Below are 57,081 nucleotides of genomic sequence, written 5' to 3' on the forward strand. Positions count from 1 at the left end.
CCCAGCCCGGCAAACCCAGATCAACTCAAGGCCTACTCGCGGATTCGGGTCTGACCATTCGCACTATGGAACCATAATGCGCAATCCGACCCCGCTGGAGCGCATTATGGTTCCCTAACGCGTTCGGAACGGGCTCGTCAGCGCATTATGGTTCCCTAGCGCGATATCACCGGGCAGGAGATCGCGTTATGGAACCATAACGTGATTACTTGCGGACGGGGGAGAGCCCGAGGCTCATGCCGGCCAGGCCCCGGGAGCGGACCGTGAGCTTCTCCGCGATGCCGTTGAGCACCTGCGCCGCCGCGGTCTCCGGGCTGCGCAGCACGATCGGGGTGCCGGAGTCGCCGCACTCGCGCACGCCCGGCTCGAGCGGCACCTGGCCGAGCAGCGGGACGGGGGCGCCGAGAGTCTGCGTCAGCCGGTCGACGACGGTCTGCCCGCCGCCCGCGCCGAAGACCTCCATCCGCGTCCCGTCGGGCATCTCCAGCCAGGACATGTTCTCGATCACGCCGGCGATCCGCTGCCGGGTCTGCACGGCGATCGAGCCCGCCCGTTCGGCCACCTCGGCCGCGGCCTGCTGCGGGGTGGTGACCACCAGCAGCTCGGCGTTCGGGATGAGCTGTGCGGTCGAGATCGCGATGTCGCCGGTGCCCGGGGGCAGGTCGAGGAGCAGGACGTCCAGGTCGCCCCAGAACACGTCCGCCAGGAACTGCTGCAGCGCGCGGTGCAGCATCGGGCCGCGCCATACGACGGGCGTGTTGTCGGCGACGAACATGCCGATCGAGATGACCTTCACGCCGTGCGCCTGCGGCGGCATGATCATGTTCTCGACTTTGGTCGGCCGGTCCGCCGCGCCCAGCATCCGCGGGATCGAGTGCCCGTAGATGTCCGCGTCGACCACGCCGACATGCAGGCCCTTCGCCGCCATCGCCGCGGCCAGGTTCACCGTGACCGAGGACTTGCCGACGCCACCCTTGCCGGACGCCACGCAGTACACGCGGGTCAACGAGCCGGGCTGGGCGAACGGGATCTCGGGCTCGTCGGAGTCGCCGCGCAGCTGGCGGCGTAGGGCGGTCCGCTGCTCGTCGCTCATCACGTCCAGCTCGACGCGGACCTCGCTCACCCCGGGCACCACGGACACCGCCGCGGTCACGCGCTTGGTGATCGTCTCGCGCATCGGGCAGCCGGCAACCGTCAGGTAGACGCCCACCTGCGCGACACCGTCCGGGGACACCGTGACGCCCTTGACCATGCCGATCTCGGTGATCGGTTTGCGGATCTCGGGGTCCTCGACCTTGCTCAGCGCGGCGCGGATCGCCTGCTCGACGGTCTCGGTGCTGGTGTTTCCCATGAGGGACATCTCGGTCTCCGCTGAACCTTCCTCGTCGACGAGCGCCGCGAGTACGGTCACGGCCTGTCGCCCCCCATGCTACGTGCGGTCCCGCGCCCGCTCTCGCATCCGTAGCATCTACGGGCGTGACGGACATCGCCGAAGGGCGGGCCGCTTCCGACGGCCTGCGCACCACGGGGTCCGCGCACGGGGGGAAGGACCGGTCGGCGCAGGTCGTGCCGAAGCCGGAGGAGATGGCGTCGTGGCGGGCGTTCCTGAGAGCGCACGCCACGATCACCCGGGCGCTGGAGACCGAACTCGTCGCGGAGCAGGAGCTCTCGCTGGCGGCCTACGACGTGCTGGTCCAGCTCGCGGAGGCGCCCGGCAGACGGCTGCGCATGACCGAGCTGGCCGACGCCGTGCTGCTCTCGCGGTCCGGGGTGACCCGGCTGGTCGACCGGCTCGAGCGCGCCGGGCTGGTGCGCCGGGCGCGGGTGGAGTCCGACGGCCGGGGGGTCGCCGCGGGTCTCACCCCGGCCGGTCTGGACCGCCTGCGCACCGCCGCGCGCACCCACCTGCGCGGGGTGACGAGCCACTTCGCCAGACGGCTCGACGCCGACGACCTCGCGGCGCTCGAGCGGATCTGCTCCCGCCTCATCGTGACCTGACCCGGCGGCCCGCCGGATCTCGCGACTCGCGCCGTCGGATCTTGCGACTCACGGGAGCCCAGCGCGCGACTCAAGGGAGCCCTGGGCGCGACTCGCGGGAGCCCTGGGCGCGACTCGCGGGACCCCAGGGCGCGACTCGCGGGAGCCCTGGGCGCGACTCGCGGATCAGGAGGGGCGCGGTCAGCGGCGGCGGCCGGGCTTGGCCTCCCGCTTCTCCGGCCGGCGGTCGGACTGGTCGCCGCGCACCGCGGCGTCGACCGTGGCCTCCAGGTTCTGGGTGAGCCGCTCCAGCTCGCCGCGCAGGTAGTCCCGGGTGGCGACCTCGCCGACCGCGAGCCGCAGTGCCGCGAGCTCGCGGGCGAGGTACTCGGTGTCGGCCTTGGTGCGCTCGGCGCGGCGGCGGTCCTCCTCGAGCGCGATGCGGTCCCGGTCGTCCTGCCGGTTCTGGGCGAGCAGGATCAGCGGCGCCGCGTACGCCGCCTGGGTCGAGAAGGCCAGGTTGAGCAGGATGAACGGGTACGGGTCCCACTGCAGCCACCAGCTGACCAGGTTCAGCCCGATCCAGACGATCACGATCACGGTCTGGATCGCGAGGTAGCGCCCCGTCCCGAGGAAGCGCGCGATGCGTTCCGCGGCGCTCGCGAAGCCGTCCGGGTCGAACTCGATCCGCCGCCTGCCCACCTGCGGCAGGTCGAGGCGGCGGCCGCTCTGCAGCTCAGGCATCGGTGGCCCCCCTCCGTGCGGATCCGGCGGGCGCCGCGCCGTTGCGCGCGAGCTCGCCGACCCCGGGCTCGACGTGCCCGAGGGCAGGCTGGTCCCGCCAGCCCTCTGGCAGCAGGTGGTCGAGCAGGTCGTCGACGGTGACCGCACCCAGCAGGTGGTCCTCCGGGTCGACGACCGGGCCCGCCACCAGGTTGTACGTGGCGAAGTAGCGGGTGATCTCCTCGATCGAGGCGTCGGGCTCCAGCCGGGCCAGCTCGCTGTCGACCAGCCCCGCGACCAGCTCGAACGGTGCCTCGCGCAGCAGCCGTTGGCTGTGCACGCAGCCCAGGTACCGGCCGGTCGGGGTGGCGCTCGGCGGCCGGCAGACGAACACCATGCTGGCCAGCGCCGGCGGCACGTCCGGGTTCCGGACGTGCGCGAGCGCCTCGGCCACGGTCGCGTCCGGCCGGAGCACGATCGGTTCCGGCGTCATGAGGCCACCCGCGGTGCGCGTCTCGTAGGTCATCAGCCGCCGGACCGGCTCGGACTCCTCGGGCTCCATCAGCGAGAGCAGCCGGCCGGCCTCCTCGTCGTCGAGCTCGCCGAGGAGGTCGGCGGCGTCGTCGGGCGACATGGCCTCGAGGATGTCCGCGGCCCGTTCGGAGTCGAGGTGGGCGAACAGCACCCGCTGGTCGTTCTCCGACAGCTCCTCGAACACGTCGGCCAGCCGCTCGTCGTCGAGCGCGTCGACGACCTCCCGCTGACGCTTGCGCGGCAGCTCGGACAGGGCGGCCGCCACGTCGGCCGGCCGCATCGAGTCGAACACCGCGAGCAGGCCCTCGGTGCCCTGCCGGTCGGACAGGGTCAGCCCCTGGACCGCGCTCCACGGCAGCACCTGCACCGGGTTGCGGCGGCCGAGCCGGCGCGGGCCGGTGCGCAGCGCCAGCCGGCTGACCACCCAGTCCCGGCTGCGGGTCGGCTCCATCGCCGCGTCGACCACCACGGCGGCTTCGCCCGACTCGCGGACGGCGACCGGGGCGTCGAGCATCTGCCCCAGCACGAGCGTCTCGTTGGGGCGCTGGTGGAAGCCGGACAGGCTGACCGAGCCGGTGGCCAGCGTGACGGCCGCGGGATCGACGTCGGCCACCCGCAGCATCGGCACGAAGATTCGACGCCGGTTGCCCAGCTCCACGACCAGGCCGAGCACCCGCGGCGGGGTGGCGTCGAGCCGCAGGGTGGCGACGACGTCGCGCACCTTGCCGATCCGTTCCCCGTCGGGCCCGAACACGGCGAGTCCCGCCATCCGTGCCACGAAGATCCGCGCCGCGCCCATGGAGCACAGACTAGGCGTCCTCGCAGGTGGGGGCGGGGTCGGACCGATCCTGCGGCGATTCCCCCGCCGACGGCCCTACCCTCCGTTTTGTGCCGAGCCTCCGCTTCGACGTCGTGGACGTGTTCACCGACCGCCCGTACGCGGGCAACCCGCTCGCGGTGGTCCGCTGCGAGCAGTTCGAACCCTCCGGCGAGGCGATGCAGGCGATCGCCGCCGAGTTCCACCTCTCCGAGACCGTGTTCACGCTGCCGCCGACCACCCCGGAGGCGGACTACCGGGTGCGGATCTTCACCCCTGCCGTCGAGCTGCCGTTCGCCGGACACCCGAGCGTCGGCGCGGCCTGGGTCCTCGCCCGGGACGGGGCGATCCGGCACGGGGACGTCGTCCAGGAGTGCGGGGCCGGTCTGCTGCCCGTGGCCGTCGACGCCGACGGGGCGCGCGTCTCGGGCGGTCGGCCGGAGGTGGGCGAGGACCTCGACGCCGCCCTGCTCGCCACCGCGGCCGGGCTGACCCCGGACGACGTCGACGGAGCGGCGGCCCCGGGCGTCGCGGCGGCGGGCGTGCCGTATGCGTTCCTGCTCGTCCGGCCCGACGCCGTGGCCCGCGCGGTCCCCGACGCCGAGGCGGTGCGTGCACAGACCGCCGACCTCACCGGGCTGGTGGTCGCGAGCGTGTCGGGCGACGCCCGGGAGGTGCACCTGCGGATGTTCGGTGCCGGGGTCGGGGTGGACGAGGACCCCGCGACCGGCTCCGCCGCCGTCGCGTTCGGGGTGTTCCTCACCGACCGCGGGCTGCTCGCGCCGGACGGCCCGTCGCGCTTCACCATCGCCCAGGGCGCCGAGATCGGCCGCCCCTCACTGCTCGACGTCGAGGTGCGCGCCGAGGGCGGGCGGGCGGTGGCCACCACAGTCCGCGGCGGCGTCGTGCCGGTCTCCCGGGGCGAGCTCACCGCCCTCCCGTGAGCGTCGGCGGCCCGCGTCGCGCAACAACGGGTGTGCGGGCGGGGAGAACGGCCCCGGTACCGGCGGTGCGAGGTCGCGCGGGCTGGCGTGGAGGGCCGCCTGGCCGGAACCAGCCCCGACCTGGCACACCAGGTCGCCCGGCCACACCCGTTCCGGCCTCGCGCACCCGCTCGGGTGCCGCGACACGCCCGCGCCTTCGCCCGCACACCCGGTCGACGGCCCGTGCCGCGCTTCGACGGATGTGCGAGAGCCGCGGAGGCCGCTCGGGGTGGCGCCGAGCGAGCTCGGCAGCCCGGACCGGCCCCGGCGAGCCCGACGGGCAGGCCCCTCCGGCTCATGGGACGTCCCACACGCGGTCGAGCGCCGGACACCCTGTCGACGGCGTGTGCCGTCGACCCCTCGGATGTGGGAGCCGGTCCCCGAAGGGTGTCACGCATTCCCGAGTGTGAGGCCGGTGCCCGGCGGAGGTGTCACGCGGCCTCGCGTGTGGGAGTCGTAGAGCGGGAGGTGCAGCACCTTCCGGGTGCGAGCACAAGGGTGCACGAGCGGTCCCGCAGGTCAGGGCCCGCCCGGCCGCCCGAACCATCCGATCGGAGGGGGTGGTACCGGCCGGTAACCCTCGTCCACCTCCCGTGGGTGAGAAACCAATCACCTGACGGCGCGCTCGGCGCCCGGACGTGCCAGCATCCAACGAGCCCCGATCAGCGACGAGGAGTTCGACAGTGACGTCTGTGGAGTCCGCGAGCACACGCCCGCTCCGCCCCCGCCGGTCCTGCCTGGCGGTCCCCGGTTCGAGCCAGAAGTTCATCGACAAGGCCCGGACGCTGAACTCCGACCAGGTCTTCCTGGACCTCGAGGACGCCTGCGCGCCGCTGGCCAAGCCCGGTGCCCGCAAGACGATCGTCGCCGCGCTGAACGAGGGCGGCTGGGGCGAGAAGGCCCGCGTGGTCCGGGTCAACGACTGGACCACCGAGTGGACCTACCGCGACGTCGTCGAGGTCGTCGAGGGTGCCGGCGCCAACCTGGACGCGATCATGCTGCCCAAGGTGCAGACGCCGCAGCAGGTCGAGGCCCTGGACCTGCTGCTGACGCAGATCGAGAAGACCATGGGCTACGAGGTCGGCAGGATCGGCATCGAGGCGCAGATCGAGAACGCCCTGGGCCTGACGAACGTCAACGCGATCGCGCAGGCCAGCCCGCGCGTCGAGACGATCATCTTCGGCCCGGCCGACTTCATGGCGTCGATCAACATGAAGTCCCTGGTCGTGGGCGAGCAGCCGCCCGGCTACGACGTCGGCGACGCCTACCACCACATCCTCATGTCGATCCTGATGGCGGCCCGCGCGCACGACAAGCAGGCCATCGACGGGCCGTACCTGCAGATCAAGGACGTCGACGGGTTCCGCCGGGTCGCCGGCCGGTCCGCCGCGCTGGGCTTCGACGGCAAGTGGGTCCTGCACCCCGGCCAGATCGACGCGGCCAACGAGACCTTCAGCCCGTCGCAGGAGGACTACGACCACGCCGAGAACATCCTCGACGCCTACGAGTGGTTCACCTCGGAGGCCGGCGGCAAGCGCGGCGCCGCGATGCTCGGCGACGAGATGATCGACGAGGCCTCCCGCAAGATGGCCCTGGTGATCTCGGGCAAGGGCCGGGCCGCGGGCATGCAGCGCACGGACAAGTGGACCCCGCCGGAGGCGTGAGGGCCCGGTAGCGCACGACTTCAGCGAGGAGGAAGCACATGGCCCGCCTGGCCCAGACGGCCGGTCTCACGGACGTGCAGGAGGAGATCATCTCCACCGTCCGCACGTTCGTGGACAAGGAGATCATCCCGCACGCCACCGCCCTCGAGCACGAGGACGCCTACCCGCAGGACATCGTCGACGGGATGAAGGAGATGGGGCTGTTCGGCCTCACCATCCCGGAGGAGTACGGCGGGCTGGGCGAGTCCCTGCTGACCTACGCCCTGGTCGTCGAGCAGATCGCGCGCGGCTGGATGAGCGTCTCCGGCGTGATCAACACCCACTTCATCGTGGCGTACATGCTGATGCACCACGGCACCGAGGAGCAGAAGCAGAAGTACCTGCCGAAGATGGCGCTGGGGGAGACTCGCGGTGCCTTCTCGATGTCGGAGCCGGACCTGGGCTCGGACGTCGCGGCGATCAAGACCCGCGCCAAGCAGGACGGCGACGACTACGTCATCGACGGCGCCAAGATGTGGCTGACCAACGGCGGCTCGTCGAACCTGATCGCGCTGCTGGTGAAGACGGACCTCGGGCAGCCGAAGCCGTACCAGAACCTGACGACGTTCCTGGTCGAGAAGCCCTCCGGCTTCGGCGAGGTCGTGCCCGGGCTCACCATCCCCGGCAAGATCGACAAGATGGGGTACAAGGGCGTCGACACCACGGAGGCCGTGTTCTCCGGCTTCCGGATCCCGGCGGCGCAGATCCTCGGCGGCGAGGCCGGCAAGGGCTTCTCGCACATGATGGACGGGGTCGAGGTCGGCCGGGTCAACGTCGCCGCCCGCGCCTGCGGCATCTCGATCCGGGCCTTCGAGCTCGCCGTGGAGTACGCGCAGCAGCGCGCCACCTTCGGCAAGCCGATCGCCGAGCACCAGGCGATCGCGTTCAAGCTCGCCGAGATGGGCACGAAGGTCGAGGCCGCCCACCTGATGATGGTCAACGCGGCCCGGCTCAAGGACCGCGGCGAGCGCAACGACGTCGAGGCCGGCATGGCCAAGCTGCTCGCCTCGGAGTACTGCGCCGAGGTGACCCAGGAGGCCTTCCGGATCCACGGCGGCTACGGGTACTCGAAGGAGTACGAGATCGAGCGCCTGATGCGCGAGGCGCCCTTCCTGCTGATCGGCGAGGGCACCTCGGAGATCCAGAAGACGATCATCTCCCGCGGCCTGCTCAAGGAGTACCGCTCCCGCTGAGCCCGCTCGTGCGAACGGCGCCTCCCGACCGGGAGGCGCCGTTCGTCCTTCCCGCACTGTTCGGGGTCGGCTCCGAACGCCCGCCGCGAGGGCGGCCAGGATCAGGAGCACCACGAGGCCGGAGGACCCGCCGCCCGCTGCGCCCGGCGCCCTGCGCCGGTACGAAAGTCGAGGCGCGCGGTACCACCTCCGAACGGCCCACCAGGTCCGACCGGCCCAGGGGTGCGGGTGACGTCGAACGGACGGGACGTCCGCGGAGCGGGGTCCGAACCAGGTGATCATGGGCGCAGTGGCAGCGGTGCGGGCGGTGTGCCTCTATCGTGACCAGCGCGGAGGGCACTTCGGCGCGGTCCCGGTCGTTGACATCATGGGCACCGAGATGTCCGAGGTGTCCAGTCGGCCGTACCGAGGAGAGAGCCCGTGACCACCCCGTTCGGCGGAAGGGGACAGCCCGCGCCGGGCCTGCCCAACCTGCCCACCCCGCCCACCGGCTGGCCGGTCGGCTCGTACGCCACCTACGAGGAGGCGCAGCGGGCGGTCGACCACCTCGCCGACAGCGACTTCCCCGTGCGGGACGTGACGATCGTCGGCGTCGACCTGATGCTCGTCGAGCGGATCGTCGGGCGGCTCACCTGGGGTCGGGTGCTCCTGTCGGGCGCGGCGTCCGGCGCCTGGTTCGGTCTGTTCGTGGGCCTGCTGCTCAGCCTCTTCACCACCGGGGGCGGCGGGATCGTCCGGATCGTCGTCGCGTTGCTCGGCGGCATCGTGTTCGGCCTCGCCTTCGCGGCGGCCCAGTACTGGGGCACCCGCGGCCGTCGCGACTTCACCTCGGCGAGCCAGATGGTCGCCGGGCGCTACGACGTGCTGTGCCAGCCGCGCAACGCCGAGAAGGCCCGCGAGCTGCTGGCCAAGCTGGCGATGGGTACCGCCGCGGGCGCCTGAGCGCAAGCCGGACTCGTCCGTTGGTGTCCATTTCGGCCTGATCAGGTCTCGGCTTGGTCACTGCCGCGATCTCGAATTGCGGGGTGCCCGAACCCGACATAGGTTTCCCGTACCGATCGCTCCACGTGATCGGGGTCACACGACTGTGCGATGCTGCGCCGCCGCGTCCCTACCGGCGCCTGCGCGTCGACGGAACGGGAGGCCGGAATGGGGCAGCCGCCGGGCACGACGGGCGGGGGAGCCGACGGGCGGCGTCGCAGACGGCGTCGCGGTCGGGGCCGCTGGGCGGCCGCGGGGGGCGCCGTGCTCACCGCGGCGGTGCTGGCCGGCTGCGGTGCCGAGGCGGCCGGGCCGCCGACGCTGAACTTCTACACCCCGGCGGACGGCGCGACCCAGTACGCCGAGGCCGCGAAGGACTGCACCGCGGCCGCGAACGGCCGGTACACGATCGCCCAGCAGACCCTCCCCAAGGGTGCGGACGACCAGCGGCTCCAGCTGGCCCGCCGGCTCGTCGCGGGCGACACCGCCGTCGACATCGTCGGCATCGACGTCACCTGGACCGCCGAGTTCGCGAAGGCCGGCTGGTTGGAGAAGTTCCCGCCGGACGTCCGGGCGCAGGTCGAGCAGGGCACGCTGGCCGGCCCGCTCGAGACCGGCACCTACCAGGGCGACCTGTGGGCCGCCCCGCTCAACACCAACACCCAGATCCTCTGGTACCGCAAGGACCTCGCGCCCACCCCGCCGAAGACGTGGGACGAGATGATCCAGATGTCCGAGGCGCTGCACCAGCAGGGCCTGCCCTCCTACATCGAGGTGCAGGGCGCGCAGTACGAGGGCCTCACGGTCTGGTTCAACACGCTGGTCAACAGCGCCGGCAGCGAGATCGTCGACGAGAACGGAAAGGTCCTCATCGCCGAGCAGCCCGGCGCGGGCGACGCGGAGAAGGCCGCGACGATCATGAAGCGGGTGGCGGCATCGCCGGCGTCGGACCCGTCGTTGTCGGTGGCCAAGGAGAACGACGGCCGGCTGGCGATGGAGGCCGGCACCGCCGCGTTCCAGATCAACTACCCGTTCGTCTACGCCTCCATCAACACCCCGCCGCCCGACGGCGGCGGTGGCGGCACCTTCATCGACCAGCAGGGCAAGCCGGCCTCGACCGACACCGGACGCCAGGTCGTCGACGAGTTCGCGTGGGCCCCGTACCCGTCGGTCAACCCGGGCGAGCCCGCCAAGGTCACCATCGGTGGCCTGAACCTCGGCGTGAGCAGCACGTCGCTGCACAAGGACCTGGCGTTCGAGGCCGTGCAGTGCCTGCGCAACCGGCAGAACCAGCTGCGCAACGCCGTCGACGGCGGGGTCCCGCCGACGCTGGAGGCGTTGTACTCGGACCCGTCCTTCCAGCAGGAGTACCCGGCCTGGCAGGCCATCAAGGAGTCGTTGGACAACGCCAGCGTGCGGCCCAAGACCCCGGCCTACCAGAGCATCTCGATCGTGATCTCGGACCAGCTCAACCCGCCCGCGGACATCGACCCCGCGGCGGTCCCGGCCGGGCTCGCCGACCAGATCGTCCGCGCGCAGAACTCCGAAGGGCTGGTGCCGTGAGCATCGACAGCGGGGCCCTCGCGGCCTCGACGACTCAGCAGACCGAGCAGCAGGGCGGCGCGCACCGGAAGGGCAAGCCCGCGCTGTCCGAGGGCAAGAAGGCCGAGCGCAGGCTCGGGCTCCTGCTCTGCGCGCCCGCCGCGATCATCATGGTCGCGGTCACGGCGTACCCGATCGTCTACGCGCTCTGGCTGTCCTTCCAGCGCTACGACCTGCGGTTCCCCGCGGACCGCGCGTTCGCCGGCTTCGCCAACTACGCCGCCGTGCTGACGTCGGAGTACTGGTGGCGCGCCTTCCTCGTCACGATGATCATCACGATCGTCTCGGTGGCGATCGAGTTCGTGCTCGGCCTGGCGCTGGCGCTGGTCATGCACCGCACGATCGTCGGGCGCGGCCTGACCAGGACGGTCGTGCTCATCCCGTACGGCATCGTCACGGTGGTCGCGGCCTTCAGCTGGCAGTTCGCCTGGACGCCGGACAAGGGCTACCTGGCGGCGATGCTCCCCGAGGGCGCCGCGCCGCTGACCGGGCAGGTCTCGGCGATCCTGCTGATCATCCTGGCCGAGGTCTGGAAGACCACGCCGTTCATGGCGCTGCTGCTGATGGCCGGCCTCGCCCTCGTGCCGGACGACCTGCTCAAGGCCGCCCAGGTCGACGGCGCCGGTCCGTGGCAGCGGCTGACGCGGATCATCCTGCCGATGATGAAGCCGGCCATCCTCGTCGCGCTGCTGTTCCGCACGCTCGACGCCTTCCGCGTGTTCGACAACATCTACATCCTCACGCAGGGCTCCAACGGCACCGGCTCGGTGTCGATGCTCGGCTACGACAACCTGTTCAAGGCCTTCAACCTGGGCATCGGCTCGGCGATCAGCGTGCTGATCTTCATCGCCGTCGCGCTGATCGCGTTCCTGTTCATCAAGATATTCGGGGCGGCGGCGCCCGGGTCCGACGAGGGGAAGCGCTGATGGCCACCACAGTGGAGTCCCGGCCCGCCACCCCGGCGAGGGGCTCGTCCAAGGGCGCGGGCATGTCCGAGGGGCAGAAGAAGACCTGGTGGGCGGTCGCCGACCTGGTCGTGCTGCTCTACGCGCTGGTGCCGGTGCTGTGGATCCTGTCGCTGAGCTTCAAGACCACCGACACGATCACGGACGGGAACTTCTTCCCCCGCAGCTGGACGCTCGACAACTACGCGCAGATCTTCCAGATCGGCCTGTTCACGGCGGCACTGCGGAACTCCATCGGCATCGCGCTCATCTCCACGGTGCTCGCCGTCGTGATCGGGACCATGGCGGCCTACGCCATCGCCCGCCTTGACTTCCCGGGCAAGAAGGCCCTCGTCGGGGTCTCGCTGCTGATCGCGATGTTCCCGCAGATCTCGCTGGTCAGCCCGCTGTTCGACATCTTCCGCGGGATCGGCATCTTCGACACCTGGCTCGGGCTGATCCTGCCGTACATCACCTTCGCGTTGCCGTTGGCGATCTACACGCTCTCCGCCTTCTTCCGGGAGATCCCGTGGGAGCTGGAGAAGGCGGCGAAGATGGACGGCGCCACGCCGCTGCAGGCCTTCCGCTCGGTCATCGTCCCGCTGGCCGCGCCGGGCGTGTTCACCACGGCGATCCTCGTGTTCATCTTCTGCTGGAACGACTTCCTGTTCGCGATCTCGCTGACCTCGACGAGCCGCTCGCAGACGGCGACGGTGGCGATCGCGAACTTCACCGGCGCCTCGCAGTTCGCGGAGCCGACCGGGTCGATCGCGGCCGCGGCCGTGCTGCTCACCATTCCGATCATCGTCTTCGTGCTGTTCTTCCAGCGCCGGATCGTCGCCGGGCTGACCTCCGGCGCAGTGAAGGGATAACCCGATGGCCGACATCGTCCTGGACCACGTCTACAAGCGGTACCCCGACGGCACCCTCGGCGCCGACGACGTCAACATCGAGATCGCCGACGGTGAGTTCATCATCCTCGTCGGGCCGTCCGGCTGCGGGAAGTCCACGACCCTCAACATGATCGCCGGGCTCGAGGACATCTCGGACGGCGAGCTGCGCATCGGCGGGCAGCGCATGAACGAGCGCGCGCCGAAGGACCGCGACATCGCCATGGTGTTCCAGTCCTACGCGCTGTACCCGCACATGACGGTGCGGGAGAACATGGCGTTCCCGCTCAAGCTGGCCAAGGTCGACAAGGTGGAGATCGACCGCAAGGTCACCGAGGCCGCGAAGATCCTCGACCTGACCCAGCACCTGGACCGCAAGCCCGCCAACATGTCCGGCGGCCAGCGGCAGCGCGTCGCGATGGGGCGCGCGATCGTCCGCAGCCCCAAGGCCTTCCTCATGGACGAGCCGCTGTCGAACCTCGACGCCAAGCTGCGCGTCCAGATGCGGACGATGGTCTCCAAGCTGCAGCAGCGGCTGGAGACGACCACGGTCTACGTCACGCACGACCAGACCGAGGCCATGACGCTCGGCGACCGGATCGTGGTCATGCGCAGTGGCGTGGTGCAGCAGATCGGCTCGCCGCAGCACCTCTACGACAACCCGGCCAACCTGTTCGTCGCCGGGTTCATCGGCTCGCCGGCCATGAACTTCCTGCCGGCGCGGCTGGAGAACGACACGCTCCGCACCGCCCTCGGCGACCTCGCGGTCGGCGACCAGCTGCGGCAGACGCTGTCGGCGTCGCAGGCGGAGCGGGACGTGATCGTCGGCATCCGGCCGGAGCACTTCGAGGACGCCTCCCTGATCGACGAGGGCGTCCGCCACCAGGGCTCGACGTTCACCGCCCAGGTCGACGTGCTGGAGTCGATGGGCTCGGACAAGTTCGTCTACTTCAGCGTGGAGGAGCAGGCGACCTCGGACGAGCTCGCCGAGCTGGCCGCCGACGCCGGCACCGCCGACGTCCCGGGCGGCGACGCGGGCCAGCTGGTCACGCGGCTCTCCGCCGCGTCGTCGGCTCGTGAGGGCCAGTCCGTCGACGTGTGGGTGGACACCTCCAAGCTGCAGGTCTTCGACCCCAAGACGGGCAAGAACCTGACGACGAGCGAGGCCGCCCCCGCCACCGTCTGACCCGAACCCGCGGGGTGGAGAGCGCGACTCGCGGGGGGTCACAGCGCGACTCGCGGGAGCCCACGGCGCGACTCGCGGGGGTGGAGAGCGCGACTCGCGGGAGCCCACGGCGCGACTCGCGGGTCAGGGGGCGGGGAGGAGGAGGCCGATCGATTCAGCGGAGAGCACCCGCTCGATGCCGAGGACGGTGGCGCCGGCGACGCCCGCGTACTCGCCGAGCACGCTGTTGGTCAGCACCAGGTTGCGCGTTGCGAGGGGTAACGCGCGCTGGTAGACGACGCTGCGGACCCCGGCGAGCAGCTCGTCGCTGGCCGCGGTGAGGGAGCCGCCGAGGGTCACCCGCGCCGGGTTGTAGAGGTGTACGAGCGTCGCGACCAGCTCGCCGATCAGCCCGGCCGCCTCCCGCACCGCGGCGACCGCCCGCGCGTCGCCGCGCCCGAGCATCGCCCGCAGGTCGGCGATCGACGGCGCGTCGCCGCGCCCGCCGAGGCGGCGCGCGATGGCCCCGGCGGAGGCGACGGCCTCGATGCAGCCGACGTTGCCGCAGACGCACGCGTCGTCGGGCGCCCCGCGGACCCGGACGTGTCCGATGTCGCCCGCGGCCCCGTCCGCGCCGTGGTGCAGCGAACCGCCGCCGGTCACGAGACCGCCGCCGATCCCGGTGCCGATCTTCACGAACAGCAGCGGGACCTGGTCGACCGGCAACGCGCGGGCCTCGCCGAGCGCGCGGAGGTTCACGTCGTTCTCCAGCACGGCCGGGCAGCCGAAGGTCTGCTGGAGCCGCGCCGTGACGGGGTAGGCGTGCCAGCCCGGCATGATCGGCGGCCGCACCGGGATCCCGAGGTGGTTGTCGACGGGACCGGGCAGACCGATCACGACGGCCCGGGCCGGGACGGCCGATCCGGCGCGGAGCCGGGTGAGCTCCGTCTCCACCGTCCGGAGCACCGTGTCCGGGCCGTCGGTGACGTCGAGGTCGACGTGCGCGTGCGCGAGCACCCGCTGGCTGAGGTCGGTCACGGCCAGGTGCGCGCCCCGCGCGCCGACGTCGGCGAGCAGCACCTGGCCGCCCTCGGCGGCGAGCGCGAGCCGCTCGGCGGGTCGCCCCCGGCCCGCCGTCGGCCGCAGCCCGTCGAGCCGGAGGAGCCCACCGGCGAGCAGCTCGTCGACCGCGGTGCTCACGGTGGTCCTGGCCAGGCCGGTCGCCGCGACGAGGTCGGCCTTGCTGACCGCGGTGTCCGAGGCGACCAGCCGGGCGACGGTGCTGAGCAGGAGCGCCGGGACGATGCGCCCGGACTGCGGCGGGGCGCTCAGCCGCAACGGCGGCAACAGAGCCGGCCCGGGCAGCGGGGCCCGGGGTGGTGTCGAGTGCGGCAACGCCATCGTCACGCCCCGATATCGTCCGATAAATAGCGCGAAGGGGCATTATTCGGTCGTTGTACGGCGCTGGTCAACGCTTCTAGTTTCCCCTCGTGGCGTCACTGCTGACGATGCGCGGGATCGTGAAGACCTTCCCCGGCGTGCGCGCGCTCGACGGCGTCGATCTCGACGTCGCCGCCGGTGAGGTCCACTGCCTGCTCGGACAGAACGGCGCGGGCAAGTCGACCCTGATCAAGGTGCTCGCCGGTGCCCACCGGCCCGACGCCGGCGCGATCACCTGGGACGGCGCCCCGGTCGCCTTCGGCTCGCCGCACGCCGCCGACGCCGCCGGCATCGCCACCATCCACCAGGAGCTCGACCTGGTCCCCGGCCTGTCGGTCGCGGAGAACGTCGTGCTGGGCCACGAGCCCGCCCGGCTCGGCTTCACCCGCCCCCGCGACGCCGAGAAGATCGCCCGCCGGCTGCTGGCGCGCCTCGGCCACCCGGAGATCCCACCCCGCCGCGAGCTCGGCGAGCTGTCCGCGGCCGGCCAGCAGATCGTCAGCATGGCCCGCGCGTTGGCCCGCGACGCCCGCCTGATCGTGATGGACGAGCCTTCGGCCGTGCTCGACCCCGAGGAGGTGCGCAACCTCTTCCGCGTTATGCGCGAGCTCACCGCCGACGGCGTCGCCGTCGTCTACATCTCCCACCGCCTCGAGGAGATCCGCGAGATCGGCGACCGGGTGACCGTGCTCAAGGACGGCCGGACGGTCGCCCGCAACCTGCCCGCCCGCACCACTCCCACGGCCGACGTCATCCGGCTGATGACCGGCCGGGCGATCGAGTACGTGTTCCCGCCGTCGACCGGCCCCGCGGGCGAGGTCGTCCTCGAGGTCGACGGCCTGGGGCGCACGGGCGAGTTCGCCGACGTCTCGTTCACCGTGCGGGCGGGCGAGGTGGTGGGGCTCGCCGGCCTGGTCGGCTCGGGCCGCTCGGAGATCCTCGAGACGGTCTACGGCGCCCGGCGCGCCGACACCGGTGGGGTCCGGGTGCACGGCCGGGCGCTGCCCCGTGGGTCGGTGCCGGCCGCGGTGCGGGCGGGACTGGGGCTGTGCCCCGAGGAGCGGAAGGCCCAGGCGCTGCTGCTCGACGAGCCGGTGATGCGCAACGTCTCCCTGGCGTCGCTGCGCCGGTTCGCCCGCGGCGGCTTCCTCGGCGGGGAGGCCGAGCTGGCCGACGCCGGCGTGGTCACCGCACAGCTCGACGTCCGGCCCGCCGACCCGCGGCGCCCCGCCCGCACGCTCTCCGGCGGCAACCAGCAGAAGGTCGTCCTGGCCCGCTGGTTGCTGCACGGCTGCACCGTGCTGCTGCTCGACGAGCCCACCCGCGGCGTCGACGTCGGTGCCCGGAGCGAGATCTACGCGCTGGTCCGCCGGCTCGCCGGCGAGGGGGTGGCGGTGGTCCTGGTGTCTAGCGAGGTGCCCGAGGTGCTCGGCCTGGCCGACCGCGTGCTCGTGGTGCGGGAGGGCCGGATCGTGCACGCGGGCCCGGCCGCGGAGCTCGACGAGCACCGGGTCCTCGACCTGGTGATGGAAGGAGCGGACATGACCGCCGACGGACTCGCGGGAGCCGGGTCGTGAGCGAGCAGAGCCCGATCTCGCCGGCCCGGACGACGGAGACCACGGACGCACCGGTCGCGGGGGGCCCGGAGAGTCCGCCGGGCCGCCCGGAACCCTCGCGTCTGGTACGGGTGCTGTTCGAGGGCGGCGTCGGGCGCAACATGGGCCTGGTCGCGGTGCTGGTGCTGCTCGCGGTGGTCGGCGTCGTGACGGCCCCGCGGACCTTCCCGACGGTGTCGAACCTGCTGACCGTGCTGACCTCGGCGTCGATCATCGGGGTGCTGACGGTCGGGGTGACGTTCGTGATCATCGGCGGCGGCATCGACCTGTCCGTCGGCAAGGTGATGGCGCTGGCCTCCGTGTGGGCGACGACGGTGGCGACCCAGTCGTTCGGCGCGCTCGTGATGATCTTCTGCGCGCTGGCGGTCGGGGTCGGCGCCGGACTGGTCAACGGCGTGCTCATCGCCTACGGCCGGATCGTCCCGTTCATCGCCACGCTGGCCATGCTGATCTCGGCGCAGGGCCTGGCAGAGCTGATCTCCGGGCGGCGCAGCCAGATCGTCACCGACCCCGTGATCGCGGCGATCGCCAGCACCCGGATCCTCGGCATCCCCCTGCTCGTCTACCTCTTCGCCGTGGTCATCGCCGTGGGCTGGGTCGTGCTGAACCGCACCACCTTCGGCCGCCGGACCTTCGCCATCGGCGGCAACCCGGAGGCGGCGCGGCTGGCCGGCGTGGACGTGCGGCGGCACACCGTCCTGCTCTACGTCGTGTCCGGGCTGTGCTGCGGCATCGCAGCGATCATGATCGCCTCGCTCACCACGACCGGCTCGAGCACCCACGGCACGCTCTATGAGCTCGACGCCATCGCCGCGGTGATCATCGGCGGCACGCTCCTCACCGGCGGCCGCGGGACGCTGATCGGCTCGATCCTCGGCGTCCTGGTGTTCACGGTCATCACCAACCTGTTCGTGCTGAACAACCTGGCGATCGAGGTCCAGAACATCGCCAAGGGCGCGATCATCGTCGTCGCGGTGCTGATCCAGGCCCGCGCCCGGAGCTCCTCCACCACCTGACCCGGCCGCTGTCCCACGAAGGAGCACGAGAGCCATGTCCGATTCCCTGCTGCCCGGAGGCCTCGGCCGCCGCGGCTTCCTCGCGGCGCTCGGCGTCGGCACGGTGGCCACCGTGGCCGCCTGCACCAGCAATGCAGCCCCGTCGAGCGGGTCCGGGGCCACCGTCGCCGCGGCCGCCGGCGACAACGCCGCCCCGGGTGCCCCCGTCACGATCGGCTTCTCCGCACCGGCGGCCGACCACGGCTGGATCGCGGCCATCGCGAACAACGCCAAGGCGCAGGCCGGCCAGTACCCCGACGTCACGTTCGCGCCCGTGAATCCGACCAACGACGTCGCCCAGCAGATCGCCGCGGTGGAGACGCTGATCAACCAGAAGGTCGACGCCCTGGTCATCCTGCCCAACGACGGCAGCCAGCTCACCAGCCTCGGCCGGCGGGCCATGGACGCCGGCATCCCCGTCATCAACCTCGACCGCGTCTTCGACTCGCCGCTGGCGTACCGGACGTGGATCGGCGGGGACAACTACGGCATGGGCGTCAGCGCGGGCACCTACATCGGCGGGCGCCTGCGTGCCACCAACGTCGCCAACCCGGTCATCGGCGAGGTCGCCGGCATCGACAACCTCCCGCTGACCCAGGCGCGGAGCAAGGGCTTCGCCGACGCGCTGGCCTCCCACGGCTTCTCGGTCGGGCCGCGGCAGGCGGCGGACTTCACCGCGCAGGGCGGGCAGCGGGTCACCGCGAACCTGCTGCAGGCCGCGCCGAAGCTCGACGCCCTCTGGAACCACGACGACGACCAGGGCATCGGTGTGCTCGCGGCCGTCAACCAGGCGGGGCGCAACGAGTTCTTCATGGTCGGTGGCGCGGGCTCGGCCAACGCCATGCGCGACATCCAGGCCGACAACACCGTGCTCAAGGCGACGGTGACCTACAGTCCGACGATGGCGTCGTCGGCGATCGCGCTGGCCCGGCTCGTCGCGCAGAACCGCGGGATGGGCGACCTCGTCGAGAAGGAGGTCCCGACGTCGATCACGCTGGCCTCGGCGACCATCACCAAGGACAACGTCGCCGACTACCTGCCGCTGGGTTTCGAGTCGTGACGCCGCCGCTCGGCGTCGGCATGATCGGCTACGCCTTCATGGGTGCGGCGCACTCGCAGGCGTGGCGCACGGCGGCCCACGTGTTCGACCTGCCACTCGCCCCCGACATGGCGGTCCTGTGCGGCCGCGACCCCGCGGCGGCCCGGGCGGCCGCGGCGAAGCTCGGCTGGCGGGACGTGGAGACCGACTGGAAGGAGCTGCTCACCCGGGACGACGTCGCGCTCGTCGACGTGTGCACTCCGGGCGACACGCACGCGGAGATCGCGATCGCGGCGCTCGACGCCGGCAAGCACGTGCTGTGCGAGAAGCCGCTGGCCAACAGCGTCGACGAGGCGCGCGCGATGGTCGCGGCGGCCGAACGTGCACGGGCCCGCGGGGTGCGGTCGATGGTCGGGTTCAACTACCGCCGGGTGCCGGCGATCGCGCTGGCCCGGCGGCTGGTGGAGCAGGGCCGGATCGGCCCGGTCCGGCACGTGCGGGCGGTCTACCTGCAGGACTGGATCGTCGACCCGGAGTTCCCGCTGGTCTGGCGGCTGCAACGGGACAAGGCGGGCTCGGGGGCGCTGGGCGACATCGGCGCGCACATCGTGGACCTCGCACAGTACGTCGTGGGCGACCGGCTCACCGGGGTGTCGGCGGTCACCGAGACGTTCGTGAAGGAGCGGCCGCTGGCGACGGCCTCGGGCGGGCTGTCCGGCGCGGGGGCAAAGGACCGCGGGGCCGTGACCGTCGACGACGCGGCCCTGTTCCTCGGCCGCTTCGCCGGGGGCGCGCTCGCCTCGTTCGAGGCGACCCGCTTCGCGACGGGGCGCAAGAACGCGCTGCGGCTGGAGATCAACGGCGGATCGGGCTCGCTGGCGTTCGACTTCGAGGCGATGAACGAGCTCTGGTTCCACGACGGCACCGAGGCGGCCGACACCGCCGGGTTCCGGCGCATCCACGTCACCGAGCCGACCCACCCGTACCTGGAGGCCTGGTGGCCGCCCGGGCACGGGCTCGGCTACGAGCACACCTTCGTGCACGAGGTGGCCGACCTGGTGCGCGACCTGGCGGCGGGGAGCGACCCGACGCCGTCGTTCGCCGACGGGCTGCAGGTGCAGCTGGTGCTCGACGCGGTCGAACGGTCCGCAGCCGGGGCCAGCTGCTGGGAGACGATCGAGGGGGACGCGTCATGAGACCGGTCACGCTGTTCACCGGGCAGTGGGCCGACCTGCCCTTCACCGAGGTGGCCCGGCTGGCGGGGGAGTGGGGCTACGACGGGCTGGAGATCGCCTGCTGGGGCGACCACTTCGACCCGTGGGCGGCCGTCGAGGACGACGGGTACGTGCAGGAGCGGCTCGACATCCTGGAGAAGCACGGGCTGCAGGTCTTCGCGCTCTCCAACCACCTCACCGGCCAGGCCGTGTGCGACGACCCGATCGACGAGCGCCACAAGGGGATCGTGCCCGTGCGGGTCTGGGGCGACGGCGAGCCCGAGGGCGTGCGCCGGCGCGCGGCCGAGGCGATGCAGGTGACCGCCCGCGCGGCGGCGAGGCTCGGGGTGCGCACCGTCGTCGGGTTCACGGGCTCGTCGATCTGGAAGACCGTCGCGATGTTCCCGCCCGTGCCGCAGTCCATGGTGGACGCGGGCTACCGCGACTTCGCCGACCGCTGGAACCCCATCCTCGACGTGTTCGACGAGGTGGGCGTGCGGTTCGCGCACGAGGTGCACCCCTCGGAGATCGCCTACGACTACTGGACGACGGTCGCGGCGCTGGAGGCCGTCGGCCACCGCGAGGCGTTCGGGCTGAACTGGGACCCGAGCCACTTCGTGTGGCAGGACCTCGACCCGGTCGGGTTCCTGTGGGACTTCCGGGACCGGATCTACCACGTCGACTGCAAGGACGCGAAGCGCCAGGTCGGAAACGGGCGCAACGGCCGCATGGGCTCGCACCTGCCGTGGGCGGACCCGCGGCGCGGCTGGGACTTCGTCTCCACCGGGCACGGCGACGTGCCGTGGGAGGCGTGCTTCCGGATGCTCAACACCATCGGCTACGACGGGCCGGTGTCGATCGAGTGGGAGGACGCGGGCATGGACCGGCTCGTCGGGGCGCCCGACGCGCTGGAGTTCGTGCGGCGCAACCTGTTCGACCCGCCCGGGGCGGCCTTCGACTCGGCCTTCGGCGGCGGCTGAGCGGATCAGCCGGGGTCGGCGCGCAGCCGGTCGACCACCTCGTCGTCCCACCGGTGGGTGCGCATCAGACGGTAGCGCTGGCAGGCGAGGTGGAGGTACGCGTCGGTCTCGGTGCGGTCGCCGATCAGCGCGGCCTGCGCGAGCAGCCGGACGACCGGGCGGTACTCCTCGGCCCACCAGCGCCGGGCGACGGTCTCGCGGTCGAGGTAGCGGCCCTCGCTCTGCATGAGCCGGAAGCCCCAGGCCTCGACGGTCTCGGACAGCTCGGCGTAGTTCCAGGCGTCGCCCACCTCGATCGTGGCCAGCTGGGTGCGGCCGAGAGGCACCCGGTCGAGGAAGACCCGCCGGAGGTCCTTGGTGATCAGGTCGCCGCGGTGGACGATGCCGTTGGGGTCGATCCTGGTGGTGACGTCGGTGACCGTCGCGTCGATCGTGCGCAGGCCGAGCGCGTGCGCCACCGAGACGCGGTGGTGGCCGTCCCGGACGAAGTGCAGCCCGCCCACCCGGTAGAGGTCGACGGGCGGGACCGTCTCGCCGCGGCGCCGCGCCCGCGCCAGTCGCTCCCAGCGCTCCCGGCTGTGCCGGCTGCGCGGCCGGAACCAGCGGTCGAAGTCGGTGGTGCGGTCCACGCTGCCGACGATCGAGTCGAGATCCACGACCTGCACGCCCGGCACCCGGCGTTCGCCCGTGCGGCCCAGCGCGGCCACGACCTCGTCGAACGGGAGGATCTCGGAGACGTCGTCGGGTTCGTGGCGCAGCCACGCCACCAGGCGGGAGAGCACCTGCCGGCGGCGCTGGCGCAGGAAGTCGTGCTCCGCGTCGGCCTGCGGGAAACCGGTGTCCACTGGTCGGCTCCGCAAGCTCGCCTCCGCCTCCGCTAGAGCTCCAGCACCTTCCTGCCGACGACGTTGACGACCCGGGTGGTGCCGAGCATCCGGTCCGGTACGGGCTCACCGTAGGGGTGGATGTGCCCGTGCACCAGGAACCGCGGCTGCAGCTGCGCGACCACGCCGCGCAGACAGACGAAACCGCGGTGCGGGCCGTCCTCACGGTCGCCGCAGTACCGCGGCGGGGCGTGCGTGAGCAGGACGTCGACGCCCCGGCCGTCCTTCCGCGCGGCGCGCCTCGCCAGCCGGACCAGCCGCTTCGCCCGCCGGGTCTGCTCGGCCTCGGTCCACTGGTTGGGACCGGGCCGGTAGCGCACGCAGCCGCCGAGCCCGGCGATCCGCAGCCCGCCGGCGTCGACGATCCGGCCGTCGGCGTTCTCGAAGCCGGCCGGGCCCGGCCACTCGCACGGGAGCCCGGCGCTGGTCCACAGCCCGCGGCGCTGGCGGAAGCCGCTCAGGTCGCGGTCGTGGTTGCCGGGGACCATCACCGCGGGCCGGTCCACCGCGTCGGCGATCGCGGCGAGGTAGTCGAACGGGAGGTCGCCCGCGGCCAGGACGAGGTCGACCCCGCTGCGCCGGGCCGTGCCGCAGCGCAGCGCGGGGATCTCCTCGTCGGCCACCGCCAGGGTTCGCACCATCGCCCGACCAGCCTATTCGTTACCGTCCCGGCGCGCGCCCCCTTGGGTGACGGCCCCGGATGAGCCAGGATCGTCCGGGTGAGCGGAACGGACACCAGCGCGCCGGAGACCGTCCTCCCGGCGGCGGACACCGCCCTCGACCGGCCCGCCCGGGCCTTCGACCGGATCGTCCGCACCAGCGACGCCTACCGGGCGCAGCTGCGGACCACGATCCACCGGATGGGCCTGAGCGGACGCAAGCGCACGCTGCTGGTCCTGGGCTGCGGCAGCGGGGCGCCGGTGCAGGGGGTCGTCGACGAGGCGCCGGGGTGGAAGGTCGTGGCCGTCGACGAGTCGGCCGAGCTCGTCGGGATGGCGCGGCGGCTGGACTGGGCGCCGGACTACCGGTTCCTGCACGGCACCCTCGGCACGCTCGACGACGCCCTGCGCGCCGAGGGCATCGAGCCGCGGTTCGACGGGATCCTCGTGGTGTTCCAGATGCGCCACCAGCGCAACCTCGACGACACCCTCGACTACCTGCTGGAGCTGCTCGAGCCGGGCGCGCCGCTCGCGGTCCACGAGTACTCGGTGCGCGGCAACCGCGCGGCCCGCGCGCGGTGGACCGCCGCGTGCTGGCTGGACTACCTGCCGCGGGTCCGGATGCGCGGGCGGGTGCCGGGCATGGTGTCGTTCCTGTGGAACTCGGTGGTGCGCTTCGACTCCATCACGACGTTCAAGGAGCGGCTCGAGGTCGCCGGGTTCACCGACGTCCGGGTGCAGACGGTCGGCGGCTGGCAGGAGCACGTCCTCCACACCTTCCTCGGACGCAAGCCCGAGGACGAGGTCGACGCACCGCTCGACGAGCTCGACGCGGAGGACTCCGACCACACCGGCACCTGGACGGACCGCGGCACGGAGACCCCGCCCATCGCGTCGGCGCCGGTCCCGGCGCCGCGGCCGAGCCCGACGGACCGGCCGGAGTGGGGCCCGGCGTCGCCGCGGGACGAGACCGCCGGCCGGGACGACCGCGGCGGCGGCCGCGGTCACGACCGCGCCGGTCGGGGTGACGTCTTCGACCTCGACGAGGAGGAGGACGAGACCGGGTACGGGGCGCGGGAGGGCGACCCGGACGCCGACGCGGACGCGGACGGGCCCACGTCGTACGCCGACATGGACGAGTTCGAGGACAACCACGACCTCGACGGCACGCAGTACCGCGACGACCCGGACGAGACGGTGCTGTTCACCCACGCCGACCCGGACGCCGAGACCCCGCCCACCGGGCTGCCGGTGGTCGACGGCGAGGAGCGGGAGGCCGGGCGGCAGTCCGAGCCGGAGTCGGCGGAGAGGGAGCCGCACTCCGAGACCGTGGAACCGCAGGCCAAGAAGGAACCGCAGGCCGAGGAGGAACCGCAGGGCGAGGAGGAACCGCAGGGCGAGGACGAACCGCAGGTCGACGCGTCGGAGGGGGTCCCGCAGACCCGGGACGAGCCGCGGGCCGAGAAGGAGCCGCAGGTCGCCGCGTCGGAGGCGGAACCCGGGCAGGAGGCGCCGCGGGGTGCGGCGACCCGCCGCGTCCGCAACCTCTTCCGCGCCCCGCACCGCAGCTCCGCCCCGGCCGGGCCGCCCGGCTCGCCGTGGCTGCGCCGGTCCGAGCGCGAGGCCGTGCGCGGGGAGGACGACGAGGGGTAGCGGTCAGCGCGTGCGCACGGTGTAGCGGCGCTCCGCGTAGGCGATGTCGTCCTTCCACAACCGGGCGGCGGTGGCGCGGACCAGCGGGCGCAGGGCCCCGCCGACCTTCGCGACCTGCCCGAACCCGGTCCGGTCCGAGTACGCGACGACCGCCTCGATGACCGCGGTGCGCGGCGCGCCGTCGGGGCCGGGGCCGAGGGGCGTCGCGTGTGTCTCGACCACGCTGCCGGTGCCCTCGCCGTCGACGATCTCCATCGTGACCGTGCGCGGCTCGGGGCAGCTGAAGGCGGCGTGCACCGGCACCCCGATCCGCCCGGCGACCCGGAAGCTGACCTCCACGAGGAAACGGTCCTCCGCCTCGGAGACCCCGGGGGCGGGCGCGTCGAGCACCGTGAGCGAGGCGAACGAGTACGGGTGGAACCAGGCGCCGTGCCACGGGTCGAGCCGGTTCGCGACCACGTCCTCCGGCTCGCACCGCCCGATCACCGTCGCGACGGCCGAGAACGAGCCCTCCGCCGGCGGCCGCGGGCCCAGCACCGGCGCGGTGGTGGGGCTCTCCCCGGGTGCGAGCAGCTCGTCGAGCCGGACCCAGGCCAGCACGCCGTCGTCGTACGCGGGCAGCGGCGACCAGCCCGGCCGCCCCTCGGCGCCGAGGGCGAGCCCGTGCCAGCGGCAGACCAGCCGTCCGTCGTGGACCGGCGCGTCGCAGAGGGCGGCGCCGAGGTGGGGGCAGGCGCCGGGTCCGACGTGCAGCGTGCCGGCCCCGTCCCGCCAGGCCACCAGCTCCCGGCCGGCGACGATCCGGCCGAAGGCCTTGCCCGGCTTCACCTCCCGGCTGGCGGCGAGCACCACCCAGCCACCGGAGGGGCGCGCGGCGGCCCGCTCGGTCGCGGCCCGGATCAGCGCGGGGCTCGCCCCCCGCCAGGACGGCTCCTGCTCCGCCCACGGGGGCGTGCGCAGCAGGCGGAGCGGGGTGACGGGGCGGCGCTTCGGCACGGGTCGAAGGCTAGCCAGCTCCCGCCGATCCGCGAGTCGAACCCTTACAGCCAGCCGTTCTTGCGGAAGTTGCGGTAGAGCAGCCCGCAGGCCAGCACGATCACCATGATCACCAGCGGGTAGCCGAGGTGCCAGTGCAGCTCGGGCATGTAGTCGAAGTTCATGCCGTAGATGCCGGCGACCATCGTGGGCACGGTGATCAGCGCCGCGTACGCGGTGATCTTGCGCATGTCGGTGTTCTGCCGCATCGACACCTTGGCCAGCACGGCGTCGACCAGCGTGGTGAGGAGCTCGTTGAAGCCGGTGACGCGCTCGGCGACCCCGGACAGGTGGTCCTCGACGTCCCGGAAGTAGCTGCGCACCTCGTGCGGGATGAGCGAGCTGTACCCCTCGGTGATCTTGTGCAGCGGCTTGAGCAGCGGGGTGACCGCGCGGCGCAGCTCGAGGATCTCGCGCTTCATCACGTAGATCTGCTCGGGGTCCATCGTGGTGCGCGGGGCGAACACCTCGGCCTCGAGCTCGTCGATGTCGTCCTCGATCGCCTCGGTGACGTCGAGGTAGGTGTCCACGACGTGGTCGGCGATGGCGTGCAGCACCGCGGCCGGGCCGAGGGCGAGCTGCTCGGCGTCCTCCTCCAGCTTGCGGCGTACGGCCGCGAGACCGGTGTGCTTGCCGTGCCGGACCGTGACCACGAAGTCCCGGCCGACGAAGGCCTGCACCTCGCCCGTCTCGACGATCTCGTTGCTGCTGGTCGGCTCGGCGTTGCCGATGTAGCTCACGGTCTTGAGCACCATGAACAGCGTGTCGTCGTAGCGCTCGAGCTTCGGCCGGTTGTGCGCGTGCACCGCGTCCTCGACGGCGAGCTCGTGCAGCCCGTAGGTCTCGGCGATGCCGGTGATCTGGTCCTCGGAGGGCTCGTGCAGACCGATCCAGACGAAGCCCTCGCCGCGGGCGCGGACCTCCTCGATGGCCCGGTCGTGCGTCCAGCGGCCGGGCAGCCGCTCGCCGTCGACGTAGACGCCGCAGTCGACCACGTAGGCCGAGACGGGGACGCGCAGCCGCGGGAGCACGCTGGTGTGGGCGTTGCGGCCCAGGCGGGCACGCGAGCCCGCCGCCTTGATGGCGGGACGGAGGGAGGACAGGGGCGGCACGGCGCACCTCCTGCGGCGAGAGCGGACGGGGACGCGGGGGAAGGCACGTCTCGCCGAACGCCGCTGGGCGTGACTCAGCCCACGACGGGAGCGGCGGGGACGCGCTCGGTACTACTGCCTGGCGCGGGGTCCATTGCGCGTCACCTCCTCCGCCGCTCGACGGTCCTCGTGCGTGACCGTGATCGCGCCACGCCTCTCGGGAAGCGGGCCACCGGCTAGATTACCCGGCCGTACGGATTGTCGGCGATGGAGGCGAGAACGTTGCAGTTCGGCCGTTACTACGAGGAGTTCGAGGTCGGGGCGGTGTACAAGCACTGGCCCGGGAAGACGGTCACCGAGTACGACGACCACCTCTTCTGCCTCCTGACGATGAACCACCACCCCCTCCACATGGACTCGCACTACGCGGAGGAGACGACGGACTTCAAGCGCAACGTCGTCGTCGGGAACTACATCTACTCGCTGCTGCTGGGCATGTCCGTGCCGGACGTGTCGGGCAAGGCGATCGCGAACCTCGAGGTCGAGTCGCTGAAGCACACCAAGCCGACCTTCCACGGCGACACGATCTACGGCGAGACCGAGGTCCTCGACAAGACCGAGTCGAAGTCGAAGGACGACCGCGGCGTGGTCTACGTGGAGACCCGCGGTTACAAGCAGGACGGCACCGTCGTGTGCACGTTCCGCCGCAAGGTGATGGTCCCCAAGCGCAGCTACGGCGACACCCGCGGCGGGGAGCAGCCCGGCCGCCCGGTCCCGGCCTCCTGAGCCGGACCGCACCGATCTGCGGACGAACGGCACCCCCGCTCCCCAACCGGGCGGGGGTGCCGTTCGGGTCCGGGGCGGATCAGCGCGGCAGGACGGACCAGCCGTCGAGCGTCTCGGCGAGGCCGTCGACGAGGGGGAGCGCCGCGAACTCGACGGCGTCGACCCAGCGGGCGTCGGCGGCGTCGTCGCCGGCGGCGAGCGTGCCCCCGACGACGGTGCAGCGGTAGTCCGCGATCCGGTACGGCCCCACGACGACGGTGCCCACGTGCGGCCCGGGCGTCACCGCCAGCCCGGTCTCCTCGGCCATCTCGCGGACGAGCGCGGCGGCGTCGTCCTCGCCCGGTTCGACGTGTCCACCCGGGAGCGACCACCGGCCTCGCGCGGGCTCCGTCCCCCGTTTGATCAGCAGTAACCTGCCCGACGCATCGTGCAGGATTGCCCCCACACAGGGGACGTGTCGGCTACCCTCGGTCATCGCTCGACACGGTACGCTCCCCGCGTGGCCGTATCCTCTCGCCAGGGATGTCGGTATTTTCTGATCTTGCCAGCTCCTCCTGCCGGAACGGTGGTCGTGTGAACGTCAAGAAGCTGACCGGGCTGATCGTGATCGCCCTGGTTGTGTTCTTCATCGTGACGAACCCCGGCGGCGCCTCCGGTGCCGTCAACGGCATCGGCAACTGGCTGTACGGGGTGGGTCAGAGCGTGACCACCTTCTTCTCGAACCTGGCCCCGAGCTGATGCTCGCCCCCCGGGAGATCGACGAGTACCTGCTCCCCACGGAGCGGCGGGTCATCCGGGTGCGGCAGCACTGGGCGGTCATGATCCCGCACATCACCCAGACCGGGCTCTTCCTCATCGCGATGATCGTGATCGACCGGCTGCTGCAGGGGCGGGTCGGCGAGGCCGGCGGGTTCGGCGAGGCGCTGGTCGACAACCTGACCTTCTACCTGGCGCTGGTCGCCGTGCTGCGCTTCGCGGTGAACTCGATCCTCTGGTGGATCGAACGGATCGTGATCACGGACAAGCGGGTGATGCTGGCCCAGGGCATCATCACGCACAGCGTCGGCATGATGCCGCTGGGCAAGGTCACGGACCTGACGTTCGAACGCAGCATCGGCGGCCGGATGCTCGGCTACGGCACGCTGATCGTGGAGTCCGCCGGCCAGATCCAGGCGCTGAACCGGATCGACTTCATGCCGCGCCCGGAGGAGATCTACGAGGCGCTCTCCGAGCTGGTGTTCGGCGAGAAGGGCAAGACCCGCGCCACCGGGATGCTCGCCCGGAACCGCTGGCGGCGCTGAGCTTGCCCTGAGCCTGCACCGGGCCGGCACTGGGCCGGCGCTGAGCCGGCGCCCAACTTCCGACGGGCCGGGACCTTGGTCCCTGTCCCGGCCCGCAACGGTCCCGCCGCGGACCGCCCCTGTGCCCTCGCGACGCGCCGCTCCGGGCGGGGAGGGTGATCACCGGACGCGCGCAGCCGGGGATCGGAGGGCGGCATGGCATCCGACCGCGGCCCCGATACCGAGCCCGGTACCGCGCTCGATCCCGATCCCGATCCCGGCCCCGACGCCACGACCGATCGCACGCCCGGTCCTACGTCCGGTCCCGCGCCTGATCGCTCGCCCGGTCCCTCCCGGAGGCCGCTCGACCCGCGCCTGCTCCGCCACGCCGCGGCGGCCCGCCGGTTCGTCCTGGCGGGCCTCGGCGTCGCCGTCGCCACCGCGCTCCTGGTGATGGCGCAGGCCCAGCTGCTGGCGATCGTCGTCGCCGACGGGTTCCTCGGCGGCGCCGGGCTCACGGCGCTGCAGCCGCTGCTGGGCCTGGCCGCCCTGACCGTCGTCGGACGGGCGGGGTTGGCCTGGGCGGGCGAGGTGGCCGCGTACCGCGCGTCGGCCGACGTCGTGCGGGAGCTGCGCAGCCGGGTCGTGGGGCAGGTGCTCCGGCTCGGGCCGCGGCACCGCGCGCTGCCGCCGGCCGGTGAGGTGGCCACGCTGACCTCGCGCGGCCTGGACGACCTCGAGGCGTACTTCGGCCGGTACCTCCCGGCCCTGCTGATCGCGGCCGTGGTCCCGCTGGTCCTGGCGGTGCGGATCCTCACCGCGGACTGGCCGTCCGGGCTGATCGTCGGGCTCACGGTGCCGCTGATCCCGTTGTTCGCGGTGCTCGTCGGGCTGCACACCCAGCGCTCGACGGCGCGACGCTGGCGCACGCTCGCCGTGCTCGGGCACCACTTCCTCGATCTCGTCGCCGGCCTGGACGTGCTCGTCGCGTTCGGACGCGCCGGGCACCAGGCCGGCCGGCTCCGGTCGATGACCGAGGCCTACCGACGCGCGACGATGCGCACCCTGCGCGTGGCCTTCCTGTCCGCGCTGGTCCTGGAGCTCGTCGCGACCCTGTCGGTCGCACTGGTCGCGGTGTCCATCGGACTCCGGCTGATCGACGGCGCGCTCGACCTCACCACCGGGCTGCTCGTGTTGCTGCTCGCGCCGGAGGTCTACCTCCCGCTGCGGGCGGTCGGGGCCCGCTTCCACGACGCGGCCACGGGCACCGCCGCCGCGACCACCGCCCTGGACCTGCTCGACGTCCCGGTCCCACCCTCCGGCCCGGCCGCTGCCCCCGACCCCGCGGCGCAGCCGGTCGTGCTGGAGGGGGTCCGGGTCGACGGCCGCGCCGCCCCCGTCCTCGACGGCCTCGACCTGACCCTGCGCCCCGGCGCGACGGTCGGCGTCCGCGGGCCCAGCGGCTGCGGCAAGACGACCCTGGTCGAGCTGCTGGCGGGGCTGCGCCGGCCCGACGGCGGCAGGATCCTGGTCGGCGGGACCGACCTGGCCGACGTCGACCCGGCCCGCTGGCGCCGCCGGGTCGCGTGGGTGCCGCAGCGCCCGGTCCTGCTCGCCGGCACCGTTGCGGAGAACATCGCGCTCGCCGATCCCGCCGCCGGGCCGGAGGCGGTCGCACGCGCGGCCGGGCTCGCCCGGCTCGACGTCCCCCTCGACACCCCGGTCGGGGAGGACGGCACCGGCCTGTCCACCGGCCAGCGGCGCCGGGTCGCCCTCGCCCGCGCGGTGCTCGCCGACCGCCCCCTGCTGCTCCTCGACGAACCGACCGAGGGCGTCGACGCCGCCACCGAGACGGCCATCGGCGACGGCCTGGCGGAGATCGCCGCGGGCCGGACCGTCGTGCTCGTCAGCCACCGGCCCGAGCTGCTGGCCCGGTGCGACCGGGTCGTCGGGCTCGGGCCCACCGCGGGCGAGCGGGTCGCGGAGCCGTTCGCGCCCGCGGAGCCGCCCCTGCCCGCGGAGCTGCCCCCGCCCGCGGAGCTGCCCCCGCCCGCGGAGCTGCCCCCGGAGCAGTCCCCGCCCGCGGACCGGCCCGTCCCGGCCGACGAGGCACCCTGGTCGGGGCCCGCCGCGACCATGCCGGTGCCGGTGCCGGTGCCGGTGCCGGTGCCGGTGCGGACCGTCGTGCGCGGGCAGTGGGGCCGACTGGTCGCGGCCGCGCTGCTCGGGGCGGCCGCGCTCGGCTCGGGCGTCGCGCTCACGGCCACTTCGGCCTGGCTCATCTCGGCCGCGGCGCTGCAGCCGCCGGTGCTCACGCTGATGGTCGCGATCGTGGCCGTCCGCGCGTTCGGCATCGGCAAGGGCGTGTTCCGGTACGCCGAGCGGCTGGTCGCACACGACGCCGCGCTCCGGGTGGGCAGCGCGCTGCGCCTGCGGGTCTGGACCGACCTCGTCCGGCTGGGGCCGGCCGCCACCGCCCGGCACCGCCGCGGCGACCTGCTGACCCGGCTCGTCGCCGACACCGACGCGCCGCAGGACCTCCTGGTCCGAGTGCTGCTGCCGGGCACGGCCGCGCTGCTGGCCGGCGGGGCCGCCGTGCTCGGGTTCGCGCTGCTGCTCCCGGCCGCGGGCGCGGCCCTGGCGCTCGGGCTGCTGGTCGCCGGGGCGGGTGCGCCTGCGCTCGCCGCGCTGGCCGCCCGCCGCACCGAGCGCCGCACCGCCGCCGCCCGGGCCGAGGTGGCAGCGCGGACCGTCGAGCTGCTCGACGCCGCCGCCGACCTGCTCGTCCTCGGCGCCGCGGACCGCGCCCACACCGCCCTGGACACGGCCGACACCCGCCTCGCCGCCCTCCGCCGCCGGGCGGCCACCGCGACCGGTGCGGGCGCCGCGGTCGCGGTCCTCGCGACCGGGCTCACGGCCGTCGCGTGCGCGGGCCTGGGCCTCGCGGGGTTCGCGGCGGGCACCGTGCCCGGCCCGGTGATCGCCCTGCTCGCCCTGACCCCGCTCGCGTTCGCCGAGGTCGTCGCACCGCTCCCCGAGGCCGCCGTCCGGCTGCTGTCGATCCTCCCCGCCCTGCGCCGGCTGTGGGACCTCGAGGAACGGGAGCCGGCCGTCGTCGAGCCCGCGGCCGCGGCACCGGTGCCGGCGCCGCGGTCGCTGCGGGCCGGTGGCCTCGGCGTCCGTTGGCCCGGCGCGGCGGTCGAGGCCGTCCACGGTGTCGACCTGGACCTCGCCGGCGGGCACCGGATCGCGCTCACCGGCCCGTCGGGCAGCGGCAAGTCGACGGTCGTCGCGGCGCTGCTCCGGACGCTCGGGCCCAGCTCGGGCACCCTGCACGCGGACGGTCGCGACGTGCGCGGGCTCCGCGCCGACGACGTCCGGTCCGGGATCGCCTGGTGCGGGCCGTGGACGCACCTCTTCGACAGCACGCTGCGCGCGAACCTCGCGCTCGCCGCCCCCGCGGCCGCCGACGCCGAGCTGGTCGCGGCCCTGCGCCGCGCCGCGCTCGGCCCGTGGTTCGACACCCTGCCCGAGGGCCTGGACACCGCGGTCGGCGCGCACGGCGGCGCGGTGTCGGGCGGCGAGCGTCAGCGCCTCGGGGTGACCCGCGCGCTGCTCGCCGACCGGCCGATCCTCGTCCTCGACGAACCGACCGCCCACCTGGACGCCGCGACCGGGTCGGCCCTCGCCGCGGAGATCCTCGCGGCGACGGCCGACCGGACCGCGCTGCTCGTGACGCACCGGCCGGAGCAGACGCCGGGCGTGCCGCGGCTCGACCTGGGCCGCAGCACCAGCCCGGTGTGAGTCGACCCAGCCGGGTCAGCCCAGCCGGGTCAGCCCAGCCCGATCAGCCCAGCCGGGTCCGCCCAGCCTGATCAGCCCGGCCGGGTCAGCCCAGACGTTCGACGACGTGGTCGGCGACGCGCAGGGCGTTGGCCATCGCCGTCAACGACGGGTTCACCGCGCCGATGCTGGGGAAGAAGCTGGTGTCGACGACGTAGAGGTTGTCGACCTCGTGGGCCCGGCAGGTCGGGTCCAACGCCGAGCTCGCCGGGTCGGCCCCGAACCGGATCGTCCCGGCCTGGTGCGCCGTCGCCCCGATCGGCATCCCCTTGTGCATGTAGATGTTGTGGTGAAGCAGGTGCTTCTCGTGCATGCCGAGGTCGGAGAGCCGGCTCTGCAGGGCGTGCCGGAGCCGCTCGAGGCCCTCGGTGTTGTTGTCCGGGTCGAGCGTGAGCCGGATCTGCCCGTCGCGCTCGAGGGTCACCCGGTTGTCCGGGCGCGGCAGGTCCTCCCCGCAGAGCCAGAAGTCGACTGCGTGGTGCGCGAGCACCTCGAACGGCATGTCCGGCGAGACCTTTCCGGCCCAGTGCGGTGCGTTCGCCCGGACCTGCTCGGCGTCGGACTTGCCGAGCATCTGGATGCCGCCCAGGGGGTAGTGCCAGTCCTCCGAGCCGAGGTACCAGTCGTGTATCGCGAGCGTCTTCTGGAACCGGGTCGGGTTGGGCTCCTTGGACACGGCCATCAACGCCAGGTTGTTGTGCCGCATGTAGTGCCGCCCGACGACGCCGGAGCCGTTGGCCAGCCCGTCGGGGTGCTTGTCGTTCGCCGAGCGCAGCAGCAGCGCGGCGGAGTTGACCGCCCCGCAGGCGACCACCACGACGTCCGCGGTGAAGCGCACGGTCTCGGTGCCGCCCTCGCCCTGGTCGAACTCGGTGACGACGGACGTGACCGAGCGTCCGCCGGAATCAGTCTCCAGCCTCGTCACGCGGGCACGGGTGAGGAGCCGGACGTTGTCGTGGGCCAGCGCGGGGTCCACGCAGATCACCTGGGAGTCGGACTTGCCGCCCAGCACGCAGGGGAAGCCGTCGACGCGGTCGCACCGGATGCAGGGGCTGTCGTAGGTGGCGTTGCCCTGGGCGTCCTGGTCGAGCCGCACCCCGATCGGCAGGTGGAAGGGGTGCAGCCCGAGCTTCTCCAGGTCCTCGCTGAGCTGCTGGATCCGCGGCTCGTGGCGCACCGGCGGATAGCGGTAGTCCGCGGAGGCCGGACCCTCCGTGGGGTCGTCGCCGTGGTGGCCGTGTACCTCGTAGAGGTGCTCGGCCTCGGTGTAGTACGGCTCGAGGTCGGCGTAGTCGATCGGCCAGGCCGGCGAGATGCCGCCGTGGTGGACGATCTCGCCGAAGTCCTGCAGGCGCAGGCGGAACAGGGCCGCGCCGTAGAACTTGGTGTTGCCGCCGACGTAGTAGTTCACCTCGGGCGGGAACTCGTGTCCGTGGCGGTCGAGCCAGAACTCCGGGGCCCGGTACTTCCCGCGCACGAACACCGCGCCGGAGTCCCAGTTGTCGCGCTCGCGCGGCAGGTACGCGCCGCGCTCGAGCAGCAGGACCCGCTTGCCGGTCGGCGCCAGGCGGTGTGCGAAGGTGCCGCCGCCTGCCCCACTGCCGATCACGATCACGTCGTAGTGCTGGTCCTCGGTCACGGCCGGCCCTCCTTCACGTGCTCGGCGGTGCTCCCGGTCGGAGCGGTGCTCTCGGTCGGTGGGGTGCTGTCGGCGGGTGCGGTGCTGTCGGCCGGTGCGGTGCCGGTGGCGCCGGCGGCCCCGACGGCGGGTCGGTCGTAGACGTCCCGCAGCGTCTCGACCTCCTGCGTGGTGAAGGTCCGCTCCCGCCGCGCGTCGCGGGCGAAGGCGGCGGTCCAGGTCAGGACCGCGCCGACCCGGTTGCGGTACCCCGTGAGGAAGGCCAGGTGCAGGAACAGCCAGGTCAGCCAGCCGACGAAGCCACCGAAGTGCGCCGGGCCGGCGGAGACGACCGCGTTACCGCGGGAGAGGTAGGCGGCCGAGCCGAGGTCGTGGTACCGGTACGGGCGGACGGGCTGACCGCGCAGCCGGTTCCGGATGCGGCGCCCGGCGTAGAACCCGGACTGCATCGCGACCTCGGCCACGCCCGGCAGGTGGTCGCGGCTCATCAGGTCGCCGATCACCATGATCTCCGGGTGCCCCGGCACGGTGAGGTCCGGCCCGACCTCGATCCGGCCGGCCCGGTCGCGGGGCGCGCCCGTCGCGTCGGCAAGGGCCTTCGCGATCGGCGGCGCCTCCACCCCGGCGGCCCAGAGCACGGTGCCCGCCGCGTACCGCTGGGTCGTGTCCGTGCCGTCGCCGGCGTCGCTGACATCGCGGACGTCGATCCCGCGGGCGTCCACGCCGGTGACGATCGAGCCGAGGTGCAGCTCCACGCCGAGCGCGCGCAGCCCGGCCGCCGCCTTCGCCGACAACGCCGGCCCGAACGACGCCAGCGGCGCCTTCCCGGCGTCGAACAGCAGCACCCGGGCGTCCTCCGGACGGATGCGGTGGAACTCCGCGCGCAGCGTGCGCGTGGCCAGCTCCCGGATCTGGCCCGCGAGCTCGACGCCCGTGGGCCCGGCGCCGACGACGGCGAACGTGAGCCACCGCCGTTGCTCGTCCGGGTCGGTCGCGGTCTCGGCCAGCTCGAAGGCGCCGAAGACCCGGCGCCGGATGGCGAGGGCGTCGGCGATCGTCTTCATGCCGAGGGCGTACCGGGCGAACTCGTCGTGACCGAAGTACGACTGCCGGACGCCCGCGGCGACGACCAGGTCGTCGTAGGGCAGGGTCAGCCGCTCCCCGTTCGGCCGCTCCGTGAGGACGGTGCGGGCCTGCGGGTCGACGCCCACGGCGTCGGCGAGCACGCAGTCGACGGTGCGGTGCCGCTTGAGGATGTCGCGCAGCGGCGCGGCGATCTGTCCCTCGGAGAGGATCCCGGTCGCGACCTGGTAGAGCAGCGGCTGGAACAGGTGGTGCTGCGCGCGGTCGACGAGTGTCACGGTGATGCCCGAGCCACCCAGCGCCCGGGCGGCGAAGAGCCCGGCGAAGCCGCCGCCCACGATCACGACGCGGTGCGGGTTGCGTTCCCCGGCGGCGGCGCCGTCCTGGCGGACGAGGGTCAGGCGGTCGGGTCGTGCCACGAGTCCCCCTCGGGCAGCAGGTCGTCGGCCTCCTTGGGCCCCCAGGTCCCGCGCTGGTAGCGCTGCAGGGGCACGGCGTCGCCCAGGATCGGGTCGACCACCCGCCAGGCGGCTTCGACGGTGTCCTGCCGGGCGAACAGCACGCGGTTGCCGTCGAGGGCCGCGCCGATGAGTCGGTCGTACGGGCGCGCGTCGTCCGCCGCGTGCTCGGCGAAGACCAGCTCCTGCGCCTCGGGCACGCGCGCGATCCCCTGCTTCTTGCCCACCAGGGTCAGCGCGACCGCGGCGTTCGGCCAGATGCGGAACCGCAGGGCGTTGACCGGGCGCGGGCCGGGCACCTCGAAGTAGTCGAGCGGGGCCCGCCGGAAGCGGATGCTCACCTCGGTGGCGGTCACCGGCATCGTCTTGCCCGCGCGGATCAGGATCGGGACACCGGCCCACCGCCACGAGTCGAGGGCCAGCCGGACCGCGGTGTAGGACTCCGTCGTCGACACGGGGTCGACGCCCTCCACCTCCCGGTACCCGTCGTACTGGCCGCGGACGGTGTTCTCGGGGGTGAGGGGGCGGATCGCGGACAGCACGCGTGCCTTGGCGTCGACCCACGACATGAGGCCCGAGCCGTCCGGCGGGTCGGCGACCACGGTGGCCAGGACCTGCAGCATGTGGTTCTGCAGCACGTCGCGGGTGGCGCCGGTGCGGTCGTAGAAGCGGCCGCGGTCGGCGACGTCGAAGGCCTCCGCCATGGTGATCTGGATGCTCGCGACGTGGTCCCGGTTCAGCAGCGGCTCGAAGATCGAGTTGGCGAAGCGGGCCACCAGGACGTCGTTGAGCGGGTCGAGGCCCAGCCAGTGGTCGACCCGGTAGATCGCGTCCTCCGGGAAGTACCGGAGCATGGTCGCGTTGAGCGCCTGCGCGCTCTGCAGGTCCGTGCCGAACGGCTTCTCGACCATCACCCGGGCGCCCTCGGCGCGCCCCGCCTTGGAGATGCCCTCCGCGATCCGGGCGAACAGGACCGGTGGCACCTCCAGGTAGAACAGCACCTTCTTGCCGGCGCCGATCTCCTTGCTCATCGCCTCGTACGTCGCCGGGTCGCCGAGGTCGCCGTCGACGTAGCGCAGCAGCGCGAGCATGCGCCGGCCGGGCCCCGAGTCCGGGTCGAGGTCGTTCCGGCGAAGCGACCGGGCGGCGTAGTCCCGGAACTGCTCCAGGCCCCACCCGCTCTTGGCGACGCCGATGACGGGGACGTCCAGCACCCCCCGCTGCACCAGCCCGACGAGCGCCGGGAACGTCTCCAGCTTCGCCAGGTCCCCGGTCGCGCCGAAGATCACGAGGGCGTCCACCCGGTCCGTCGCCATGGCCTGCTCCTGTCCGCCGGGGGTCTGCGAGGTCATACGGGTGTCTGCGACCGTGCTGGCCCGGCGGCGGTGAGCACCTCACTCGGGCCGGATGAGCCGGGGCCCGCAACGGGCCGGGCGGCGACGGCGGCGGCGGACGATTCGGGCACCCGGACCGGGAGCCCACGCGTCCTCCGAACTCGGGTCGCCCGCGCCGGGTGATGCCCGGTCGGCGCGGGGGCCGTGACCGTGAGCCCGTGTCCGTGGTCGACCTCGCGCGCCTGCAGTTCGCCGGAACGACGATCTACCACTTCCTGTTCGTCCCGCTGACGATCGGGCTGGCGCTGCTGACCGCGATCCTGCAGACCTGCTGGCACCGCACGGACAAGCCGGAGTACCTGCGGCTCACCCGGTTCTTCGGCGTCCTCCTGGTGATCAACATCGCGGTCGGCGTCGTCACCGGGCTGGTGCAGGAGTTCCAGTTCGGGATGAACTGGTCGGGCTACTCCCGGTTCGTCGGTGACGTGTTCGGGGCGCCACTGGCGATGGAGGGGCTGGCGGCCTTCTTCCTCGAGTCCACGTTCCTGGGGCTGTGGGTGTTCGGGTGGGGCCGGCTGTCCCGGCGCGTGCACCTGGCCACCGTCTGGGCCGTCGCCGCCGGCGGCGTGCTCTCGGCGGCGTTCATCATGGCCGCGAACTCGTGGATGCAGAACCCGGTCGGCTACACGATCGACCCCGCGACGCAGCGCGCCCAGCTCACGAGCATCGGCGCCGTCCTGACCAACCCGGTGTTCCTGCGCAGCATGCTGCACGTGCTGCTCGCGTCGCTGGTCACGGCCTGCGTGGTCATGCTGGCCGTCGCGGCGTGGCACCTGCGTCGCAAGTCGCACACCGCGGAGTTCGGCCGGGCGGCGCGGATCGCGCTCGTCGTGCTGGTCCCGGTGCTGGCGCTCAACCTGCTCGTCGGCAGCGAGCTGGGGGTCACCGAGGGCGAGTTCCAGCCGATGAAGATCGCGGCGGCCGAGGCCCAGTGGCAGACCTGCCAGCCGTGCTCGTTCTCGCTGTTCCAGGTCGGCGGCGGGAACAACGACCAGACCCCGTCGAAGATCATCCAGGTGCCCCACCTGCTCTCGCTGCTGGCCACCAACTCGTGGAACGGGCAGGTGGTGGGGCTCAACGAGCTGCAGGCGCAGTACGAGCAGCAGTACGGGCCGGGCTACTACGTGCCCAACGTCTTCATCCAGTACTGGTCGATGCGGGTGATGGCCTACCTCGGCAGCCTCATGCTCGTCGTCGGGCTGTGGGGGCTCTGGCGGCGGAAGCGGCTCGCCGAGTCGCCGTGGTTCCTGCGGGTGGCGATCTGGTGCCTGCCGCTGCCGTTCATCGTCAACACGGCAGGCTGGGTCCTGACCGAGAACGGCAGGCAGCCGTGGATCGTGCAGGGGCTGCAGAAGACGGCCGAGGCCAACTCGCCGTCGGTGACCGGGGCGGCGATCCTCACGAGCCTGTTGATCTTCCTCCTGCTCTACACCGCGCTGGGCGTCGCGGACTGGGTCCTCATGGCCCGCTACGCCCGCCGGGAGCTGCCGGCCGAGCAGGCGGCCGACGAGCACGAGGCGCCGGCCCCGGCGCCCACCTACTGACCGCGGGCGGTGTGCCGATGACCCTCGTCGCGTTCTGGTTCATCGTCCTCGCGGTGGTGTGGACCGGGTTCCTGCTGCTCGAGGGGTTCGACTTCGGGGTGGGCATGCTGCACGGCGTGGTCGGTCGCGACGACGCCGGGCGCGACCTGGCGATCCACACGATCGAGCCGGTGTGGGACGGCAACGAGGTGTGGCTCGTGCTGGCCGCCGCCGGGACCTTCGCGGCCTTCCCGGTCTGGTACGCGACGATGTTCTCCGCGTACTACCCGGTCATGGTCGTGGTGCTGGTCGCGCTGATCCTGCGCGGGGTGTCGTTCGAGTTCCGGTCCCATTCGGACTCGGCGCGCTCGCGGGCGTTCTGGAGCGGTGCGCTCGAGGGCGGGAGCCTGGTGGTCCCGCTCGGCCTCGGCATCGTGCTCGGCGGGCTGCTGGCCGGGGTCCCGATCGACTCCGCCCAGGAGTTCGTGGGCGGCGCCGGGGACCTGTTCCCGCCGTACGCGCTGATGACGGGGGCCACGGTGGTCCTGGTGTGTCTGGTCCACGGTGCTGTGTTCCTGGCCCTGCGCACCACCGCCGAGCTCCGCCGCCGCGCCCTCGGGATCGCCCGGGCGCTCGCCCCGGTGGTCGCCGTCGTCGTGACGGCGTGGGCCGCATGGACCCGCGTCACCGCCGGGGACGGGGTGCTGCTGTCCGTGGCCGAGTTCGGCGCGATCCTCGCCGCGATCACGGCGGCCGCGTTCGTGCACGTCCGGCGGGAGGGCCTCGCGTTCGCCGCCACCGCCACGACCGTCGTGGCCATGACGGCGTCGATCTTCTCCGAGCTGTACCCGCGGGTCATGGTGTCCAGCCTGGGTCCGGCGAACGACCTCACCACCACGAACTCCGCGTCCGCCTCGTACGCCCTGACGGTCATGACCGTGGTCCTGGCCGTCCTGCTCCCGCTCGTGCTGGTGTACCAGGCCTGGACGTACCACGTGTTCCGCGCCCGGCTCCGCGGGCCGGTGCCGGCCCCGGAGGCACCGCCGGTGACGTCGGCCGATCCCGGGTAGGGGCCGTCCGGGCGCCGGGACCGCGGCGGATGATCCACCCGATGTCACCTAAGGTCGGCGGGTGGCCCTGATCGACCTGCACACCCACTCGACCGTCTCCGACGGCACCGAGACCCCCGAGGAGCTGGTCGCCACGGCGGCCGCCGCGGGCGTCACGACGCTCGCGCTCACCGACCACGACACCACCGGGGGCTGGGACCGGGCCGCCGCCGTGCTGCCCCGGGGGATGCGGCTCGTGCGCGGGGCCGAGTTCTCCTGCGTGAGCCCCACCGGCCGCCCGGAGACCCCGGGTGACAAGGCCACCGTGTCGGTCCACCTGCTCGGGTACCTGTTCGACCCGGAGCACCCCGCGATCGTGGCCGAGCAGCGGCGGCTGGTGGCCGAGCGCGTCGAGCGGCTGCGGAAGATGGCCCGCAACGTCGCCGCCGACCACCCGCAGCTCGACGCCGACCGCGTGTTCGACCTGGTCCCCGAGGGCACGACGCCGGGCCGGCCGCACCTGGGCCGCGCCCTCGTCGCGGCAGGCGTGGTCGAGTCGGTGAACGAGGCCTTCGCCAGCATCCTGCGCACCGGCAGCAAGTACTACGAGCCGAAGACCGACACGCCGGTCGAGCGGGCCGTCGAGATGATCGTCGAGGCGGGTGGCGTCGCGGTGTTCGCGCACCCGCTGGCCCGCCGTCGCGGCCGCGTCATCGAGACCTCGGTGCTGGCCGACCTCGCCCGGATCGGGCTCACCGGCGTCGAGGTCGACCACCCCGACCACGACCCCGCGGACCGGGAGCTGCTGCGCGGCGTCGCGGCCGACCTGGGCCTGGTCCCGACGGGGTCCAGCGACTTCCACGGCACCAACAAGACCACCCCGATCGCCGCCGAGACGACCGCGCCGGAGGCCCTCGAGGAGCTGCTCGCCAAGGCCACCGGCGCCGACGTGCTCGAGGGCGCCTGAACGCGGGCCGGACCCGCCCGGCCGGTACCGTGACGCGGTGCCCGGTTCCTCCTCCCGCGCCGCCGGGAGCGGCGCACAGCTCGGCTTCGACGACCTCCTCGACGACGGGTCGCTCCCTACCGGGGTCGCCCGGGAGGCCGCACGGTGGGCCCGGCCGCTGGTCCGGGTCACCCCCGCCCGGCTCGCCACCTGGGAGTCCTGCCCGCGGCGCTACCGGCTGACCTATGTCGAGAAGCCCGCGCTCCCACGCGGCGGGCCGCGGGCGGCGAGCACGCTCGGCGCCGTCGTGCACCTCGCGTTGCGGGCGCTGCACTTGCGTCCCGGCCGGGAGCGGAGCCCGGACCAGGCCGCCGCGCTCGTCGACCGCAACTGGTCCGGCGAGGGCTTCCGCGACACCGCGCAGGAGGCGGAGTACCGCGACCGGGCGCGCGGCTGGGTGGCCGACTACGTCGCCGAGCACGTCGAGGGCAGGCCGGACCCGCTGGGCGTCGAGCGCTGGGTGTCCGCGCCGACCTCCGCGATCGTCGCCGAGGGCCGGGTGGACCGGATCGACGGCGACGCGGACGCGGCGGTGATCGTCGACTACAAGACCGGGCGACGGGTCCCCGAACCCGGCGACGCGCGGGACTCGGCGGCGCTCGCCCTCTACGCGCTCGGTGCCGCCCGCGTGCTGCGCCGGGACTGCCGGCGCGTCGAGCTGCACCACCTGCCGACCGGCCGGGTCGCGGTCTGGGAGCACGACGACGCGTCCCGGGCCGGCCACGTCGAGCGGGCCGAGCGCGGCGCCCTCGAGGCCGCCGACGCCGCCGACGCGCTCGCCGCGGGCGGCGCCGCCGACGTCCTCTTCCCGCCGCGGCCGGGCTCCCGGTGCTCCGCCTGCGACGTGCGCCGGCACTGCCCGGACGGGCAGGCGGTCGGGCCGGCGGCGGCGCCGTGGGACGACCTGGTCCTGTGACGGCGGCGCGGGCCCGGGCGCGCCGGGAGCGGGGCCTGCCCGGACGGCTGCTGCGCCGAACCTCCGGGGTCCTCGCGGCAGGGCTGGTCGGGCTGTTCGTGGTGCTGCTGGCGGGCTGGGCCTTCACCACCCGGACCGGGTCCGCGGGGCCGGGCACGGGGATGCTCGTGGGCCACGGCCTGGCCGCGGCCGCCGCCGTCGTCGCGCAGGTGGTGGCGGACCGGCGGGACGGGCGCGCGGGCGCCCTCGCCGCCTGGCTCGTGATCGCGATCGCCGCCGGGGTGCTCGGGGGGTACTGGCTGTTCTGAGGGGCTCGTGCTGCTCGCACCGCGATCAGGCCGCCTTGCTTTCGGTAGGTGACACACGCGCTGCGGTCCTCGCACACCCGTCGCGGGCCTCGCATGCCGGTGCAGGTCCTCGCACACCGTTCCGGGCCTCGCACACGGGCTGAGGTCGCGGGTCACACCCTGGAGGTTCGCCGCACACCCCGTCGACGAGGTGTGGGAGGCGTTTCCGGATGTGCAGGTCGGGCGGGCCGATCGGGATGTCGCGACGGGAGGGACGCCCCGGACGCCGAGGCGGACATCGCCGCCGCCGGCATCGCCGACCCGACCGCGTGCAGTGCCGACCGAGTCGCCGGCGCCGCGGGCATGGCCGCAGCCATTGCTGCGGAGGTCGTGTAGGGGCCGTACTGCGCCACGGCCGACTCGACCGGCAGCGGCATCCGCGGACCACCCGGCACGACGTACGACTGCCCCTGTGGCGGCAGCGGGTACCGCCCGCTGGTGCGCTGCGTCGGGACGGCGGGGCGTGGCGGGTACGGCGTCCGCGGACGCACCGGCATACCGGGCTGCGCGGGGGCGGCGGACGGCCTCTCCGGGCGGGAAGCCCGGCTGTTCGGGCGGGCGTGCCGGCCGGTGACCCAGGCACCGGTGGAGGCGGCCGGACGGGAGGCGTCGTCGCGCGCGGCATGCCGGCCGGACGGGGCGGGGGAGTGCTGGAAAGAGGTGGTCACGCTGCCCTTATCGGCGGTTTTCACTGCTCCGTTTCGCCCAATCCGTCGAATCGTCATTCCTGAGGAAGCACGAGGTCTCGCGGTGTCCTTTGTCCTGACATACTGTCGTTCCATGACGATCCCCTCGCTCACCCTGCTCGACGGCCGCGAGGTCCCGGCGGTCGGTTTCGGCACCTACCCGCACACCGGCGACGACTCCCGGACCACCGCGATCTCCGCCCTCGATGCCGGCTACCGGCTCCTCGACACCGCGCTGCGGTACGAGAACGAGCAGGGCGTCGGGCGCGCCGTCCGCGAGTACGACCTGCCGCGCGAGGAGATCCTCGTCGCGACCAAGCTCGCCGGCCGCCACCACGGCTACGACGAGACCCTCAAGGGCTTCCAGGAGTCCCTCGACAACCTCGGCCTGGACTACGTCGACCTCTACCTCGTCCACTGGCCCCTCCCGCGGCTCGGCAAGTACGTGGACAGCTGGAAGGCCATGATCCGGCTGCGCGAGGAGGGCCTGGTCCGCTCGATCGGCGTCTCCAACTTCACCGAGGCGCACCTGCGCCGGCTGGTCGACGAGACCGGCGTGGTGCCGGTGATGAACCAGGTCGAGATGCACCCGTACTTCCCGCAGGCCGCGCTGCGCGAGGTGCACGCCGAGCTGGGCATCGTCACGGAGAGCTGGAGCCCGATGGGCCGCGGCGAGCTGCTCGCGGAGCCGACCGTCGTGCGCATCGCCGAGGCCCGTGGCGTCACGCCCGCCCAGGCGATCCTGCGCTGGCACGTGCAGCTCGGCGCGGTGCCGATCCCGAAGTCCGCGGACCCGGGGCGCCAGCGCACCAACATCGACCTGTTCGGTTTCGCGCTGTCCGACGACGAGGTGGCCGCCCTGTCCGCGCTCGAGCGCGGCCGGATCTGGGACCAGGACCCGGAGACCTACGAGGAGTTCTGAGCTACACCGGCCGCGGCGCGACGAGTTCCTACGAGGAGTTCCGGCCTACGCCGGCCGCAGCGCGACGAGCTCGTTCCCGCGCTGCTCGTAGAGCATCCCGCCCTGCGTGGCGAGCAGGACCTTCCCCGTGTACCCGCCGCGGTCCACCGGGATCGTCCGCTCGATCGTGCCCCGCAGCGGGTCGACGACGACGATCCCCGCCGGGACGGGCACCAGCCAGGCCCCTGCGTAGGACGTGCCCGGGCCGAGCGTGCCGCGCAGCGTCCAGACGGGCGCGAGGCCCGTCCGGTCGAGCGCGACCGTGCGCGACCCGCTCCACCAGTAGGTGCGGGCGGTGTCGCTCGCGGTGGCGCCGATCCCGTCGGCGGGCGGGGCGATCTCGGACTCCGGCACGTCCAGGCCGATGAGCCCCACCTGGTTGCCGCTGCGGTCGAGGATCTGCAGCTCGGGCGGCCCGGGCAGCAGCACGGCCTCCCGGTCGACCGACACCGCGAGCAGCTGCACGCCGCGGGCGGAGAGCTGGGTGGAGAACTCGACGTTGGGGGTGTCGGCGTCGCCGGAGCCATCGGGGCGCAGGACGGTGAGCCGGTCCCCGGTGTCGGCGGCGCAGTTCTCGATCACCCCGAGCCGCCCGCTGCCCAGCGCCAGCGAGGGGTAGCTGCATCCCGGGCGCGGCTGGCGCCCCGGCTGGGCGGGCGCGACGACGGCGCCGTACTGCGTGGTCGTGACCAGGTCGGACCGCATGGTCTCGAGGTAGTCACGGCTGCTCGCGGAGACGACGCTGCCCGAGGCGAGCAGCCGCGCCCCGGGCCGGACGTCGAGGTTCGCGGCCGGGCCGCGGGTGCCGAGGTCCGCGTCGAGCGCGCTCAGCTCGCTGCACCATTCGCCCGAGCCGTTCTGGTAGAGCGCGAGCGCCCGGCCGAAGCCCTCGGCGACCGTGCACAGCGGGCGGTCCCGCGAGTAGCGCCAACGCTCGGCCCCCGTGCTCGCGTCCCGCCCGACGACGGTGCTGCCGTCGGCCGTCACGACCCCGGGGCCCGCGACGACCGGCACCGGCGCGGCGGCGCTGGCCGCGCGCCAAACTTCGGCAAACCCGGCCGGCACACCGGCGGCCGCCGGGGGAGCGGTGCCGGGCGTGGTGGCCGGGACGGACTCGGTCTCGGCGGCCGGGCTGTGCGTGCCGTACACGACGGCGACCACGACCAGCACCAGGACGAGGAACGCCGCCGCCACGAGATCCCCGCGGCGGCGGCGTACCGGAACATCTCGGCGGGCGCGCAGCACCCGGCCGAACCTACCGGCGGCTCAGCTGGCCGCGGCGTCCGGCTCGGCGCGCTCGGCGCCGGCCTCGGTGGTGGTGGCGTCCTCGCCGCCGGAGCGGCGGCGGCCCCCGCGGCGACGGCGGCGGCGCGGCTTGGCCGGGCCCTCGCCGTCCGTGCCGGTGGCGGCCGACTCGGTGACCTCGGCGGGCTCGTCGGCGGCCTCGTCGTCGCCGGTGCTCGCGGGGCGGGCGCCGGCGGGACCCGCGACCGGAACGCCGTTGCGGCGCCGGGTGCGCTGACGCTCGCGGCGCGGCTTCGCCGCCCGCTCCTCGCGGCCCTTGCGCTTGCGGCCGCCGTGGTCGCCCTCGGTGTCGACGTACTCGGCGTCGAGACCCGCGCGGGTGCGCTTGCTCAGCGGCAGCCGGCCGGTCACGTCGGTCGGGACGTCGAGGTCGGTGTACAGGTGGTCCGAGGTGGAGTAGGTCTCGACCGGCTCGTCGATCCCCAGGCTCAGCTCCTCGGAGACGAGCTTCCAGCGCGGGATCTCGTCCCAGTCGACGAGGGTGACGGCCACGCCCTCCTTGCCGGCGCGGCCGGTGCGGCCGATCCGGTGGACGTAGGTCTTGGTGTCCTCGGGGCACTGGTAGTTGATGACATGCGTGACGTCGGTGACGTCGATGCCGCGGGCCGCCACGTCCGTGGCCACCAGCACGTCGACCTTGCCGGAGCGGAACGCGCGCAGCGCCTGCTCGCGGGCGCCCTGGCCCAGGTCGCCGTGCACGGCCGCGGCGGCGAACCCGCGCTCGGCCAGGTCGTCGGCGACGCGCTGCACGGTGCGCTTGGTGCGGGCGAAGATCATCGTCAGGCCCCGCTCGCGGGCCTGCAGCACCCGGGTGACCAGCTCGACCTTGTCCATCGCGTGGGCGCGGTAGACGAACTGCTTCGTGCGCTCGTGGACCGAGCCCTGGTCCGCCTCCTCCGCCCGGATGTGCGTGGGACGGGTGAGGAAGGTGCGGGACAGCTGGATGATCGGGCCCGGCATGGTGGCCGAGAAGAGCATCGTGTGCCGCTCGTCCGGCAGCATCCGCATGATCCGCTCGACGTCGGGTAGGAAGCCCAGGTCGAGCATCTCGTCGGCCTCGTCGAGGACCAGGGCCTTGACCCGGCCGAGCACGAGGTGGCGCTGCTCGGCGAGGTCGAGCAGCCGGCCGGGCGTGCCGACGACCACGTCGACACCCTTGCGCAGGGCGGCCAGCTGCGGCTCGTAGGCCCGCCCGCCGTAGATGGCGGTGACCCGGATGCCCAGGTGCTTGCCCGCGTCGGCCAGGTCCTGGGCCACCTGCACGCACAGCTCGCGCGTCGGGACGACGACGAGGGCCTGCGGGACGTCCTTCTCCCGGTCCGCGGTCTCGCCCTCGGCCGTGGCGGCGGGCTGCTCGGACGGCGGCGTGACGCGCTGCAGCAGGGGGACGCCGAAGCCCAGCGTCTTGCCCATGCCGGTACGGGCCTGGCCGATCACGTCCTCGCCGGCGAGCGCCAGCGGGAGGGTGAGCTCCTGGATGGCGAAGGTGCGCTCGATACCGGCCTCGGCGAGCGCCTTCACGATCTCCGGACGGACGCCGAGCTCGGCGAAGGTGGGGGCCTCGGGCTTCACGGGGGCGCCCGCCTGCAGCGGGTGCGCCTCGTCGGTGGCGGCGGCGTCGACCGTCTCGGCCGGCTCGCCGGCCACGGGGTTCGGTTCGGTGTTCTCGGGGGTCTCGTTCTGGACGGACAGTGAAATCGCCTCTCTCCGCGTACAGAATCCCTGCACCGGCTCGTCGACCACGCGCTCGGGGAGCCGCGTGGGAGAGCCGTCGAGGCGCTGTACGCACCAGGTCGTGTGCGCGCCGGTGAGTCGGGCGCCCGGTGGCGCCGACCCGTTGCCCGGCGGGTGTCGCAGTCGGTCCGCGCGGCGCACCGGTGCTCCACGACCGCTCGGGGTCACGGGCCGATCTGCTGCGCGCACGTGCATCATACCCCGGAGGTGCCGCCGGGGTCAGCGTCGGCGCCGTCACGCCGGGGTGATGTGCACCGCCGACGGGCGGGTGCCCCGACCGGACGGCTAGGCTCGGCGACCATGACGGGCGAGGCCGCGGACGGCGCCGGCAACACGGTCGGGACCGGCGGGAACGCTGGTCACACGCATCTCGACGCCACCTCGCGCGCGGCCGTCGTCGACCTGCTGGGGGCGCTGGCGTACGGCGAGCTCTCCGCCTTCGACCGCCTCGCGGAGGACGCGCGCACCGCGCCCACGCTGACCGGGCGCGCCGCGCTGTCGGCGATGGCCGCCGCCGAGATGGGGCACTTCCGGCTGCTCGAGGACCACCTGCGCGGGCTGGACGTGGCGGTCGAGGAGGCCATGGCGCCGTTCGTCGCGGGGGTCGACGCCTACCACGCCACCACCCGGCCGCGGACCTGGTTGGAGTCGCTGGTCAAGGCCTACGTGGGCGACGGGCTGGCCGCGGACTTCTACCGCGAGGTCGCCGGGTGGGTCGACCCGGCGACGGCGGAGCTGGTCCGCACGGTGCTCGCCGACACCGGGCACAGCGCCTTCGCCGAGCGCGAGGTGCACGCGGCCTGCGCGTCGAACCGGCAGGTCCGGGACCGGCTGGCGCTGTGGGGCCGCCGGCTGCTCGGTGAGGCCGTCACCCAGGCGCAGCACATCGTGGCCGAGCGCGACGAGCTCGCGGACTTCATCGTGCGCGGGTCCGGCGACATCGCGGGCATCGGCGCGCTGATCAAGCGGCTGCAGAGCAACCACGGCAAGCGGATGTCGGCGCTCGGCCTGTCCTAGGAGACCTGGCACCGTTCGCCCCTGGCGGACTGGGCCGGGCCGCGGCGCGGCGCTCGACTAGCCTGGGCCGCGCCGGTTGGCCCCCACGCCCGCCGGGAAGGCAGAGAGAGTCCATCCACCCGCACGTCACCTGGAGGTCCCCGGTGGAGGTCAAGATCGGCATCGCGGAGAGCCCGCGGGAGCTCGTGGTGTCCAGCGACCAGACGTCGGACGAGGTCGAGAAGCTCGTCGGCGAGGCGCTCAAGTCCGCCGACGGCACGCTGACGCTCGTCGACGACAAGGGGCGCAAGTACGTGGTCCCCTCCGTTCGGATCTCCTACGTCGAGATCGCGCCGTCCTCGGCGACCCGGGTCGGCTTCGGCACCTGAGCCGTACACATCCGCGAGCGGCACCCCGGCCACCCGCGGGGGTGCCGTTCGCGTGTCTCGACCTCAGTCCGTCCCCGGCGCCGGCGGCTCGTCGAGCGGGAAGGGCGGGGCGTCGACGCCGGTGAGCCGGTAGCGCTCCCACAGGTCGACGTCGCCGATCCGCCCCTGCGCCCGCCCCCGCGGGGTGACGACGAGGACGTCGGCGGCCTTCCCGCCCAGCAGGGCCGAGAGGGCCTCGTTCCGGTCGACCCGGCCGAACCAGTGCACCCGCCCGTCGTGCGGCTCGGTGCGCGCCTCGACGCGGACCCGGACCTCGACGGGCGTGCCGTCGACGGTCAGGGTGGCGGGGCCGGTGTACCCCTCGTCGTCGTGGTCGTGCGCCCCGGTCCCTGGGGTGAGCTCGGGGGTGAGCACTGGGGTGAGCACCTGCTCAGGCGCCATCGCCTGCCTCCTTCGGAACCATCTGCAGCACGGGTGCGGGGTCGTCGTGTGCGTCATCGGCATTGTCAGCGCTGGTGTCGGTGTCGTCGGCGTCGTCGGCGTCGCCGAGGATCCCCGCGGCCCCGTCCCAGATCAGCGCGGTGAGGTAGCGGGTCAGGTCCGTGCGGCTCATCGTGCGGCGCTCGAGCCACCAGTCGCCGGCGCTCTGCACCATCCCGACCAGGCCGTGCGCCCAGGCCTCCGCGGCGCCGGAGTCCCGCCCGGCGAGGCGCAGCTTCGCCCCGATGAGCTGGGCCAGCAGCCGGGCGATCTGCTCGCGGACGTCCTCGACGATCTCCGTGCCGGGCTGGCGTTCGGCGGGGTTGTGCACCACGAACCGCCAGAGCTCAGGCTCCTCCTCGATCCCGGCGAGGAACGCGTCGATCACGGCCGCGATCTGGTTCTGCGGACCGGTGTCCGCGGCGAGGGCTGGCGCCATCCGCTCCATCAGCCACTCCGCGGCGCGCAGCCCGACGGCGCGCTGCAGGTCGGCGCGGTCCTCGAAGTACCGGTACAGCACGGGCTTGGTGATCCCGGCGCTCGCCGCCATCTCGGCCACCGACACGGCCGCGCCGTGTTCGCGGACGGCCGCCATGGCCGCCTCGACCATCTCCGCGCGGCGCCCGGCGCGGCGGTCGCGGGCGCTTCTCTTGACAGGTCCGTCGTTCTGCGGCACGTTACCAGTGGTAACAGTTACCGGCGGTAACAGTAAGCGTCTCGACGGAGAGGAGCGGGCGGGTGTCGCTCAGGAGGACCCGGGGCACGGTCCCGGCGGGAACACGGGTGCTGGTCACCGGTGCCGCGGGCGGGTTCGGTGGCCCCACGGTCGCGCGGCTGCGCGAGCAGGGTGCGCGGGTGGTCGGCCTCGACCGGAGCGCGGGCGGGGACGCCACGGGCGGGGTCCTCGCCTGCGACATCACCGACCCGCAGGCGGTGGAACGGGCCGTGGCGGAGGCGGTCCGGACCCTCGGCGGCCTCGACGCCGTCGTCCACTACGCGGGCATCGGCATCCCGAACGACGCCGGCGGCCCGCTCGAGCCCGACGCGCTCAAGGTCGTCGACACGAACCTGTTCGGCGCCTGGCGGGTCACCAGCGCGGCGCTCCCGGCGCTGCTCGAAGGGCCCGGGAAGGGTCGGGTGGTGTTCGTGGCCAGCGAGCTCGCCTACGTCACGCTGCCCTTCCTGTCGGCCTACAGCGTCGCGAAGCGCGGGATGTCCGCCTACGCAGACGCGCTGCGCCTCGAGTACGGCACCGCCGTGGACGGCGGCGGCCTGCACGTCACGACCGTGTACCCCGGCTACGTGCGCACCCCGATCCACGAGGCCGGGTACGAGGTCGGGCTCTCGCTGGAGGGCCAGGTCCGCCGCGAGGAGGTCGAGGACGTCGTGCGCACGGTCGTCGGGGCGCTCGCCGCGCCGCGGCCGCCGCGCGACATCGCCGGCACCCTGGCCGGCCAGGCCGAGCTGTGGGTCGGCCGGCACGCGCCGGGCCTGCTGGGCCGCGGCGTCGTCCGCCGGATCCGGCAGCAGGCCGCGGCGGGCCGCTTCGACTCCTCGCCGGTCGCCGCCGGCCTGATCCGCCGCTTCACCGGGCGGACCGTCCCCGCCGTCACCACCGACCGCACCCCCGAGAGGAGCGCGTCATGACCGCCCCGGCCGTGCGCAAGCCCGTCCAGGACCGCGAGGCCACCGCCGAGCGGCTGCTGAGGTCGTCGGTCGAGAAGTCCTACGAGCCGCACCTGGACATCGACTGGGACGCCCCGCTGGTCGACGGCCTGTGGGGGCTCCCGCCGCACCGGTCGTCGCTGTACGGCACCGTCTTGTGGGACGGGCTCTCGGAGGAGCAGCGCCGCACGCTGACGGTCCACGAGGTGTGCAGCGTGGCCCGCATCGGGCTGTGGTTCGAGATCATCCTGATGCAGATGCTGCTGCGCTACGCCTACGACCGCGACCCGCGCCGCGCGCACATCCAGTACGCGCTCACCGAGATCGCCGACGAGTGCCGGCACTCGATCATGTTCGCGAAGATGACCGAGCGCTACGGAGTCCCCGATTACGCACCCGGCGGCCTCACGCACGAGCTCGGCCGCCTGTTCAAGACGGTCGGCCACGGCCCGGCGATGTTCGGCGGCACCCTGTTCGTCGAGGAGATCCTGGACCGCTTCCAGCGCGAGTCGATGCGCGACGAGACCGTGCAGCCGCTCACCCGCATGGTCAACCGGATCCACGTGACGGAGGAGGCCCGGCACGTCCGCTACGCCCGCGAGGAGCTGCAGCGGATCATGCCGAAGACTACCCGCGCCCAGCGCGCGGTCGGCCGCTACCTGCTGGCGCGCATCGCGTTCGTCGTGGCGCGCAACCTGATCCACCCCGACGTCTACGCGGCGGTCGGGATCGACCCCGAGGTCGGCGGCAAGGCGGCGCTGGCGAACCCGCACTGGCAGGATTCGCTGCGCTGGTCGGCGGGCAAGTGTGTGGAGTTCCTGCGCGACCAGGGCCTGGTCGGCGGGCCGACGGAGCTGCTGTGGAAGAAGGCGCACCTCGTATGACCACCCGGACCGCGGAGGCCGCCGACGGCACGCCGCTGCACGTCGTGGAGTCCGGCCGGGCCGACGCCCCGGTCACCGTGATCCTCGCGCACGGCTGGACCCTCGACGAGCGCTGCTGGGCACCCGTCGCGGAGTCGCTGTCGGCCGGCGACGTCCGCGTCGTCCGGTACGACCACCGTGGCCACGGCCGCTCCGGCGCCGTCGACCCCGCCACGATGACCCTCGACCAGCTGGCCGACGACCTGGCCGCGCTGGTCGGGCAGGTCTCGCCGCGCGGGCCGCTGGTGCTGGCCGGGCACTCGATGGGCGGCATGACCACGATGGCCCTCGCCGACCGCCATCCCGACCTGGTTCGTGAGCGCGTAGCGGCCCTGGCCCTGGTCGCCACGGCCAGCGGCGGGTTGGGCGGGCAGACCTTCGGGATGCCGTCGCTGGTGTTCGAGCTGGTGCGGGCGGCGGAGAAGAAGCTGTACGCCTCGAAGGGCTGGTCCACGCGCCGCGCGTTGAGCCGGCACCCGAAGCTGCTCTCGCCCGCCATGCGGTGGCTGCTGCTCGGGCCCGACGCGGGCAAGGAGGCGCTGCGGATCACCACCGCCTCGGTGTCCGAGTGCCGGCCGTCGACCGTCTCCGGCTTCCGGCCCACGCTGGAGGCCCACGAGCGCGACGCCGCCCTGGGCCTGTACGCGCAGGTGCCGACGCACATCATGGTCGGGACGCGGGACCGGCTCACCCCGCCGCGGTACGCGCGGCGGATCCGGGAGGGCCTGCCCTCGGCCCAGCTGACGGTGTTCCCCGACGCCGGGCACATGCTGCCCGTCGAGCGCACCGCCGGGGTGGCGGGGCGGATCGCGGCGCTGGCACGGAGCGCGGCCGGGGTCCGGGCCGCCTGACCGTGGTCCGGGGCCGCGTCTACTGCAGGCCCTGGTCGTGGACCAGCGGGAAGCCCGCCAGCCCCTTCCACGCGAGCGCGGACATCAGCGCGACCGCCTCGTCCCGCGGGATCGTCTGCTCGGAGTCGAGCCAGTACTGCGCGGTGACCTGGCTCAGCCCGACGAGACCGACGGCTAGCAGCCGCGCCCGTTCGCCGTCGAGCCCCGCGTCCTCGGTCACCACCGCCGCGACGGAGTCGATGCACCTGGTCAGGGCACCGTCGACCAGCGCCGCCGCCTCGGGCTCGCCGCGCAGGTCGGACTCGAAGACCAGCCGGTAGGCGTGACCCTCACCGGCCACGAAGTCGAAGTAGGCCGCCACCGCCGCGTGCACGCGCTCGCGGTTGTCCTGGGTGTGGTCGATGGCCTCGCGCACCCGGTTGACCAGCTCGTCCGCGTAGGTCGTGAGCAACGCCCGGTAGAGCTCGAGCTTGCCCGGGAAGTGCTGGTAGAGGACGGGCTTGCTGACACCGGCCTTCTCGGCGATGTCGTCCATCGCCGCCGCGTGGTAGCCCTGGGCCGCGAACACGTCCCGCGCGGCCACCAGGAGCTGGGCCCGCCGCGCGCTCCGCGAGAGCCGGGTTCCGCGCGCAGGCACGTGGGTCGCTCCGGACGCCGTCACTGCCGCCTCGCTCATCGTGCTCCCCTTCGGTACCGCTGTCGTGCCGGGTCACCTTACCCGTGGGTAGCCACGAACGTGGGATGGCGCGGGGCGCGAAACGTGCGTGGCGTCACCGCCGGGGGGCGACCTGATGAGGGGCGTGCCCGGGCACGACGCTCCGGAAACCGCGCAGCCGGAGACTGTTCGCCACCACGAACACCGAACTGAACGCCATCGCGGCGCCCGCGATCATCGGGTTCAGCAGGCCCAGCGCGGCCAGCGGCAGGGCCGCGACGTTGTAGGCGAACGCCCAGAACAGGTTGCCCCGGATCGTGCCCAGGGTGCGGCGCGCCAGCCGGATCGCGTCCACCGCCGCGAGCAGGTCGCCGCGGACGAGGGTGAGGTCGCTCGCCTCGATCGCGACGTCCGTGCCGGTGCCCATGGCGAGCCCGAGGTCGGCGGTGGCGAGGGCGGCGGCGTCGTTGACCCCGTCGCCCACCATCGCGACCGTGCGGCCCTCGGCCTGCAGCCTCCGTACGGCGGCGACCTTGTCCTCGGGGAGCACGTCGGCGATCACGTCGGCCGGGTCGATGCCGGCCTCCGCGGCGACGGCGCGGGCGGCGGCCTCGTTGTCCCCGGTGAGCAGGATCGGGGTCAGCCCGAGCCCGCGAAGCTGCCGCACGGCCTCGGCGCTGGTCGGCTTGAGCGAGTCGGCCACGACCAGCACGCCGCGCGCCTGGCCGTCCCAGCTCACGCACACCGCGGTCCGTCCGGCCGCCTCCGCCTGCTCGCGGGCCTCGACCAGCTCCGGCGGCAGCTCGATGCCGTGCTCCGCGAGGAGCGCGGGACGCCCGACCAGGACGGCGTGGGCCACGATCCGGCCGGTGCCGCCCGACGGGGTGACGGGGGAGGTGCCGGTGGGGGCACGGACCGGCGCCGGCAGGCCGGGCAGCTGTGCGAGCTCCGCGACCACGCCCTGCACGCCGAGCCCGGCCCGGTTCTCGAAGTCCGAGACGCCCGGCAGGTCGCCGAACCGCTCGCGTCCGGCCGCGGCGACCGCCCGCGCGACCGGGTGTTCGGAGCCGTCCTCGACCGCCCCGGCCAGCCGCAGCACGTCGTCCCTGGACTCCTGCCCGGCGGTGTGCACCTCGAGCAGGCGCATCCGCCCGCTCGTCACCGTGCCGGTCTTGTCCAGGACGACGGTGTCCACGCGACGGGTGGACTCGAGGACCTCCGGGCCCTTGATGAGCACACCCATCTGCGCGCCCCGCCCGGTCCCGACCAGCAACGCGGTGGGCGTGGCCAGCCCGAGCGCGCACGGGCAGGCGATGATCAGCACCGCGACGGCGGCGGTGAACGCGGCCGTCGCGCCGGCCCCGCTGCCGAGCCAGAACCCGAGCGTGCCGACGGCCAGTGCGATCACGACCGGCACGAACACGCCGGAGATCCGGTCGGCCAGCCGCTGCACCGCGGCCTTCCCGTTCTGCGCCTCCTCGACGAGCGCCGCCATCCGGGCGAGCTGGGTGTCCGCGCCGACCCGGCCGGCCCGCACGACCAGCCGCCCGCCCGAGTTCACGCAGCCGCCCACCACCGCGGATCCGGGGGCGACCTCGGCCGGCACGGACTCGCCGGTGATCATCGAGACGTCGACGGCGGACGTCCCCTCCTCGACCTCGCCGTCCGTGGCCACCTTCTCGCCCGGCCGGACCACGAACCGGTCGCCGACCCCCAGCCGGTCGACGGGGACCCGGACCTCCGCCCCGCCGCGGAGCACCGACACCTCGCGGGCGCCGAGCTCCAGGAGGGCGCGCAGCGCGGCCCCGGCGGTCCGCTTGGAGCGGGCCTCGAAGTACCGGCCCGCGAGGATGAACGTCGTGACGCCGGCGGCGACCTCGAGGTAGATCGCGTCCGCCCCGCCGCCGCGGGCCACGACGAGCTCGAAGGGGTGCCGCATGCCCGGGACGCCGGCCCCGCCCCACAGCAGCGCGTACAGCGACCAGGCCAGCGCGGCGAGCGTGCCCAGCGAGACGAGCGTGTCCATGGTCGCGGCGCCGTGGCGCAGGTTCGTCCAGGTCGCCCGGTGGAAGGGCAGCGCCCCCCACACGACGACGGGTGCGGCGAGCGTCAGCGAGATCCACTGCCAGTAGGTGAACTGCAGGGCCGGGACCATCGCGAGCACGATCACCGGGACGGCGAGCACCGCACTGACGACCAGCCTGTCCCGCAGGTCGCGGGCGTGCCGCGTGGCCGGGTCCTCCCGCTGGGCCTCGGCCGTGGGCGGCGCGGGCAGCTCGGCGCTGTACCCGGCGGCCTCGACGGTCGCGACGAGCTCCTCCGGCGTGACGCTCTCGGCGTAGCTGACCGTGGCCTTCTCGGTCGCGTAGTTCACCGAGGCCGTGACCCCGGCCATCTTGTTGAGCTTGCGCTCGACCCGGTTGGCGCAGGACGCGCACGTCATGCCGCCGATGGCGAACTCGATCCGCAGATCGGGTCCGGTCCCGGTGTCGAGGCCCGGGGTGGTCGGGGCGCTCATCGGGCACCTCCCGAGGTGGTCGTGACGGCGCCGGTCGTCGGCACGGTGAAGTCCACGGTGTGGATCTCTCCTGCGTGCCGGAAGCGCAGGAAGAGGCGGTAGGTCCCCTCCGTCGGCACGGTGGTGGTGAAGGCGATGCCGGGGCCGGACCGGTCCTGCGGGTCCGCGTGCGTCTGGGCCGTGACCGGGGTGTAGGCCAGGTCGCCGACGCGCAGCGCGACGAGGTCGCCGAAGGCCCCGCGTTCGGGCTCGAGGTCGGTGACGGCCCGCCCGTCGAGGCTCACCGTCGCGAAGATCGCGGACTCCGCGCCGGCGCGCAGGTCGCCGTCGAGCCGGACCTGGTAGCCGTCGACCTGGGCGGCGCGCGCGGGCGGGAACTCCAGCGGCGCGAAGTCGCCCGGCGCGAAGAGATCCGTGCCCAGCACGGTGGGGGTGCCGTCGATGGGGGTGAAATCGGCGAGGACCCGCCACGTCCCGGCCGTCGGCACCCGGACGGACGCGCTCCAGACGCCGTCGGGGGCCATCTCGGGGTAGACGACCTGCAGGCCCGCGCCGTCGCGGCGGACGACGAGCAGGCGCAGCGGCGCGCCGTCGGCGCGCGCGGCGTAGGTGGTGACCGCCTGCCCGTCGGGACCGGTGATCGCGAACGTGAGGTCGGTCGGGCGCCCGGCGGTGAGTGCCGTGGTGGTCGGGACCAGCGTGTACCCGTCCGTGCTGGCGGCCAGGCCGTCCGTGGCGGGCAGGGTGCCCTGCGCGTCCGCGGCCGGGGTGCCCATGTCGCCCATGCCGCCCATGTCCGCGCCGCCCGTGCCGGAGCCGTCCGTGCCCGGGTGGGTGGCGGCGGCGACCGGGGCGGCGGGGGCGAGGCTCGGCCGGGCGAGGGTGCCCGCGCCCCAGGCCACGCCGAAGACCACGCCGAGGATCCCGACGTAGGCCCCGAGACGTACCGCCGTGAGCATGTCCTCTTCCTTCCGCCGACCTGCCGTCGGCACGTCCGAACATACCAGCGGGGGGTATGCGGCGCCGGACCCGGGGCCCGGGGTGCGGAGCACCACCGCCGCACTGACCAGCGTCGACGGGGCCGCCGCGATCCGCGGGTGGCCGGGATCCGGCCGTTCTTGTCATCCTCGATGCGTGGTCTCCTTCTCGCTGCCGCTCGTTCACCCGCGGTTCGGCCAGCAGCCGGGATCGCCGCGGGTGCCGGTGGGCGACCCCGGTGACCTCGCCGACCTGCCCCCGCTGCCCGCGCACCAGCCGGCGTGGCCGGGCCGGCACGTCACCGCGGGCGGGATCACGCTGCACGTGCGGGAGACCCCGGGCGAGGGACCCGACGCCGTGTACGTGCACGGGCTCTCCGGCTCGGCCACCAACTGGACCGACCTCGCGGGGCTGCTCGCGCCGCGGGTCCGGGGGACCGCCGTCGACCTGCCGGGGTTCGGCTACACCGAGCCGGTGCCGTCCTGCGACTACTCGCCCGCGGCGCACGCGGACGCGCTGCTGTGCTGGTTGGCCGGCCGCGGCCGGCCCGTGCACCTGCTGGGCAACTCGCTCGGCGGGGTCGTCGTCATGCTGGTCGCCGCCCGGCGTCCGGAGCTGGTGCGCACGCTCACCCTCGTCTCGCCCGCGATGCCGGACCGTCGGCCGGACCCGCGGCGGATGTCGGACCCGCGGATGGCGCTGGCTTGGATACCGGGGCTCGGCAGCCGGGCGCGGGCCCAGCTGGCCGCCATGACGCCGCGGGCGCGTGCCGAGGCGACCATGCGGCTGTGCTTCGGCGATCCCACCCGGGCCACGGACCTCCGGCTCGACGAGACCGCGCAGGAGATCGCCGACCGGGGCCGGCAGCCGTGGGCGGGGCAGGCGATCGACCGGTCGGCGTTCGGGATGTTCCGCAGCTGGATGGGTCCCCACCTGTGGCGGGTGGCGGCCCGCGTGCCGGTGCCCACGCTGGTGGTCTGGGGCGACCGGGACCGGCTCGTCGCGCCCCGGCTGGCGGCCCGGACCGCCCGGACCTTCCCCGACGGGCGTCTGGTGATGCTCGAGGGCGTGGGGCACATCGCGCAGATCGAGACCCCGGACCGCGTCGCCGCGGCGGTCGCCGCGTTCTGGGACACGCTCGCGGATGGGAACATGTCGGGTGACGAACGTGTTGCGGCAAGGGACCGCTGAAGACTCGCAGGGAGTTGTGGACATGGCGCTACCGCCGCTCGTGGAGCCGGCCGCCGAACTGACCAAGGACGAGGTGGAGCGCTACAGCCGCCACCTGATCATCCCGGACGTCGGGATGGACGGCCAGAAGCGGTTGAAGAACGCGAAGGTGCTGGTCGTGGGCGCCGGTGGGCTCGGGTCGCCGGCCCTGCTGTACCTGGCCGCCGCGGGCGTGGGCACGCTCGGGATCGTCGAGTTCGACGAGGTC

The 57,081-nt window shown here is 73.7% G+C and carries 51 protein-coding genes (1 of these 51 only partly in view); 32 read left to right on the forward strand and 19 right to left on the reverse strand.

Translation table 11 applies throughout. The annotated features are described in order from the left end of the window. Nucleotides 1-205 precede the first annotated feature (205 nt). A complete protein-coding gene (locus tag LWC33_RS20960) occupies nt 206-1,351 on the reverse strand; it encodes an Mrp/NBP35 family ATP-binding protein (protein WP_233306181.1) in 1,146 nt (381 codons plus the stop codon). Nucleotides 1,352-1,584: 233 nt separating this feature from the next. Here LWC33_RS20960 and LWC33_RS20965 point away from each other — a divergent pair, with 233 nt between their 5' ends. Continuing rightward, a complete protein-coding gene (locus LWC33_RS20965; protein WP_233306182.1) occupies nt 1,585-1,998 on the forward strand; it encodes a MarR family winged helix-turn-helix transcriptional regulator in 414 nt (137 codons plus the stop codon). Between the two features lie 180 nt (nt 1,999-2,178). Here the strand turns inward: LWC33_RS20965 and LWC33_RS20970 are convergent, their stop codons facing one another. Together LWC33_RS20970 and LWC33_RS20975 are read right to left on the reverse strand one after the other, a co-directional pair. Further along, complete coding sequence (locus tag LWC33_RS20970) at nt 2,179-2,721, reverse strand: DUF1003 domain-containing protein (protein WP_233306125.1); 543 nt, start codon at nt 2,719-2,721, stop codon at nt 2,179-2,181. Continuing rightward, entirely contained in the window at nt 2,714-4,033 is a 1,320-nt protein-coding gene (locus LWC33_RS20975) for a magnesium transporter MgtE N-terminal domain-containing protein (protein WP_233306126.1), read from the reverse strand. Before LWC33_RS20975 ends, LWC33_RS20970 begins: the two co-directional genes overlap by 8 nt. Before the next feature lie 89 nt (nt 4,034-4,122). Between LWC33_RS20975 and LWC33_RS20980 the strand changes: the two genes are divergently transcribed. From LWC33_RS20980 to LWC33_RS21015, 8 genes are all read left to right on the forward strand, one after another. Next, nucleotides 4,123-4,995 (forward strand): PhzF family phenazine biosynthesis protein, encoded by an 873-nt coding sequence (locus LWC33_RS20980; protein ID WP_233306127.1) that lies wholly within the window; start codon nt 4,123-4,125, stop codon nt 4,993-4,995. A gap of 722 nt (nt 4,996-5,717) precedes the next feature. Continuing rightward, nucleotides 5,718-6,698 carry an HpcH/HpaI aldolase/citrate lyase family protein gene (locus LWC33_RS20985; protein WP_233306128.1) on the forward strand — a complete coding sequence of 327 codons (981 nt, stop codon included), beginning with the start codon at nt 5,718-5,720 and terminating at the stop codon, nt 6,696-6,698. Nucleotides 6,699-6,736: 38 nt separating this feature from the next. Further along, a complete protein-coding gene (locus LWC33_RS20990) occupies nt 6,737-7,930 on the forward strand; it encodes an acyl-CoA dehydrogenase family protein (protein WP_233306129.1) in 1,194 nt (397 codons plus the stop codon). Nucleotides 7,931-8,350: 420 nt separating this feature from the next. Then, nucleotides 8,351-8,872 (forward strand): YflT domain-containing protein, encoded by a 522-nt coding sequence (locus LWC33_RS20995; protein ID WP_233306130.1) that lies wholly within the window; start codon nt 8,351-8,353, stop codon nt 8,870-8,872. Nucleotides 8,873-9,175: 303 nt separating this feature from the next. Beyond that, nucleotides 9,176-10,474 (forward strand): ABC transporter substrate-binding protein, encoded by a 1,299-nt coding sequence (locus LWC33_RS21000; protein ID WP_233306131.1) that lies wholly within the window; start codon nt 9,176-9,178, stop codon nt 10,472-10,474. Next, a complete protein-coding gene (locus LWC33_RS21005) occupies nt 10,471-11,439 on the forward strand; it encodes a carbohydrate ABC transporter permease (RefSeq protein ID WP_372476665.1) in 969 nt (322 codons plus the stop codon). The genes LWC33_RS21000 and LWC33_RS21005 overlap by 4 nt, the downstream gene beginning before the upstream one ends. A gap of 62 nt (nt 11,440-11,501) precedes the next feature. Next, nucleotides 11,502-12,329, forward strand: coding sequence for a carbohydrate ABC transporter permease (locus LWC33_RS21010; protein ID WP_233306184.1), 828 nt, complete (start codon nt 11,502-11,504; stop codon nt 12,327-12,329). Between the two features lie 4 nt (nt 12,330-12,333). After that, on the forward strand, nt 12,334-13,533 hold the full coding sequence (locus LWC33_RS21015; RefSeq protein ID WP_233306132.1) for an ABC transporter ATP-binding protein: 1,200 nt from the start codon (nt 12,334-12,336) through the stop codon (nt 13,531-13,533). 123 nt (nt 13,534-13,656) lie between these two features. Here the strand turns inward: LWC33_RS21015 and LWC33_RS21020 are convergent, their stop codons facing one another. Further along, the gene (locus LWC33_RS21020; protein WP_233306185.1) at nt 13,657-14,913 is read right to left on the reverse strand and encodes an ROK family transcriptional regulator; all 1,257 of its coding nucleotides are present in this window, start codon (nt 14,911-14,913) and stop codon (nt 13,657-13,659) included. A gap of 107 nt (nt 14,914-15,020) precedes the next feature. On the opposite strand from LWC33_RS21020, the gene LWC33_RS21025 reads away from it, so the two are divergent. The 5 genes from LWC33_RS21025 to LWC33_RS21045 all read left to right on the forward strand — a co-directional run bounded on the left by LWC33_RS21025 (nt 15,021) and on the right by LWC33_RS21045 (nt 20,856). Next, on the forward strand, nt 15,021-16,529 hold the full coding sequence (locus LWC33_RS21025; RefSeq protein ID WP_233306186.1) for a sugar ABC transporter ATP-binding protein: 1,509 nt from the start codon (nt 15,021-15,023) through the stop codon (nt 16,527-16,529). A gap of 140 nt (nt 16,530-16,669) precedes the next feature. After that, nucleotides 16,670-17,584, forward strand: a complete 915-nt coding sequence (locus LWC33_RS21030) for an ABC transporter permease (RefSeq protein WP_233306187.1) — start codon at nt 16,670-16,672, stop codon at nt 17,582-17,584. A gap of 34 nt (nt 17,585-17,618) precedes the next feature. After that, nucleotides 17,619-18,683, forward strand: a complete 1,065-nt coding sequence (locus LWC33_RS21035) for a substrate-binding domain-containing protein (protein WP_233306133.1) — start codon at nt 17,619-17,621, stop codon at nt 18,681-18,683. Between the two features lie 20 nt (nt 18,684-18,703). After that, nucleotides 18,704-19,858, forward strand: coding sequence for a Gfo/Idh/MocA family protein (locus LWC33_RS21040; RefSeq protein ID WP_233306188.1), 1,155 nt, complete (start codon nt 18,704-18,706; stop codon nt 19,856-19,858). Next, nucleotides 19,855-20,856 carry a sugar phosphate isomerase/epimerase family protein gene (locus LWC33_RS21045; RefSeq protein WP_233306134.1) on the forward strand — a complete coding sequence of 334 codons (1,002 nt, stop codon included), beginning with the start codon at nt 19,855-19,857 and terminating at the stop codon, nt 20,854-20,856. The genes LWC33_RS21040 and LWC33_RS21045 overlap by 4 nt, the downstream gene beginning before the upstream one ends. Nucleotides 20,857-20,861: 5 nt before the next feature. On the opposite strand, the gene LWC33_RS21050 is transcribed toward LWC33_RS21045, so the two are convergent. Together LWC33_RS21050 and LWC33_RS21055 are read right to left on the reverse strand one after the other, a co-directional pair. Next, the gene (locus LWC33_RS21050) at nt 20,862-21,701 is read right to left on the reverse strand and encodes a chromosome partitioning protein ParB (protein WP_233306135.1); all 840 of its coding nucleotides are present in this window, start codon (nt 21,699-21,701) and stop codon (nt 20,862-20,864) included. A 32-nt stretch (nt 21,702-21,733) separates the two neighbouring features. Then, complete coding sequence (locus LWC33_RS21055) at nt 21,734-22,381, reverse strand: metallophosphoesterase family protein (protein WP_233306136.1); 648 nt, start codon at nt 22,379-22,381, stop codon at nt 21,734-21,736. A 78-nt stretch (nt 22,382-22,459) separates the two neighbouring features. Here LWC33_RS21055 and LWC33_RS21060 point away from each other — a divergent pair, with 78 nt between their 5' ends. After that, entirely contained in the window at nt 22,460-24,052 is a 1,593-nt protein-coding gene (locus LWC33_RS21060) for a class I SAM-dependent methyltransferase (protein WP_233306137.1), read from the forward strand. Nucleotides 24,053-24,055: 3 nt separating this feature from the next. Here LWC33_RS21060 and LWC33_RS21065 read toward each other — a convergent pair whose 3' ends face one another. After that, complete coding sequence (locus LWC33_RS21065) at nt 24,056-25,048, reverse strand: Rieske (2Fe-2S) protein (RefSeq protein ID WP_233306138.1); 993 nt, start codon at nt 25,046-25,048, stop codon at nt 24,056-24,058. Nucleotides 25,049-25,092: 44 nt separating this feature from the next. Beyond that, nucleotides 25,093-26,199, reverse strand: coding sequence for a magnesium/cobalt transporter CorA (gene corA, locus LWC33_RS21070; protein WP_372476666.1), 1,107 nt, complete (start codon nt 26,197-26,199; stop codon nt 25,093-25,095). 261 nt (nt 26,200-26,460) lie between these two features. On the opposite strand from corA, the gene LWC33_RS21075 reads away from it, so the two are divergent. Beyond that, nucleotides 26,461-26,964 carry a MaoC family dehydratase gene (locus LWC33_RS21075; protein ID WP_233306190.1) on the forward strand — a complete coding sequence of 168 codons (504 nt, stop codon included), beginning with the start codon at nt 26,461-26,463 and terminating at the stop codon, nt 26,962-26,964. Nucleotides 26,965-27,043: 79 nt separating this feature from the next. Here the strand turns inward: LWC33_RS21075 and LWC33_RS21080 are convergent, their stop codons facing one another. Beyond that, nucleotides 27,044-27,439, reverse strand: a complete 396-nt coding sequence (locus LWC33_RS21080) for an NUDIX hydrolase (RefSeq protein WP_233306139.1) — start codon at nt 27,437-27,439, stop codon at nt 27,044-27,046. Nucleotides 27,440-27,537: 98 nt separating this feature from the next. On the opposite strand from LWC33_RS21080, the gene LWC33_RS21085 reads away from it, so the two are divergent. The 3 genes from LWC33_RS21085 to cydD all read left to right on the forward strand — a co-directional run bounded on the left by LWC33_RS21085 (nt 27,538) and on the right by cydD (nt 32,048). Next, nucleotides 27,538-27,702 carry a hypothetical protein gene (locus LWC33_RS21085; protein ID WP_233306140.1) on the forward strand — a complete coding sequence of 55 codons (165 nt, stop codon included), beginning with the start codon at nt 27,538-27,540 and terminating at the stop codon, nt 27,700-27,702. Continuing rightward, complete coding sequence (locus tag LWC33_RS21090) at nt 27,702-28,265, forward strand: PH domain-containing protein (RefSeq protein ID WP_233306141.1); 564 nt, start codon at nt 27,702-27,704, stop codon at nt 28,263-28,265. The genes LWC33_RS21085 and LWC33_RS21090 overlap by 1 nt, the downstream gene beginning before the upstream one ends. A gap of 195 nt (nt 28,266-28,460) precedes the next feature. Beyond that, on the forward strand, nt 28,461-32,048 hold the full coding sequence (gene cydD, locus LWC33_RS21095; protein ID WP_233306142.1) for a thiol reductant ABC exporter subunit CydD: 3,588 nt from the start codon (nt 28,461-28,463) through the stop codon (nt 32,046-32,048). 85 nt (nt 32,049-32,133) lie between these two features. Here cydD and LWC33_RS36175 read toward each other — a convergent pair whose 3' ends face one another. From LWC33_RS36175 to zwf, 3 genes are read right to left on the reverse strand one after another with little or no spacing between them, the layout of a single operon-like run. Next, the gene (locus LWC33_RS36175) at nt 32,134-33,726 is read right to left on the reverse strand and encodes a GMC oxidoreductase (RefSeq protein WP_233306143.1); all 1,593 of its coding nucleotides are present in this window, start codon (nt 33,724-33,726) and stop codon (nt 32,134-32,136) included. Then, a complete protein-coding gene (locus LWC33_RS21105; protein WP_233306144.1) occupies nt 33,723-35,228 on the reverse strand; it encodes an NAD(P)/FAD-dependent oxidoreductase in 1,506 nt (501 codons plus the stop codon). The genes LWC33_RS36175 and LWC33_RS21105 overlap by 4 nt, the downstream gene beginning before the upstream one ends. Next, nucleotides 35,207-36,619 (reverse strand): glucose-6-phosphate dehydrogenase, encoded by a 1,413-nt coding sequence (gene zwf, locus LWC33_RS21110; protein ID WP_233306145.1) that lies wholly within the window; start codon nt 36,617-36,619, stop codon nt 35,207-35,209. Before zwf ends, LWC33_RS21105 begins: the two co-directional genes overlap by 22 nt. Before the next feature lie 200 nt (nt 36,620-36,819). Here zwf and LWC33_RS21115 point away from each other — a divergent pair, with 200 nt between their 5' ends. From LWC33_RS21115 to LWC33_RS21140, 6 genes are all read left to right on the forward strand, one after another. After that, nucleotides 36,820-38,205: a cytochrome ubiquinol oxidase subunit I gene (locus LWC33_RS21115; RefSeq protein ID WP_233306146.1), complete on the forward strand. Its 1,386-nt coding sequence runs from the start codon at nt 36,820-36,822 to the stop codon at nt 38,203-38,205. A 17-nt stretch (nt 38,206-38,222) separates the two neighbouring features. Next, nucleotides 38,223-39,254, forward strand: a complete 1,032-nt coding sequence (gene cydB, locus LWC33_RS21120; protein WP_233306147.1) for a cytochrome d ubiquinol oxidase subunit II — start codon at nt 38,223-38,225, stop codon at nt 39,252-39,254. Nucleotides 39,255-39,315: 61 nt separating this feature from the next. Next, nucleotides 39,316-40,200, forward strand: coding sequence for a PHP domain-containing protein (locus tag LWC33_RS21125; RefSeq protein ID WP_233306148.1), 885 nt, complete (start codon nt 39,316-39,318; stop codon nt 40,198-40,200). 37 nt (nt 40,201-40,237) lie between these two features. After that, entirely contained in the window at nt 40,238-41,155 is a 918-nt protein-coding gene (locus tag LWC33_RS21130) for a RecB family exonuclease (protein ID WP_233306149.1), read from the forward strand. Next, the gene (locus tag LWC33_RS21135) at nt 41,152-41,463 is read left to right on the forward strand and encodes a hypothetical protein (protein WP_233306150.1); all 312 of its coding nucleotides are present in this window, start codon (nt 41,152-41,154) and stop codon (nt 41,461-41,463) included. Before LWC33_RS21130 ends, LWC33_RS21135 begins: the two co-directional genes overlap by 4 nt. Before the next feature lie 819 nt (nt 41,464-42,282). Beyond that, nucleotides 42,283-43,110 carry an aldo/keto reductase gene (locus tag LWC33_RS21140; RefSeq protein ID WP_233306151.1) on the forward strand — a complete coding sequence of 276 codons (828 nt, stop codon included), beginning with the start codon at nt 42,283-42,285 and terminating at the stop codon, nt 43,108-43,110. 45 nt (nt 43,111-43,155) lie between these two features. Here the strand turns inward: LWC33_RS21140 and LWC33_RS21145 are convergent, their stop codons facing one another. Next, a complete protein-coding gene (locus LWC33_RS21145; RefSeq protein ID WP_443719868.1) occupies nt 43,156-44,394 on the reverse strand; it encodes an Rv3212 family protein in 1,239 nt (412 codons plus the stop codon). Between the two features lie 21 nt (nt 44,395-44,415). Further along, nucleotides 44,416-46,101, reverse strand: coding sequence for a DEAD/DEAH box helicase (locus tag LWC33_RS21150; RefSeq protein ID WP_233306191.1), 1,686 nt, complete (start codon nt 46,099-46,101; stop codon nt 44,416-44,418). 387 nt (nt 46,102-46,488) lie between these two features. Between LWC33_RS21150 and LWC33_RS21155 the strand changes: the two genes are divergently transcribed. Next, nucleotides 46,489-47,205, forward strand: a complete 717-nt coding sequence (locus LWC33_RS21155) for a ferritin-like fold-containing protein (RefSeq protein WP_233306153.1) — start codon at nt 46,489-46,491, stop codon at nt 47,203-47,205. Between the two features lie 143 nt (nt 47,206-47,348). Continuing rightward, nucleotides 47,349-47,573: a DUF3107 domain-containing protein gene (locus LWC33_RS21160; protein WP_233306154.1), complete on the forward strand. Its 225-nt coding sequence runs from the start codon at nt 47,349-47,351 to the stop codon at nt 47,571-47,573. Nucleotides 47,574-47,636: 63 nt separating this feature from the next. On the opposite strand, the gene LWC33_RS21165 is transcribed toward LWC33_RS21160, so the two are convergent. Beyond that, nucleotides 47,637-48,014, reverse strand: a complete 378-nt coding sequence (locus tag LWC33_RS21165; RefSeq protein WP_233306155.1) for a DUF4873 domain-containing protein — start codon at nt 48,012-48,014, stop codon at nt 47,637-47,639. Continuing rightward, a complete protein-coding gene (locus LWC33_RS21170; protein WP_233306156.1) occupies nt 48,004-48,729 on the reverse strand; it encodes a TetR family transcriptional regulator in 726 nt (241 codons plus the stop codon). The genes LWC33_RS21165 and LWC33_RS21170 overlap by 11 nt, the downstream gene beginning before the upstream one ends. Nucleotides 48,730-48,791: 62 nt before the next feature. On the opposite strand from LWC33_RS21170, the gene LWC33_RS21175 reads away from it, so the two are divergent. Genes LWC33_RS21175 through LWC33_RS21185 form a run of 3 tightly spaced genes read left to right on the forward strand, consistent with a single transcriptional unit; the run spans nt 48,792 to nt 51,492 of the window. After that, nucleotides 48,792-49,700, forward strand: coding sequence for an SDR family NAD(P)-dependent oxidoreductase (locus LWC33_RS21175; RefSeq protein ID WP_233306157.1), 909 nt, complete (start codon nt 48,792-48,794; stop codon nt 49,698-49,700). Beyond that, the gene (locus LWC33_RS21180) at nt 49,697-50,602 is read left to right on the forward strand and encodes an AurF N-oxygenase family protein (protein ID WP_233306158.1); all 906 of its coding nucleotides are present in this window, start codon (nt 49,697-49,699) and stop codon (nt 50,600-50,602) included. The genes LWC33_RS21175 and LWC33_RS21180 overlap by 4 nt, the downstream gene beginning before the upstream one ends. Continuing rightward, nucleotides 50,599-51,492 carry an alpha/beta fold hydrolase gene (locus LWC33_RS21185; protein ID WP_233306159.1) on the forward strand — a complete coding sequence of 298 codons (894 nt, stop codon included), beginning with the start codon at nt 50,599-50,601 and terminating at the stop codon, nt 51,490-51,492. The genes LWC33_RS21180 and LWC33_RS21185 overlap by 4 nt, the downstream gene beginning before the upstream one ends. A 19-nt stretch (nt 51,493-51,511) precedes the next feature. Here the strand turns inward: LWC33_RS21185 and LWC33_RS21190 are convergent, their stop codons facing one another. From LWC33_RS21190 to LWC33_RS21200, 3 genes are all read right to left on the reverse strand, one after another. Next, complete coding sequence (locus LWC33_RS21190; protein ID WP_233306160.1) at nt 51,512-52,168, reverse strand: TetR/AcrR family transcriptional regulator; 657 nt, start codon at nt 52,166-52,168, stop codon at nt 51,512-51,514. 94 nt (nt 52,169-52,262) lie between these two features. Further along, on the reverse strand, nt 52,263-54,665 hold the full coding sequence (locus tag LWC33_RS21195; protein ID WP_233306161.1) for a heavy metal translocating P-type ATPase: 2,403 nt from the start codon (nt 54,663-54,665) through the stop codon (nt 52,263-52,265). After that, entirely contained in the window at nt 54,662-55,624 is a 963-nt protein-coding gene (locus LWC33_RS21200; RefSeq protein ID WP_233306162.1) for a DUF8832 domain-containing protein, read from the reverse strand. The genes LWC33_RS21195 and LWC33_RS21200 overlap by 4 nt, the downstream gene beginning before the upstream one ends. A gap of 175 nt (nt 55,625-55,799) precedes the next feature. Here LWC33_RS21200 and LWC33_RS21205 point away from each other — a divergent pair, with 175 nt between their 5' ends. After that, nucleotides 55,800-56,834, forward strand: a complete 1,035-nt coding sequence (locus tag LWC33_RS21205; protein WP_233306163.1) for an alpha/beta fold hydrolase — start codon at nt 55,800-55,802, stop codon at nt 56,832-56,834. A 22-nt stretch (nt 56,835-56,856) separates the two neighbouring features. Next, nucleotides 56,857-57,081 carry the start of an adenylyltransferase/sulfurtransferase MoeZ gene (gene moeZ / locus LWC33_RS21210; protein ID WP_233306164.1) on the forward strand. It continues 948 nt past the right edge of the window, so 225 of the gene's 1,173 nt are visible here — the first part of the coding sequence; it begins with the start codon at nt 56,857-56,859; its stop codon lies off the right edge, out of view.

The organism is Pseudonocardia terrae (assembly GCF_021343995.1).
Lineage (GTDB): Bacteria > Actinomycetota > Actinomycetes > Mycobacteriales > Pseudonocardiaceae > Pseudonocardia > Pseudonocardia terrae.

Coding starts and splice junctions, on each gene's coding strand:
- LWC33_RS20960 (WP_233306181.1), bottom strand. CDS start 1,351: ATGGGAAACACCAGCACCGAGACCGTCGAGCAGGCGATCCGCGCCGCG.
- LWC33_RS20965 (WP_233306182.1), top strand. CDS start 1,585: ATGGCGTCGTGGCGGGCGTTCCTGAGAGCGCACGCCACGATCACCCGG.
- LWC33_RS20970 (WP_233306125.1), bottom strand. CDS start 2,721: ATGCCTGAGCTGCAGAGCGGCCGCCGCCTCGACCTGCCGCAGGTGGGC.
- LWC33_RS20975 (WP_233306126.1), bottom strand. CDS start 4,033: ATGGGCGCGGCGCGGATCTTCGTGGCACGGATGGCGGGACTCGCCGTG.
- LWC33_RS20990 (WP_233306129.1), top strand. CDS start 6,737: ATGGCCCGCCTGGCCCAGACGGCCGGTCTCACGGACGTGCAGGAGGAG.
- LWC33_RS21010 (WP_233306184.1), top strand. CDS start 11,502: ATGTCCGAGGGGCAGAAGAAGACCTGGTGGGCGGTCGCCGACCTGGTC.
- LWC33_RS21015 (WP_233306132.1), top strand. CDS start 12,334: ATGGCCGACATCGTCCTGGACCACGTCTACAAGCGGTACCCCGACGGC.
- LWC33_RS21020 (WP_233306185.1), bottom strand. CDS start 14,913: ATGGCGTTGCCGCACTCGACACCACCCCGGGCCCCGCTGCCCGGGCCG.
- LWC33_RS21025 (WP_233306186.1), top strand. CDS start 15,021: ATGCGCGGGATCGTGAAGACCTTCCCCGGCGTGCGCGCGCTCGACGGC.
- LWC33_RS21030 (WP_233306187.1), top strand. CDS start 16,670: ATGGGCCTGGTCGCGGTGCTGGTGCTGCTCGCGGTGGTCGGCGTCGTG.
- LWC33_RS21035 (WP_233306133.1), top strand. CDS start 17,619: ATGTCCGATTCCCTGCTGCCCGGAGGCCTCGGCCGCCGCGGCTTCCTC.
- LWC33_RS21040 (WP_233306188.1), top strand. CDS start 18,704: ATGATCGGCTACGCCTTCATGGGTGCGGCGCACTCGCAGGCGTGGCGC.
- LWC33_RS21045 (WP_233306134.1), top strand. CDS start 19,855: ATGAGACCGGTCACGCTGTTCACCGGGCAGTGGGCCGACCTGCCCTTC.
- LWC33_RS21055 (WP_233306136.1), bottom strand. CDS start 22,381: ATGGTGCGAACCCTGGCGGTGGCCGACGAGGAGATCCCCGCGCTGCGC.
- LWC33_RS21080 (WP_233306139.1), bottom strand. CDS start 27,439: ATGACCGAGGGTAGCCGACACGTCCCCTGTGTGGGGGCAATCCTGCAC.
- LWC33_RS21090 (WP_233306141.1), top strand. CDS start 27,702: ATGCTCGCCCCCCGGGAGATCGACGAGTACCTGCTCCCCACGGAGCGG.
- cydD (WP_233306142.1), top strand. CDS start 28,461: ATGGCATCCGACCGCGGCCCCGATACCGAGCCCGGTACCGCGCTCGAT.
- zwf (WP_233306145.1), bottom strand. CDS start 36,619: ATGACCTCGCAGACCCCCGGCGGACAGGAGCAGGCCATGGCGACGGAC.
- cydB (WP_233306147.1), top strand. CDS start 38,223: ATGACCCTCGTCGCGTTCTGGTTCATCGTCCTCGCGGTGGTGTGGACC.
- LWC33_RS21140 (WP_233306151.1), top strand. CDS start 42,283: ATGACGATCCCCTCGCTCACCCTGCTCGACGGCCGCGAGGTCCCGGCG.
- LWC33_RS21155 (WP_233306153.1), top strand. CDS start 46,489: ATGACGGGCGAGGCCGCGGACGGCGCCGGCAACACGGTCGGGACCGGC.
- LWC33_RS21165 (WP_233306155.1), bottom strand. CDS start 48,014: ATGGCGCCTGAGCAGGTGCTCACCCCAGTGCTCACCCCCGAGCTCACC.
- LWC33_RS21180 (WP_233306158.1), top strand. CDS start 49,697: ATGACCGCCCCGGCCGTGCGCAAGCCCGTCCAGGACCGCGAGGCCACC.
- LWC33_RS21185 (WP_233306159.1), top strand. CDS start 50,599: ATGACCACCCGGACCGCGGAGGCCGCCGACGGCACGCCGCTGCACGTC.
- LWC33_RS21190 (WP_233306160.1), bottom strand. CDS start 52,168: ATGAGCGAGGCGGCAGTGACGGCGTCCGGAGCGACCCACGTGCCTGCG.
- LWC33_RS21195 (WP_233306161.1), bottom strand. CDS start 54,665: ATGAGCGCCCCGACCACCCCGGGCCTCGACACCGGGACCGGACCCGAT.
- LWC33_RS21200 (WP_233306162.1), bottom strand. CDS start 55,624: ATGCTCACGGCGGTACGTCTCGGGGCCTACGTCGGGATCCTCGGCGTG.